General features: G+C 69.9%; 54 protein-coding genes and 2 pseudogenes (2 of these 56 running past the window's edge). 36 read left to right on the top strand and 20 right to left on the bottom strand.

The window, feature by feature from the left end; all coding sequences use genetic code 11:
• Window positions 1-95, top strand: the end of a protein-coding gene (locus ACWEEU_RS19075; protein ID WP_385742864.1) for a hypothetical protein. Its footprint begins 661 nt before the window's first position; 95 of the gene's 756 nt are visible here — the last part of the coding sequence; the start codon falls outside the window, past its left edge; its stop codon occupies window positions 93-95.
• Here the strand turns inward: ACWEEU_RS19075 and ACWEEU_RS19070 are convergent.
• Both ACWEEU_RS19070 and ACWEEU_RS19065 read right to left on the bottom strand, forming a co-directional pair.
• Window positions 19-1338 carry a D-arabinono-1,4-lactone oxidase gene (locus ACWEEU_RS19070; RefSeq protein ID WP_451733736.1) on the bottom strand — a complete coding sequence of 440 codons (1320 nt, stop codon included), beginning with the start codon at window positions 1336-1338 and terminating at the stop codon, window positions 19-21. The two genes, ACWEEU_RS19075 and ACWEEU_RS19070, sit on opposite strands and share 77 nt — an antisense overlap.
• On the bottom strand, window positions 1298-2539 hold the full coding sequence (locus ACWEEU_RS19065; protein ID WP_451733735.1) for an MFS transporter: 1242 nt from the start codon (window positions 2537-2539) through the stop codon (window positions 1298-1300). The genes ACWEEU_RS19070 and ACWEEU_RS19065 overlap by 41 nt, the downstream gene beginning before the upstream one ends.
• A 206-nt stretch (window positions 2540-2745) precedes the next feature.
• Here ACWEEU_RS19065 and ACWEEU_RS19060 point away from each other — a divergent pair, with 206 nt between their 5' ends.
• The gene (locus tag ACWEEU_RS19060) at window positions 2746-3888 is read left to right on the top strand and encodes a ferrochelatase (RefSeq protein WP_451733733.1); all 1143 of its coding nucleotides are present in this window, start codon (window positions 2746-2748) and stop codon (window positions 3886-3888) included.
• 8 nt (window positions 3889-3896) lie between these two features.
• Window positions 3897-4721, top strand: a complete 825-nt coding sequence (locus ACWEEU_RS19055; RefSeq protein WP_385742872.1) for an inositol monophosphatase family protein — start codon at window positions 3897-3899, stop codon at window positions 4719-4721.
• A 68-nt stretch (window positions 4722-4789) separates the two neighbouring features.
• Here ACWEEU_RS19055 and ACWEEU_RS19050 read toward each other — a convergent pair whose 3' ends face one another.
• Complete coding sequence (locus ACWEEU_RS19050; protein ID WP_018547316.1) at window positions 4790-4963, bottom strand: hypothetical protein; 174 nt, start codon at window positions 4961-4963, stop codon at window positions 4790-4792.
• A gap of 416 nt (window positions 4964-5379) precedes the next feature.
• Between ACWEEU_RS19050 and ACWEEU_RS19045 the strand changes: the two genes are divergently transcribed.
• From ACWEEU_RS19045 to ACWEEU_RS19030, 4 genes are all read left to right on the top strand, one after another.
• The gene (locus tag ACWEEU_RS19045) at window positions 5380-6033 is read left to right on the top strand and encodes a response regulator transcription factor (RefSeq protein ID WP_018547315.1); all 654 of its coding nucleotides are present in this window, start codon (window positions 5380-5382) and stop codon (window positions 6031-6033) included.
• Window positions 6034-6039: 6 nt separating this feature from the next.
• Window positions 6040-7341, top strand: a complete 1302-nt coding sequence (locus ACWEEU_RS19040) for a sensor histidine kinase (protein WP_385742874.1) — start codon at window positions 6040-6042, stop codon at window positions 7339-7341.
• Window positions 7342-7736: 395 nt separating this feature from the next.
• A complete protein-coding gene (locus tag ACWEEU_RS19035; RefSeq protein ID WP_005481602.1) occupies window positions 7737-8033 on the top strand; it encodes a DUF4193 domain-containing protein in 297 nt (98 codons plus the stop codon).
• A 13-nt stretch (window positions 8034-8046) separates the two neighbouring features.
• Window positions 8047-8997, top strand: a complete 951-nt coding sequence (locus tag ACWEEU_RS19030; protein ID WP_451733730.1) for a hypothetical protein — start codon at window positions 8047-8049, stop codon at window positions 8995-8997.
• A 2-nt stretch (window positions 8998-8999) separates the two neighbouring features.
• Here the strand turns inward: ACWEEU_RS19030 and ACWEEU_RS19025 are convergent, their stop codons facing one another.
• Window positions 9000-9470, bottom strand: a complete 471-nt coding sequence (locus ACWEEU_RS19025) for a DUF3093 domain-containing protein (RefSeq protein WP_385742877.1) — start codon at window positions 9468-9470, stop codon at window positions 9000-9002.
• A gap of 58 nt (window positions 9471-9528) precedes the next feature.
• Between ACWEEU_RS19025 and ACWEEU_RS19020 the strand changes: the two genes are divergently transcribed.
• From ACWEEU_RS19020 to ACWEEU_RS18990, 7 genes are all read left to right on the top strand, one after another.
• A complete protein-coding gene (locus ACWEEU_RS19020; protein ID WP_385742879.1) occupies window positions 9529-10113 on the top strand; it encodes a PaaI family thioesterase in 585 nt (194 codons plus the stop codon).
• Complete coding sequence (gene dut, locus ACWEEU_RS19015) at window positions 10110-10670, top strand: dUTP diphosphatase (protein WP_385742881.1); 561 nt, start codon at window positions 10110-10112, stop codon at window positions 10668-10670. The genes ACWEEU_RS19020 and dut overlap by 4 nt, the downstream gene beginning before the upstream one ends.
• A gap of 1 nt (window position 10671) precedes the next feature.
• Window positions 10672-11424, top strand: coding sequence for a DUF3710 domain-containing protein (locus ACWEEU_RS19010; RefSeq protein WP_385731814.1), 753 nt, complete (start codon window positions 10672-10674; stop codon window positions 11422-11424).
• 179 nt (window positions 11425-11603) lie between these two features.
• Window positions 11604-14165 (top strand): ATP-binding protein, encoded by a 2562-nt coding sequence (locus tag ACWEEU_RS19005; RefSeq protein ID WP_451733727.1) that lies wholly within the window; start codon window positions 11604-11606, stop codon window positions 14163-14165.
• Window positions 14162-14842 (top strand): response regulator, encoded by a 681-nt coding sequence (locus ACWEEU_RS19000; RefSeq protein ID WP_385742885.1) that lies wholly within the window; start codon window positions 14162-14164, stop codon window positions 14840-14842. The genes ACWEEU_RS19005 and ACWEEU_RS19000 overlap by 4 nt, the downstream gene beginning before the upstream one ends.
• A 105-nt stretch (window positions 14843-14947) precedes the next feature.
• Window positions 14948-15346: an OB-fold nucleic acid binding domain-containing protein gene (locus ACWEEU_RS18995; RefSeq protein WP_161181104.1), complete on the top strand. Its 399-nt coding sequence runs from the start codon at window positions 14948-14950 to the stop codon at window positions 15344-15346.
• A 3-nt stretch (window positions 15347-15349) separates the two neighbouring features.
• Window positions 15350-16135 carry a DUF3159 domain-containing protein gene (locus ACWEEU_RS18990; protein WP_385742889.1) on the top strand — a complete coding sequence of 262 codons (786 nt, stop codon included), beginning with the start codon at window positions 15350-15352 and terminating at the stop codon, window positions 16133-16135.
• 69 nt (window positions 16136-16204) lie between these two features.
• On the opposite strand, the gene ACWEEU_RS18985 is transcribed toward ACWEEU_RS18990, so the two are convergent.
• The 3 genes from ACWEEU_RS18985 to ACWEEU_RS18975 form a co-directional block, all read right to left on the bottom strand.
• Entirely contained in the window at window positions 16205-16876 is a 672-nt protein-coding gene (locus ACWEEU_RS18985; protein WP_199583917.1) for a potassium channel family protein, read from the bottom strand.
• Window positions 16876-17547 (bottom strand): potassium channel family protein, encoded by a 672-nt coding sequence (locus ACWEEU_RS18980; RefSeq protein ID WP_018547303.1) that lies wholly within the window; start codon window positions 17545-17547, stop codon window positions 16876-16878. The genes ACWEEU_RS18985 and ACWEEU_RS18980 overlap by 1 nt, the downstream gene beginning before the upstream one ends.
• A 106-nt stretch (window positions 17548-17653) precedes the next feature.
• Window positions 17654-17788 (bottom strand): hypothetical protein, encoded by a 135-nt coding sequence (locus ACWEEU_RS18975; protein ID WP_385743943.1) that lies wholly within the window; start codon window positions 17786-17788, stop codon window positions 17654-17656.
• A gap of 170 nt (window positions 17789-17958) precedes the next feature.
• On the opposite strand from ACWEEU_RS18975, the gene ACWEEU_RS18970 reads away from it, so the two are divergent.
• The 9 genes and pseudogenes from ACWEEU_RS18970 to ACWEEU_RS18930 all read left to right on the top strand — a co-directional run bounded on the left by ACWEEU_RS18970 (window position 17959) and on the right by ACWEEU_RS18930 (window position 28935).
• Window positions 17959-20007 carry an APC family permease gene (locus ACWEEU_RS18970; protein ID WP_385743941.1) on the top strand — a complete coding sequence of 683 codons (2049 nt, stop codon included), beginning with the start codon at window positions 17959-17961 and terminating at the stop codon, window positions 20005-20007.
• A gap of 432 nt (window positions 20008-20439) precedes the next feature.
• The gene (locus ACWEEU_RS18965) at window positions 20440-21768 is read left to right on the top strand and encodes a class I SAM-dependent RNA methyltransferase (protein WP_385743939.1); all 1329 of its coding nucleotides are present in this window, start codon (window positions 20440-20442) and stop codon (window positions 21766-21768) included.
• Window positions 21769-22041: 273 nt separating this feature from the next.
• Complete coding sequence (locus ACWEEU_RS18960; RefSeq protein WP_451733721.1) at window positions 22042-22452, top strand: ArsR/SmtB family transcription factor; 411 nt, start codon at window positions 22042-22044, stop codon at window positions 22450-22452.
• Window positions 22453-22523: 71 nt separating this feature from the next.
• Window positions 22524-23493, top strand: a pseudogene (locus ACWEEU_RS18955) (flavoprotein); the annotation flags it as partial.
• A gap of 1075 nt (window positions 23494-24568) precedes the next feature.
• Window positions 24569-25024 carry a hypothetical protein gene (locus tag ACWEEU_RS18950; RefSeq protein WP_451733719.1) on the top strand — a complete coding sequence of 152 codons (456 nt, stop codon included), beginning with the start codon at window positions 24569-24571 and terminating at the stop codon, window positions 25022-25024.
• Between the two features lie 133 nt (window positions 25025-25157).
• Window positions 25158-26363 (top strand): PLP-dependent cysteine synthase family protein, encoded by a 1206-nt coding sequence (locus ACWEEU_RS18945; protein WP_451733717.1) that lies wholly within the window; start codon window positions 25158-25160, stop codon window positions 26361-26363.
• Window positions 26364-26434: 71 nt separating this feature from the next.
• Window positions 26435-27691 carry an MFS transporter gene (locus tag ACWEEU_RS18940; RefSeq protein WP_451733891.1) on the top strand — a complete coding sequence of 419 codons (1257 nt, stop codon included), beginning with the start codon at window positions 26435-26437 and terminating at the stop codon, window positions 27689-27691.
• Between the two features lie 286 nt (window positions 27692-27977).
• Entirely contained in the window at window positions 27978-28157 is a 180-nt protein-coding gene (locus ACWEEU_RS18935; protein ID WP_451733715.1) for a hypothetical protein, read from the top strand.
• A gap of 40 nt (window positions 28158-28197) precedes the next feature.
• Window positions 28198-28935 (top strand): hypothetical protein, encoded by a 738-nt coding sequence (locus tag ACWEEU_RS18930; protein ID WP_451733713.1) that lies wholly within the window; start codon window positions 28198-28200, stop codon window positions 28933-28935.
• 157 nt (window positions 28936-29092) lie between these two features.
• Here the strand turns inward: ACWEEU_RS18930 and ACWEEU_RS18925 are convergent, their stop codons facing one another.
• The gene (locus ACWEEU_RS18925; RefSeq protein ID WP_451733711.1) at window positions 29093-29911 is read right to left on the bottom strand and encodes a methyltransferase domain-containing protein; all 819 of its coding nucleotides are present in this window, start codon (window positions 29909-29911) and stop codon (window positions 29093-29095) included.
• A 28-nt stretch (window positions 29912-29939) separates the two neighbouring features.
• Here ACWEEU_RS18925 and ACWEEU_RS18920 point away from each other — a divergent pair, with 28 nt between their 5' ends.
• Window positions 29940-30374, top strand: a complete 435-nt coding sequence (locus ACWEEU_RS18920) for a MerR family transcriptional regulator (protein ID WP_451733709.1) — start codon at window positions 29940-29942, stop codon at window positions 30372-30374.
• A gap of 382 nt (window positions 30375-30756) precedes the next feature.
• Window positions 30757-31278, top strand: coding sequence for a DUF4396 domain-containing protein (locus ACWEEU_RS18915; protein ID WP_451733707.1), 522 nt, complete (start codon window positions 30757-30759; stop codon window positions 31276-31278).
• A gap of 430 nt (window positions 31279-31708) precedes the next feature.
• Here the strand turns inward: ACWEEU_RS18915 and ACWEEU_RS18910 are convergent, their stop codons facing one another.
• Both ACWEEU_RS18910 and ACWEEU_RS18905 read right to left on the bottom strand, forming a co-directional pair.
• The gene (locus ACWEEU_RS18910; protein WP_451733705.1) at window positions 31709-32353 is read right to left on the bottom strand and encodes a DUF305 domain-containing protein; all 645 of its coding nucleotides are present in this window, start codon (window positions 32351-32353) and stop codon (window positions 31709-31711) included.
• A gap of 89 nt (window positions 32354-32442) precedes the next feature.
• Complete coding sequence (locus ACWEEU_RS18905) at window positions 32443-32856, bottom strand: DUF6153 family protein (RefSeq protein WP_451733703.1); 414 nt, start codon at window positions 32854-32856, stop codon at window positions 32443-32445.
• A 377-nt stretch (window positions 32857-33233) separates the two neighbouring features.
• Here ACWEEU_RS18905 and ACWEEU_RS18900 point away from each other — a divergent pair, with 377 nt between their 5' ends.
• Window positions 33234-34100: a F510_1955 family glycosylhydrolase gene (locus tag ACWEEU_RS18900; protein ID WP_451733701.1), complete on the top strand. Its 867-nt coding sequence runs from the start codon at window positions 33234-33236 to the stop codon at window positions 34098-34100.
• A gap of 10 nt (window positions 34101-34110) precedes the next feature.
• Here the strand turns inward: ACWEEU_RS18900 and ACWEEU_RS18895 are convergent, their stop codons facing one another.
• On the bottom strand, window positions 34111-34674 hold the full coding sequence (locus ACWEEU_RS18895; protein ID WP_451733699.1) for a hypothetical protein: 564 nt from the start codon (window positions 34672-34674) through the stop codon (window positions 34111-34113).
• A gap of 297 nt (window positions 34675-34971) precedes the next feature.
• Between ACWEEU_RS18895 and ACWEEU_RS18890 the strand changes: the two genes are divergently transcribed.
• Both ACWEEU_RS18890 and ACWEEU_RS18885 read left to right on the top strand, forming a co-directional pair.
• A complete protein-coding gene (locus ACWEEU_RS18890; protein ID WP_451733697.1) occupies window positions 34972-35631 on the top strand; it encodes a TetR/AcrR family transcriptional regulator in 660 nt (219 codons plus the stop codon).
• A 142-nt stretch (window positions 35632-35773) separates the two neighbouring features.
• Entirely contained in the window at window positions 35774-36895 is a 1122-nt protein-coding gene (locus ACWEEU_RS18885) for a HoxN/HupN/NixA family nickel/cobalt transporter (RefSeq protein WP_451733695.1), read from the top strand.
• 223 nt (window positions 36896-37118) lie between these two features.
• On the opposite strand, the gene ACWEEU_RS18880 is transcribed toward ACWEEU_RS18885, so the two are convergent.
• Window positions 37119-38744, bottom strand: a complete 1626-nt coding sequence (locus ACWEEU_RS18880; RefSeq protein ID WP_451733693.1) for a multicopper oxidase family protein — start codon at window positions 38742-38744, stop codon at window positions 37119-37121.
• A gap of 74 nt (window positions 38745-38818) precedes the next feature.
• A complete protein-coding gene (locus tag ACWEEU_RS18875; protein WP_451733691.1) occupies window positions 38819-39226 on the bottom strand; it encodes a DUF6153 family protein in 408 nt (135 codons plus the stop codon).
• A 225-nt stretch (window positions 39227-39451) separates the two neighbouring features.
• Between ACWEEU_RS18875 and ACWEEU_RS18870 the strand changes: the two genes are divergently transcribed.
• The 8 genes and pseudogenes from ACWEEU_RS18870 to ACWEEU_RS18835 all read left to right on the top strand — a co-directional run bounded on the left by ACWEEU_RS18870 (window position 39452) and on the right by ACWEEU_RS18835 (window position 50640).
• Window positions 39452-40312, top strand: coding sequence for a DUF5134 domain-containing protein (locus ACWEEU_RS18870; protein ID WP_451733689.1), 861 nt, complete (start codon window positions 39452-39454; stop codon window positions 40310-40312).
• Between the two features lie 303 nt (window positions 40313-40615).
• Entirely contained in the window at window positions 40616-40909 is a 294-nt protein-coding gene (locus tag ACWEEU_RS18865; RefSeq protein WP_451733687.1) for a heavy-metal-associated domain-containing protein, read from the top strand.
• A gap of 108 nt (window positions 40910-41017) precedes the next feature.
• Window positions 41018-43300, top strand: coding sequence for a heavy metal translocating P-type ATPase (locus tag ACWEEU_RS18860; RefSeq protein ID WP_451733685.1), 2283 nt, complete (start codon window positions 41018-41020; stop codon window positions 43298-43300).
• Between the two features lie 353 nt (window positions 43301-43653).
• Window positions 43654-43773: pseudogene (locus ACWEEU_RS18855) on the top strand (transposase); the annotation flags it as partial.
• An 890-nt stretch (window positions 43774-44663) separates the two neighbouring features.
• Window positions 44664-45191 carry a hypothetical protein gene (locus ACWEEU_RS18850; RefSeq protein WP_451733683.1) on the top strand — a complete coding sequence of 176 codons (528 nt, stop codon included), beginning with the start codon at window positions 44664-44666 and terminating at the stop codon, window positions 45189-45191.
• Window positions 45188-47131, top strand: coding sequence for a hypothetical protein (locus tag ACWEEU_RS18845; protein WP_451733681.1), 1944 nt, complete (start codon window positions 45188-45190; stop codon window positions 47129-47131). Before ACWEEU_RS18850 ends, ACWEEU_RS18845 begins: the two co-directional genes overlap by 4 nt.
• 61 nt (window positions 47132-47192) lie before the next feature.
• The gene (locus ACWEEU_RS18840) at window positions 47193-49163 is read left to right on the top strand and encodes a hypothetical protein (RefSeq protein ID WP_451733679.1); all 1971 of its coding nucleotides are present in this window, start codon (window positions 47193-47195) and stop codon (window positions 49161-49163) included.
• 586 nt (window positions 49164-49749) lie between these two features.
• Window positions 49750-50640 carry a DUF5655 domain-containing protein gene (locus ACWEEU_RS18835; RefSeq protein WP_451733889.1) on the top strand — a complete coding sequence of 297 codons (891 nt, stop codon included), beginning with the start codon at window positions 49750-49752 and terminating at the stop codon, window positions 50638-50640.
• 285 nt (window positions 50641-50925) lie between these two features.
• Here ACWEEU_RS18835 and ACWEEU_RS18830 read toward each other — a convergent pair whose 3' ends face one another.
• The 7 genes from ACWEEU_RS18830 to ACWEEU_RS18800 form a co-directional block, all read right to left on the bottom strand.
• The gene (locus ACWEEU_RS18830; RefSeq protein ID WP_451733677.1) at window positions 50926-51879 is read right to left on the bottom strand and encodes an SGNH/GDSL hydrolase family protein; all 954 of its coding nucleotides are present in this window, start codon (window positions 51877-51879) and stop codon (window positions 50926-50928) included.
• 355 nt (window positions 51880-52234) lie between these two features.
• The gene (locus ACWEEU_RS18825) at window positions 52235-52936 is read right to left on the bottom strand and encodes a hypothetical protein (RefSeq protein WP_451733675.1); all 702 of its coding nucleotides are present in this window, start codon (window positions 52934-52936) and stop codon (window positions 52235-52237) included.
• A 61-nt stretch (window positions 52937-52997) separates the two neighbouring features.
• Entirely contained in the window at window positions 52998-54077 is a 1080-nt protein-coding gene (locus ACWEEU_RS18820) for a DUF317 domain-containing protein (protein WP_451733673.1), read from the bottom strand.
• Between the two features lie 108 nt (window positions 54078-54185).
• Window positions 54186-54371 (bottom strand): hypothetical protein, encoded by a 186-nt coding sequence (locus ACWEEU_RS18815; protein WP_451733671.1) that lies wholly within the window; start codon window positions 54369-54371, stop codon window positions 54186-54188.
• Window positions 54372-54427: 56 nt separating this feature from the next.
• Window positions 54428-55525, bottom strand: coding sequence for a DnaB-like helicase N-terminal domain-containing protein (locus ACWEEU_RS18810; RefSeq protein WP_451733669.1), 1098 nt, complete (start codon window positions 55523-55525; stop codon window positions 54428-54430).
• The gene (locus ACWEEU_RS18805) at window positions 55525-56802 is read right to left on the bottom strand and encodes a DNA cytosine methyltransferase (protein WP_451733667.1); all 1278 of its coding nucleotides are present in this window, start codon (window positions 56800-56802) and stop codon (window positions 55525-55527) included. The genes ACWEEU_RS18810 and ACWEEU_RS18805 overlap by 1 nt, the downstream gene beginning before the upstream one ends.
• Window positions 56799-57305, bottom strand: the 3' portion of a protein-coding gene (locus tag ACWEEU_RS18800; RefSeq protein WP_451733665.1) for a hypothetical protein. The gene runs 339 nt beyond the window's last position; only the last 507 of its 846 coding nucleotides appear in the window; its start codon lies beyond the right edge, outside the window; the stop codon is at window positions 56799-56801. The genes ACWEEU_RS18805 and ACWEEU_RS18800 overlap by 4 nt, the downstream gene beginning before the upstream one ends.

Here is a 57305-nt window from a genome sequence, read left to right as displayed (position 1 = left end):
ACGCGCCGACCGCGAGTCCTACTCCCCGAGAATCCGCCGGGAGTAGTCGTTCTGGAACAGCCGTTCCGGATCCAGGCGGTCCCGCAGCGCCCTGAACTCACCGAACCGCGGATACACCCGATCGAAGTACTCCGCGTCGCGGGTGTGCACCTTCCCCCAATGGGGTCGTCCCTCGTGCGCGGTGAAGATCCGCTCGGCCGCGCTGAAGTAGGCGTGGTACGGCGTGCCCCGGTACATGTGCACCGCGATGTACGCGCTGTCCCGGCCCGAGGCGGTGGAGAGCGTGATGTCGTCGGCCGGGGCGGTGCGCACCTCGACCGGGAAGCCGACCCGCAGCCCGGACCGCTCGACCGCCGCCTTCAGTTCCCGCAGCGTCTCGGCGAGCGCAGCGCGGGGCACCGCGTACTCCATCTCCACGAACCGCACCCGGCGCGGTGAGGTGAAGACCTTGTACGGGATGTCGGTGTACGACCGCGCGGACAGCGCCCTGCTGGAGATCCTGGCGATGGCCGGGACGCTCGCGGGCGCGGCGCGGCCGACCCACTGGGCCACCTGGAAGACGCCGTTGGAGAGGAACTCGTCCTCGAACCAGCCGGCCGGCTGCCCCACCGGACGCGCCGGGCCTGCGCTGCGGTTGTTGCGCTTGGTGTTGGTGCTGCCGGTGTGCGGGAACCAGTAGAACTCGAAGTGCTCGTTCTCGGCCCACAGTTGGTCGAACTCCGCCAGCACGCGGTCCAGCGGCATCGGCTCCTCGCGCGCGTGCAGCAGGAACATCGGCTCGACGGCGAAGGTGACGGCCGTGACGACCCCGAGGGCACCGAGCCCGATCCGGGCCGCCGCGAAGACCTCGGGGTTCTCCTCCCGCGAGCAGGTCAGCAACGAGCCGTCGGCGGTGACCAGTTCGAGCGCGGTGATCTGCGCGGCGATCGAGCCCGACTCGCGGCCCGTGCCGTGGGTGCCGGTGCCGACCGCCCCGGCCACGGTCTGCTCCATGATGTCGCCCATGTTGGCCAGCGACAGTCCCTCGCGCGCCAGGGCCGCGTTGAGCCGCTTGAGCGGGGTGCCCGCCTCGACCGTGACGGTCATCGCCGTACGGTCGATTCTCCGGATCCCGGTGAGCAGTTCGGGCCGTATCTGCACCCCGTCGGTCGCGGCTATGGACGTGAACGAGTGGCCGGTGCCCACCGCCTTGACCCGCAGCCCGTCGTCGGCGGCCTTGCGTATCTCGGCCGCCAGTTCCTCCACCGAGGCCGGAGTCACCTGCCGGGCCGGACGGGCGGTCACATTGCCGCCCCAGTTACGCCACGTGCCGTGCTTCCCGCTCGCCGTGCTGCTCAACGGTGCCTCCCCGACCCGCGGCCGGCCTGCTCAGCCGGCGGTACCCGAGGAACCCGACCGCGACCGCGACGGCTCCGGCGACAGCCGGAACCCCGTACCCGGCGCGTGCCCCGGCGGCGTCGATCACCCAGCCGGCCGCGGACGAGCCGAGCGCGACACCGACGGCCAGGCCGGTACCCACCCAGGTCATGCCCTCGGTGAGGTTCGCGCGAGGTACGTGCTCTTCGATGAGGGACATCGTCGTGATCATCGTCGGTGCGACGGACAGCCCCGCAACGAACAGCGCCACGGCCAGGAGCGGCAGGTTCCCGACCAGTAGGAGGGGGATCATACTCACGGCCATGGTCGCCAGGCCCAGCACCCACCGGCGCTCTGGCCGCCCGGCGAACCGCAGCAGGCCGAAGACGAGCCCGGCCGAGCAGGAACCGGCCGCGTACACGGCGAGCACCACGCTGGCCGCGCCCTTGTGACCACGCTCCTCGGCGAAGGCCACGGTGGCCACGTCCACCGCGCCGAAGATCGTGCCCGTCGCCGTGAACGCCGCCACCAGCACCTGGAGCCCCTTGGAGCGCAGCACGCTGCCGCCGACGTGGTTCTCGTCGCGCGGGTGCGGCACCGGCTCGGTGGCCCGCTGGGCGGTCAGCCAGAAGACGCCGACGGCCAGGAAGCAGGCCGCCAGCAGCGGGCCCGCCTCCGGGAACCAGGTGGTGGACAGGCCCACGGAGACGATCGGGCCGACGATGAAGCACACCTCGTCGACGACCGACTCGAACGAGTACGCCGTGTGCAGTGTCGGGGTGCCGCCGTACAGCGCCGCCCAGCGGGCCCGGACCATCGCGCCGAGGCTCGGCACCGAGCCGATCGCGGCGGAGAACACGAACAGCGCCCAGTCCGGCCAGCTCAGGTGCGCGGCCAGCAGCAGCCCGGTGGCGGCGCCCAGCGCGACCAGGGTGGCCGGGCGCAGCACCCTGCGCTGGCCGTACCGGTCCACCAGCCGGGATATCTGCGGCCCGATCACGGCGGCGGACAGCGCGATGGTCGCCGTGAGCGCGCCCGCGAGGCCGTAGCGCCCGGTGAGCTGCGAGATCATCGTGATCACGCCGATGCCCATCATGGACAGCGGCATCCGGCCGACGAAACCGGCGGCGGAGAAGCCCTTGGTTCCGGGTTCGGCGAACAGGGCGCGGTAGGGGCTGGGCACGGCGGTCTCCGTTGTCCGGTGCGGCTGGTCCTGCGGGGCGGTCCCGCGGGGGTGCGGACGGTCGCGCCGCGCAGCGGTAAGGCGTGAAAGGAGCCCATACAGCTTACGAGTTAGGCAACCCTAACGCACCAGGTCAGCGCGGGACACGGGAGCGGCGGGGCCGGGCCGTTTCCCGGCTGTCGGTGCCGGGTGGCAGGATCGGAGACATGCCAGACGCGCTCGATGCCCCCCCGCCGGACGCCGGTCCCTACGACGCCCTCCTCCTGCTCTCCTTCGGTGGCCCCGAGGGCCCCGACGACGTGGTCCCGTTCCTGGAGAACGTCACGCGAGGGCGTGGCATCCCGAAGGAACGCCTCAAGGAGGTCGGACAGCACTACTTCCTGTTCGGCGGAGTCAGCCCGATCAACGAGCAGAACCGCGCCCTCCTCGACGCCCTGCGCAAGGACTTCGCCGAGCACGGCCTGGACCTGCCGGTCTACTGGGGCAACCGCAACTGGCAGCCGTACCTGACCGACACCCTGCGAGAGATGACCGCCGACGGCCGCCGCCGCGTCCTGGTGCTGGCCACCAGCGCCTACGCGTCGTACTCCGGCTGCCGCCAGTACCGCGAGAACCTCGCCGACGCCCTCGCCACGCTGGAGGCCGAGGGCCTGGAGCTGCCGAGGGTCGACAAGCTGCGGCACTACTTCAACCACCCCGGCTTCGTCGAGCCCATGACCGAGGGCGTGCTGCGCGCGCTCGCGGACCTGCCCGAGGAGGTCCGCGACGGCGCCCACATCGCCTTCACCACGCACTCCATCCCGCTCACGGCCGCCGACACCTCGGGCCCCGTCGAGGACCACGGGGACGGCGGCGCCTACGTCCGCCAGCACCTGGAGGTCGCCGGGCTGATCGCGGACGCGGTCCGCGAGCGCACTGGTGTCGACCACCCCTGGCAGCTCGTCTACCAGTCCCGCTCCGGCGCCCCGCACATCCCGTGGCTGGAGCCGGACATCTGCGACCACCTCGAGGAGCGGCACGCGGCCGGCGTCCCGGCCGTCGTCATGGCGCCCATCGGCTTCGTCTCCGACCACATGGAGGTCCTCTACGACCTCGACACCGAGGCCACCGCCAAGGCCGCGGAGCTGGGTCTGCCGGTGCGCCGCTCGGCCACGGTCGGCGCCGACCCGCGCTTCGCCGCCGCCGTGCGCGAGCTGATCGAGGAGCGCGCCGCGACCGAGCGCGGCGAGCCGGTCACCCCGTGCGCGCTGGGCTCCCTCGGCGCGAGCCACGACCTCTGCCCCGTCGGCTGCTGCCCGGCCCGCGCCCCGCGCCCGGCCGCCGCCGGTGCCGACAGCCCCTACCCGTGAGGAGCCACGTGACGACCCCCCACTCCGACTCGCCCGACGACCTGCTGGACCTGGCCCTGGAGGCCGCCCGCCGCGCCGGTGAGCTGCTGCGCGACGGCCGCCCGGCCGACCTCGCCGTGGCCAGGACCAAGTCCAGCCCCATCGACGTCGTCACCGAGATGGACATCGCGGCGGAGAAGCTGATCACCGACCTGATCTCCGAGCGCCGCCCCGACGACGGCTTCCTCGGCGAGGAGGGCGCCGCCGTGGAGGGCACCAGCGGCGTCCGCTGGGTGATCGACCCGCTCGACGGCACGGTGAACTACCTGTACGGGCTGCCGACCTGGGCGGTGTCCATCGCCGCCGAGCGGGACGGCGAGACCGTCGTCGGCGTCGTCGCGGCCCCGCTGCGCGGCGAGACGTACCACGCGGTGCGCGGCGGCGGCGCCTTCGCCACCGGCGCCTGGGAGGGCGAGCGGGCCCTCGCCTGCCGTCCGGCAGCCCCGCTGGACCAGGCGCTCGTCGCGACCGGCTTCAACTACGTCACCGAGGTCCGCGCCCACCAGGCCCAGGTGGCCGCCCGGGTGCTCCCGCTGGTCCGGGACATCCGGCGCGGCGGCTCGGCGGCGATCGAGCTGTGCGACGTGGCCGCGGGCCGGCTGGACGGCTACTGGGAGCGCGGGCTGAACCCCTGGGACTACGCGGCCGGTGCCCTCATCGCCCGTGAGGCGGGCGCCGTGACCGGTGGACGCCCCGGAGAGCCCGAGTCACCCGCCCTGACGTTCGCGGCCACCCCGGCCGTCTTCGAGGCGCTCCAGCCCCTCCTCGAGGACTTCGGCGCCTGGCACGACTGAGCGGTACCGCCATGCGAGTGGGCCCCGGCGGATCTCTCCGCCGGGGCCCACTCGACTGCCGGGACCGGTCAGGGCTGTGACACGGCGACTTCCACACCGTGCTCGGCCGCGAGACGGCGCAGGTCGTCCAGCTCTCCCTGCTCCACCTCGGCGAGGAAGTCGTCGCCCTCGTCACGAGCCCGCGACAGGTCGGACTCGGTCGTCTTTATGCGCTGCAGAAGTCCTGCGGTGAAAGCGTCCATGCTGCGCCCCCTCGTCCTGGGTCGTGGGTCGGTGGCACGGGGGTGTGCCGGTCGGGAAGGGGCGATCACGTGGCCCGCGGATGCCCGGCACAGCCCTGCCGGGGCGGCTGCGGTGCCGGACACCCGCGCCCGCTCCGCCGGGGCTGATCGCGGAGTGACCGCATGGTGCCTCGGCACATGCGGAGCGTGATCGCGGGGTGTAAAGCCGTCCTCCCCGCGCCGTTCGTCCGGGAAACCTCCGGCGCCGCAGAAAATCCCGCCTGCCCGCCCCCCGGCCGCCGTACCTGCGGCGACCGTCCTCGGCTTACCTCCGACTTATGGCCGAAAAGGGCAGGATGGAGGGCACAATCCCACGGACACCTCCGCCCGCCCGCGCCCCGGCGCGCCGTGGGCGGACACGAGGAAGGACAAGCGACGTGCGCGTACTCGTCGTCGAGGACGAGCAACTGCTCGCCGATGCGGTGGCCACCGGACTGCGCCGGGAGGCCATGGCCGTCGACGTCGTGTATGACGGTGCGGCCGCCCTGGAGCGCATCGGCGTCAACGACTACGACGTGGTCGTCCTCGACCGCGACCTCCCCCTCGTGCACGGCGACGACGTCTGCCGCCGGATCGTGGAGCTGGGCATCGCCACCCGCGTGCTCATGCTCACCGCCTCCGGCGACGTCAGCGACCGCGTCGAGGGCCTGGAGATCGGCGCCGACGACTACCTGCCCAAGCCCTTCGCCTTCAGCGAGCTGATCGCCCGCGTCCGCGCGCTCGGCCGCCGTACCAGCGTGCCCCTGCCGCCGGTCCTGGAGCGCGCCGGGATCAAGCTCGACCCCAACCGCCGCGAGGTCTTCCGCGACGGCCGCGAGGTCCAGCTCGCGCCCAAGGAGTTCGCCGTCCTTGAGGTGCTGATGCGCAGCGAGGGCGCGGTCGTCTCCGCCGAACAGCTCCTGGAGAAGGCCTGGGACGAGAACACCGACCCGTTCACCAACGTGGTCCGGGTGACCGTGATGACGCTGCGCCGCAAACTCGGCGAGCCTCCAGTGATCGTCACCGTGCCCGGCTCCGGCTACCGGATCTGATCCCCCATGGCCGCCACCCCCGCGCCGCCCCAGGCGCCTCCGAAGCCCACCTGGGACCCCCGCCGCCCCCAGCCGCCCTTCCCGTGGCTGCGCCCGACCATCCGCATAAGGCTGACGCTGCTGTACGGCGGCATGTTCCTGATCGCCGGCATCCTGCTGCTGTCGATCATCTACCTCCTGGCCGCGCAGGCGATCAGCTCCGGCAACCAGCCGCTGTTCAAGATCGTCAGCTTCCAGGCGCTGAAGGTCTCCAGCGACAACTGCCAGGCGATCAACACCAGCAGTCTCTCGCTCCAGGACTTCAACGACGCGATCAGCCAGTGCGTCGACCACCAGCGCCAGGTCGCCCTGGACGAGCTGCTCAGCCGTTCGCTGCTCGCCCTGCTCGGCCTCGCCGTGATCGCGTTCGCCTTCGGCTACGCCATGGCCGGCCGCGTCCTCTCCCCGCTCGGCCGGATCACCCGCACCGCGCGTCAGGTCGCCGGCTCGGACCTCTCCCGCCGGATCGAGCTGGACGGTCCCGACGACGAGCTGAAGGAGCTGGCGGACACCTTCGACGACATGCTGGAGCGCCTGCAACGGGCCTTCACCGCCCAGCAGCGCTTCGTCGGCAACGCCTCCCACGAACTGCGCACCCCGCTGGCGATCAACCGCACGCTCCTGGAGGTCCACCTCTCGGACCCGAACGCGCCCGTGGAGCTGCAGCAGCTCGGCAAGACCCTGCTCGCCACCAACGAACGCAGCGAGCAGCTCGTGGAGGGTCTGCTCCTGCTCGCCCGCAGCGACAACCAGATCGTCGAGCGCGGGCCCGTGGACCTCGCCGAGGTCGCCGGGCAGGCCATCGACCAGGTGCGCAGCGAGGCGGACGCCAAGGACGTCGAGCTCCGCGGCGAGCGCAAGCGCGCGGTGGTGCTCGGCAACGGCGTGCTCCTGGAGCGCATCGCGCTGAACCTCGTGCAGAACGCCGTGCGCTACAACGTTCCCGACGAGGGGGCGCAGCGCGAAGCGCTTCCCCGAAAGGGTGATGGCGGGCGACGGGAGCGCGGGTGGGTCGAGGTCACCACCGACACCGAGCACAACCAGGCCGTGCTGACCGTCTCCAACACCGGTCCGGTGGTCCCGGCGTACGAGATCGACAACCTCTTCGAGCCGTTCAGGCGGCTGCGCACCGAGCGCACGGGCAGCGACAAGGGCGTCGGACTCGGCCTGTCCATCGTCCGCTCCGTGGCACGGGCGCACGGCGGCCACATCGTGGCCCGGCCGCGCGAGGGCGGGGGGCTGGTGATGCGCGTCACCCTGCCGCTGTGAGCGGGCCTCCGGCACGCCCGGAGATTGTTCGCTTCGCGCGGAATTTTCCACCACCGTGCCGGGGTTGTCCCTGTGTGATCAATCACATGTGTGGATTTCCGGCCATGTACTGAACGTGATCAAGAAGTGGGCCACAAAGCCGGGAAAGTCCGGGTTTTCAGCCCTCCTGATCACGGGAAGTACACGATGAGGCGCCTTTGAGGTGCGGCATTCGAACCGTGTACGGTCCTCACCGCCATCCAAGCCGATCACTCTTGAGGGATCGGGTTGGGTGTCGATTGAGTAACAGACCTTGATGTGAGGCAAAATCTCCGCCTCAGGTCGGGCACAAGTCCGGCCTCTCACGCGTTACGTGCGCTGAAGACACCGCAGACACCCAGAGGGGGAGAGCGACCATGGCAACCGATTACGACACTCCACGCAAGACCGACGACGACGTCGACTCGGACAGTCTCGAAGAGCTGAAGGCCCGGCGGAACGACAAGTCCACCTCCGCGGTGGACGTCGACGAGTTCGAGGCCGCAGAGGGCCTCGAACTGCCCGGCGCCGACCTCTCCAACGAGGAGCTGGCCGTCCGTGTGCTGCCCAAGCAGCAGGACGAGTTCACCTGCATGAGCTGCTTCCTCGTCCACCACCGCAGCCAGTTGGCCCGCGAGAAGAACGGCCAGCCGATCTGCCGCGACTGCGACTGAGGACGGGTCGGCCGTGACTGGCTCGACCCCTCCGCGGAAGCGCCGTTTCCGGTTCCCGGGAGCGGACAAAGGGCCGTTCGGCGGCTCGCACGGCACGCGTGACCACGAGCGGGGCTCACCGGAAGCGGGAGCCTCGCTCGAACCACCGGCGGAGCGCCACGCTCCGCGGGCCGGGACGGGGGAGTCCGCCGGTCCCCACGCACCGGTCCGTCATCCGCGGGCCGCGGCGATCCGTGGCAGGGCACGTCATCTGGCGCGCGAAGGCGCACGCCGGGGCGGCGGCCACGCCCGCGCGGGCATCGCCTACGTCGCGGACCGCGTCATCGACATCGCCCCCCGCGTCCCCGTACGGGACCTCGCGACGCTGCGCGCGCAGTTCCCGGGCCTCGGGCCCGAGCAGCTCGCGGACAAGCTCGTGGCGGGCGCCGCGAACGCCACCTCCACCGTCGGCGCCGGAGTGGGAGCGGCGGCCATGCTGCCCGTACCGCCCGCCCTGCCGACCGAACTCGCCGCGGAGATCACCGCGGTCGCCGCGATCGAGCTGAAGCTCATCGCCGAACTCCACGAGGTCTACGGACGGCGCGCCCCCGGCGGCCTCGGCGCCCGCAGCACCGCGTACCTGGCCTCCTGGTCCGGAGAGCGCGGCATCGACGTGATGAAGCCGTCGACCATCGACGCGGCCCTGGGCGGCCGCATGAAACGCGAACTGCGCCAGCAGATCATGAAGCGCATGGTCCGCAACCTGCCCAACCTGACGCCCTTCATGGTGGGCGCCGCCGTGGGCGCGGTCATGAACCGCCGCGACACCAGAAAGCTCGCCGACCGCGTCCGGGCCGACCTGCGCACCGTGCGGGTCCCCTGGGACGAACTGGCCGCGCAGCCCCCGCTCGACCAGCCCGAACACCCCGTGCGGATCAAGGAGATGCCCGAGGACCCCGAGGACCCGGGGAACCCGAAGGGCTGACCTCAGGCCGCGGCCTCGGTGCCCTTCGCCGCCTCGATGGCCGCCGCCAGCCGCTCCGGCTCCCGCGTCGAGAGGTACAGGTACGGCGTCGGGTCCTGCGGGTCGGTCACCTCGACCCGCAGCGCGGTCGGGATGTACGCCCGCAGCAGCAGGAACGCGCGGGTGTCCGCCTTGTAGGTCCGCCAGGCGCGCGCCTCCTCCGCGTCCAGCACCTCGCTGGCACCGAGCGCCGACAGCGGGATCTTCGCCTCGCCCGCGATCAGCGAGTCGCCCACGATCCGGATGCGCTGGGAGCCGTACGCGCTCGCCATCACGGCCGCCACGGCGGTACCCCCGACCAGCCCGCCGAGCAGCGGCAGCGTGCCGAAGGGGAGCAGGATCAGGGCGAAGGAGACACCCACGAGGAAGCTGATCAGCCACCACGAACGGGGGGCGGTCAGACGTTCTTCGTAGGGGGTGGCGGCAAGCTGCATGGAGCCAAGCTTGGCACGCCGACGCCGGGCGCCGGGCGGCCGGGTAAGGTCTGCGCCTGTGAGTGGTAGTTCCCCAGCCCTTGAGCCGCCCGCCGACGCGGTGCGCCCCGTACGTCACCCCGACGCGCCCGCCCCCGGTGAACCGCTGGGCCCCCACTACGAACACTGTTTCGGATGCGGGCCCGGACAGCCGCACGGGCTGCACCTGGACGCCCGCGCGGGCGACGGTGTCTCGCTGACCGCCGAGTTCACCGTGCAGCCCGCCCACCAGGGCGCCCCCGGCCTCGCGCACGGCGGGGTGCTCGCCACCGCCCTGGACGAGACGCTGGGCTCGCTGAACTGGCTGCTGCGGACCATCGCCGTCACCGGCAGACTGGAGACGGACTTCGTACGGCCCGTCCCCGTGGGCACCACGCTCCATCTGGAGGCCGAGGTCACCGCCGTCGCCGGACGGAAGATCTACTCCACCGCCACCGGCCGCATCGGCGGCCCCGAGGGCCCTGTCGCGGTCCGCGCCGACGCCCTCTTCATCGAGGTCAAGGTCGACCACTTCACCGACCACGGCCGCGAGGAGGAGATCCGGGCCGCCATGAGCGACCCGGACCAGATCCGCCGTACCCGCGCCTTCGAGGTGAACCCGTGAACGCCGACCGGACCGCCCCGCTGGACGTCCGCATCCGCCGGATCGACCCCGACGTCCCCCTCCCGGCGTACGAGCACCCGGGAGACGCCGGGGCCGATCTGCGCACCACCGAGCCCCGCGAACTGAGCCCCGGTGAGCGGGCCGTCCTGCCCACGGGCATCGCGATCGCGCTCCCGGAGGGGTACGCGGCGTTCGTGCACCCCCGTTCGGGTCTGGCCGCCCGCTGCGGTGTGGCGCTCGTGAACGCTCCCGGGACGGTGGATGCCGGGTACCGTGGAGAGATCAAGGTGATCGTGGTGAATCTCGATCCGCGCGAGACCGTGCGGTTCGAACGCTTCGACCGGATTGCCCAACTGGTCGTCCAGCAGGTCGAGAGGGTCCGCTTCCAGGAGGTAGCGGAACTTCCCGCCTCGGTACGCGCCGAGGGGGGCTTCGGGTCCACCGGAGGTCATGCCTCGGTGGACGACGGAAGCGGCACAGAGGGTCGGTCCGCCGACGGCGGTCCGACGGGTGGGAATCGATACGCTTCGGTCGTATCCGACCGGGAAGGACAGTGACGTGTTCGGACGTCGCAACAAGAAGGGTGCCGCCGAGGGCGCGGCCGGCGAGGCCGAGCAGGTCGTCGACAGCGTCGGCACCGAGGCGGACGGAGAGCGTGAGCGCGTGCGGCTCGAACCCGAGCCGCGCCCCGACGGACCCTGGGACTCCACCGAGGTGCGCGACCCGGCCGAGGGCCGTGTCGACCTCGGCGGCCTGTTCGTGCCGGGTGTGGACGGCATGGAGCTGCGCGTCGAGGTCGCCGGTGACGCGATCGTCGCCGCGACCGTCGTCCTGCGGGACAGCGCCATCCAGCTCCAGGCCTTCGCCGCCCCCAAGCGCGAGGGCATCTGGGGCGAGGTCCGCGAGGAGATCGCGGGCGGCATCACCCAGCAGGGCGGCATCATCGACGAGGTCGAGGGCCCGCTCGGCTGGGAACTGCGCGCGCAGGTCCCGGTCCAGCTGCCCGACGGCACCGGCGGCTTCCAGGTCGTCCGCTTCGTCGGCGTGGACGGCCCGCGCTGGTTCCTGCGCGGAGTGATCTCCGGCCAGGGCGCGGTGCAGCCGCAGGCCGCGGGGCTCCTGGAGCAGATCTTCCGGGACACCGTCGTGGTCCGCGGCGAGGGACCGATGGCCCCGCGCGACCCGATCGTCCTCAAGCTGCCCAACGACGCCCAGATGGTCCCCGAGGGCGTCCAGCAGGAGGAGGGCTCCCGCTTCTCCGGCGGCATGGGCCAGCTCCAGCGCGGCCCGGAGATCACCGAGGTCCGCTGACACCGGTTCGACGAGCGAAGGGCCGTACTCCCACGGGGGTGCGGCCCCTTTCGCGTCCCATGCGCGTCAGGGTTGTGTCAAAGCGCCCCGGTCCGGTGGCCCCCCGCCCGCTTTGTCCGCATCGTTGGCCGTAGGGTCGACGCCGGACGGGGAGCGGTTCACCGGAAGACAATGGGGCCATGGGACGCGGCAAGCTTCGGATCTACCTCGGCGCCGCACCAGGCGTGGGCAAGACCTACGCCATGCTCTCCGAGGCACACCGGCGCGTCGAGCGCGGCACCGACTGCGTCGTGGCCCACGTCGAGCACCACGGCAGACCCCGCACCGAGGTCATGCTGCACGGCCTGGAACGCGTCCCGGGCCGCGAGCTGGAGCACCGGGGCGCCGTCTTCACCGAGATGGACGTGGACGCCGTGCGGCGCCGCGCCCCCGCCGTCGCGCTGGTGGACGAACTCGCCCACACCAACGTCCCCGGCTCGCGCAACGCCAAGCGCTGGCAGGACGTGGAAGAGCTGCTCGCGGCCGGGATCGACGTGGTCTCCACGGTCAACATCCAGCACCTGGAGTCGCTGGGCGACGTGGTCGAGTCGATCACCGGGGTGCGCCAGCGCGAGACCGTGCCCGACGAGGTCGTGCGCCGGGCCGACCAGATCGAGCTGGTCGACATGTCCCCGCAGGCGCTGCGCCGCCGCATGGCGCACGGCAACGTCTACCAGCCCGACAGGGTCGACGCGGCCCTCTCCAACTACTTCCGCCCCGGCAACCTCACCGCGCTGCGCGAGCTGGCCCTGCTGTGGGTGGCCGACCGGGTCGACGAGTACCTCAACGAGTACCGCAGCGAGCACGAGGTCTCCCGGATCTGGGGCTCACGCGAGCGCATCGTGGTCGGCCTGACCGGCGGACCCGAGGGCCGCACCCTGATCCGCCGGGCCGCCCGGCTCGCGGAGAAGGGCGCGGGCGGCGAGGTGCTCGCCGTCTACATCGCCCGCAGCGACGGCCTCACCGCCGCCTCCCCGAAGGAGCTCGCCCTCCAGCGCACCCTGGTCGAGGACCTCGGCGGCACCTTCCACCACGTGGTCGGCGACGACATACCCGCCGCCCTGCTCGACTTCGCGCGCGGCGTCAACGCCACCCAGATCGTGCTCGGCTCCTCGCGCCGCAAGACCTGGCAGTACGTCTTCGGACCTGGCGTCGGCGCCACGGTCGCCCGTGAGTCGGGCCCCGACCTGGACGTCCACATCGTCACCCACGAGGCGGTCGCCCGGGGCCGGGGACTGCCCGTGGCCCGGGGCGCCCGGCTCGGCCGGGGCCGGATCGTCTGGGGCTGGCTGGTGGGCGTCGGCGGCCCGGTGGGCCTCGCGGTGCTGCTCAACACCGTGGACCTCGGCCTCGCCAACGACATGCTGCTCTTCCTGGCCCTCACGGTCGCCGCCGCCCTGCTCGGCGGACTGCTGCCCGCGCTGGCCTCGGCGGCCATCGGGTCCTTCCTGCTGAACTACTTCTACACCCCGCCCCTGCACCGGCTGACCGTCGCCGACCCGAAGAACATCGTGGCCATCGCGATCTTCTTCGGCGTCGGGATGTCCGTCGCCTCCGTGGTGGACCTCGCCGCCCGGCGCACCCACCAGGCCGCCCGGCTGCGCGCCGAGTCGGAGATCCTGTCCTTCCTCGCGGGCAACGTCCTGCGCGGCGAGACCGGCCTCGAGGAACTCCTCGAACGGGTCCGGGAGACCTTCGCCATGGAGTCCGCCGCGCTCCTGGAGCGGGCCAGCGACGTCGACCCCTGGACCTGCCAGGGACGCGTCGGCGTCGGACCGCCGCTGGAGCGGCCCGAGGACGCCGACGTGGACATGCCGGTCGGGGACCACATGGCGCTCGCGCTCACCGGCCGGGTGCTGCCCGCCGAGGACCGCCGGGTGCTCGCCGCCTTCGCCGCCCAGGCCGCCGTCGTCCTGGACCGGCGCCGCCTCCGGGCCGAGGCGGACCAGGCCCGCACCCTCGCCGAGGGCAACCGCATCCGCACCGCCCTGCTCGCCGCCGTCAGCCACGACCTGCGCACCCCGCTGGCCGGCATCAAGGCCGCCGTCTCCTCGCTCCGCTCCGACGACGTCGCCTGGTCCGAGGAGGACCGCGCCGAGCTGCTCGAAGGCATCGAGGAGGGCGCCGACCGCCTCGACCACCTCGTCGGCAACCTCCTGGACATGTCCCGCCTCCAGACCGGCACCGTCACCCCGCTGATCCGCGAGATCGACGTGGACGAGGTGGTCCCGATGGCGCTGGTCGGGGTGCCCGAGGACAGCGTCGAGCCGGACGTGCCCGAGACGCTGCCCATGGTCGCCGTAGACCCCGGACTGCTGGAGCGCTCGGTCGCCAACCTGGTCGAGAACGCCGTCAAGTACAGTCCCCCCGGCCGTCGCGTCCTGGTCGCCGCCAGCGCCCTGGACGACCGGGTCGAGGTGCGCGTGGTCGACCGGGGGCCCGGCGTCCCCGACGAGGCCAAGGAGCGCATCTTCGAGCCCTTCCAGCGCCACGGCGACGCCCCGCGCGGCGCCGGGGTCGGCCTCGGCCTCGCCGTCGCCCGGGGCTTCGCCGAGGCCATGGGCGGCACGCTGGTCGCCGAGGACACCCCGGGCGGTGGTCTGACCATGGTGCTGAGCCTGCGCGCGGCGGGGCGGGGCACGCAGGAGTGCGCCACGGAAGCCGGCGCGCACACCACGGAACGAGAAAGGCAGGCCCTATGACCAGGGTGCTGGTGGTCGACGACGAACCGCAGATCGTGCGGGCCCTCGTGATCAACCTCAAGGCGCGCCAGTACGAGGTGGACTCCGCCGCCGACGGCAGGACCGCCCTCGAACTCGCCGCCTCCCGCCACCCCGACGTGGTCGTCCTCGACCTCGGTCTGCCCGACATGGACGGCGTCGAGGTCATCCGCGGCCTGCGCGGCTGGACCCGGGTGCCCGTCCTGGTCCTCTCCGCCCGCCACTCCTCCGACGAGAAGGTCGAGGCCCTCGACGCGGGTGCCGACGACTACGTCACCAAGCCCTTCGGCATGGACGAACTCCTCGCCCGGCTGCGGGCCGCCGTACGCCGGGCCGAGCCCGTCGGCGAGGGCGAGGTGACCACCGTGGAGACCGAGGGCTTCACCGTCGACCTGGCCGCCAAGAAGGTCAACCGCGCGGGCAAGGACGTACGCCTCACCCCCACCGAGTGGCACCTCCTGGAGGTCCTGGTCCGCAACACGGGACGCCTGGTCGGCCAGAAGCAGCTCCTGCGCGAGGTGTGGGGGCCGTCGTACGGCACCGAGACCAACTACCTGCGGGTCTACATGGCCCAGTTGCGCCGCAAGCTGGAGGCGGACCCGGCGCACCCGCGCCACTTCATCACCGAACCGGGCATGGGGTACCGCTTCGAGAAGTGACCGGCGGGGTCCGGGACATGGGGGAGACGGACGGGGCGCGAGGAGCGGGGGAGACGGGGGCGCCACGAGTACGGCCTTGGCGGCCCGCCCCGGTACGCTTCAGGCATGAGTGCCGTTCCTCGTTCCGAAAAGCCGGTCGGCCGGTTCCGCCGCATGTTGGACCGGCTCTCCTCGTCGCAGGAGGACCTGGAGTCGGAGGAGCTGCGGGAGGACGCCGACACGGCGGGCTGCACCCGCATCGGCGACTGCCACGACCGGCAGATCGTCACCGTAACTGGTACCTTGCGCACGGTCACCCTGCGCCCGCGCGCCGGAGTCCCCGCCTTGGAGGCGGAGCTGTTCGACGGCACCGCCGCGCTGGACGTGGTGTGGCTCGGCAGGCGTTCCATCACGGGTATAGAACCGGGACGCAGGCTGATCGCATCGGGCCGGATCTCGATGAGCCGGGGCCGCCGCGTGCTGTTCAACCCGAAATACGAACTGCGACCCCTCGGACGGGAGTAGCCGGTGACGTCCCTCGACAAGCCGACCCAGGACACCGGACAGACACCACCGGACGACGGTCACGACTCGCGTGCGGTGACCGAGGCCGCGCTGTTCGAGGCGTTCGGCGGGATCCGGGGGATGGTCGAGACGGTCCTGCCCGGACTGCTCTTCGTCACGATCTACACGATCAACAAGGACCTGCACCTGTCCGCGCTCGCCGCGCTGGGTGTGGCGGTCGTGATGCTGGTCGTCCGGCTGCTGCGCCGGGACACCGTCAAGCACGCCTTCAGCGGCGTCTTCGGTGTGGCCTTCGGTGTCGTCTTCGCGATGTTCACGGGCAACGCCAAGGACTTCTACCTCCCCGGGATGCTCTACACCCTGGGCCTGGCGATCGCCTACATCGTCACGACCCTCGCCGGGGTACCGCTGATCGGTCTGATGCTCGGCCCGGTCTTCAAGGAGAACCTCTCCTGGCGCACCCGCAACCCGGGACGCAAGAAGGCGTACGCCAAGGCCAGTTGGGCCTGGGGTCTGATCCTGCTCGCCAAGTGCGCGATCCTCTTCCCGCTCTACTGGTGGGCCGACACCACCCAGCTCGGCTGGGTCCTGGTCATCCTCAAGATCCCGCCCTTCCTGCTGGCGGTCTGGCTCACCTGGGTCTTCCTCGCGAAGGCGCCGCCGCCGATCGACGTGTTCGCCGAGATGGAGGCCGCGGAGCAGGCGGAGAAGGCCGAGAAGGCCGAGCGGGAGCGCGCGGCGGCCGAGGCTGGCGAGCCCACCGGCGGACGACACCGCAGAGGCGCGTAACCGCACCGCACACGAAGGAACCCCGCCCACCGGCAGCCGGTGGACGGGGTTCCTTCGTGCGTACGGGACTCAGCCCTCTTCCCGCCGTACCGACAGCAGGTCCTCGAGCTGCTCCTCGCGGGCCTGAGCGGCCACGAAGAGGAGTTCGTCGCCCGGCTCCAGGGAGTCCTCCTTGGAGGGCGTCAGCACCCGGGTGCCCCGGATGATCGTGACCAGGGAGGTGTCCTCCGGCCAGGCCACGTCCCCGACCTGGGTGCCGGCCAGCGCCGACTCCTCCGGCAGGGTCAGCTCGACCAGGTTGGCGTCGCCGTGGCTGAAGCGGAGCAGCCGGACCAGGTCGCCGACGCTCACCGCCTCCTCGACCAGGGCGGACATCAGACGCGGGGTGGAGACGGCCACGTCCACGCCCCAGGACTCGTTGAAGAGCCACTCGTTCTTGGGATTGTTCACCCGGGCGACGACGCGCGGGACGCCGTACTCCGTCTTGGCGAGCAGCGAGACCACCAGGTTGACCTTGTCGTCACCGGTCGCGGCGATGACGACGTTGCAGCGCTGGAGCGCCGCCTCGTCCAGGGAGGTGATCTCGCAGGCGTCGGCAAGCAGCCACTCCGCCTGGGGCACGCGCTCGACCGAGATGGCGGTCGGCGCCTTGTCGATCAGCAGGACCTCGTGGCCGTTCTCCAGCAGCTCGGCCGCGATCGAGCGGCCGACGGCACCGGCACCGGCAATGGCGACCCTCATCAGTGACCGCTCTCCTCTTCGGGGCCCCCGGCGAACGCCGCCTCGACCTTCTCCACGTCGTCCGTGCGCATCATCACGTGCACCAGGTCACCTTCTTGCAGGACCGTCTGCGAGGTGGGCAGCACGGCCTCGCCCAGGCGGGTCAGGAACGCCACGCGGACGCCCGTCTCCTCCTGGAGCTTGCTGATCTTGTGGCCGACCCACTTCTCGGAGGCGTGCACCTCGGCGAGCTGCACCCCACCGGTGGGATCGCGCCACAGCGGCTCGGCGCCGGACGGCAGCAGACGGCGCAGCATCTGGTCGGCGGTCCAGCGGACCGTAGCCACCGTCGGGATGCCCAGGCGCTGGTAGACCTCGGCCCGGCGGGGGTCGTAGATGCGGGCGGCCACGTTCTCCACACCGAACATCTCGCGGGCGACGCGCGCGGAGATGATGTTGGAGTTGTCACCGCTGGAGACGGCGGCGAAGGCGCCCGCCTCCTCGATGCCGGCCTCGCGCAGGGTGTCCTGGTCGAAGCCGACGCCGGTGACCCGGCGGCCGCCGAATCCCGGCCCCAGCCGTCGGAAGGCGGTGGGGTCCCGGTCGATCACCGCGACCGTGTGGCCCTGTTGCTCCAGGGTCTGCGCGAGCGCGGAACCCACGCGTCCGCAGCCCATGATGACGATGTGCACGACCGTCCTTCCGGTGTCCAAAAGTTACTGCTCGGCCTCAGGGTCTCAGACCGACGCCCAAAGCTACACACGCGCGGTCCCCGTAAGGCACCCGCTGGTCACGTGCTCACCTGTGCCGCTCGGTGACGCCCGTCACCCCGGGTTCCCCGCGTCGCGTGATGCTGCGCACGCTGCACCGGGTCAGGATTCCGAGGGCGAGCAGCGCGAGGACGGCGCCGATCAGTTCCGCGGCCGCGGGCATGGGACCTCCGAAGGGCGATGAACTGCGACGACGGGCAGGTCTGCCATCTAGGCACGGGGGGCGCGGGGACGACGGAAACCGCGGTTCCGCGCGCCCCTGATTTCACTCGTGAGGCAGAATGTGTCCTTCGGGTGGGCGGCTGCCTGTTCGAAGCCTTACGATCCTCTGTCGTGTCCAAACTGACCGACGTGCCCAAACGCATTCTGATCGGGCGCGCCTTGCGCAGTGACCGGCTGGGCGAAACGCTCCTGCCGAAGCGCATCGCCCTCCCCGTCTTCGCCTCCGACCCGCTGTCCTCCGTCGCCTACGCGCCGGGGGAGGTTCTGCTGGTCCTGTCCATCGCGGGCGTGTCGGCGTACCACTTCAGCCCCTGGATCGCCGTCGCGGTCGTCGTGCTGATGTTCACCGTGGTCGCCTCCTACCGGCAGAACGTCCACGCGTACCCCAGCGGCGGCGGCGACTACGAGGTGGCGAACACCAACCTCGGCCCCCGAGCCGGACTCACCGTCGCCAGCGCCCTGCTGGTGGACTACGTGCTGACCGTCGCCGTGTCCATCACCTCGGGCATCGAGAACCTGGGGTCCGCGATCCCCTTCGTGATCGAGCACAAGGTGCTCTGCGCGTGCGCGGTGATCCTCCTGCTCACGCTGATGAACCTGCGCGGCATGAAGGAGTCGGGCAAGCTCTTCGCGATCCCGACGTACGTGTTCGTCGGCGGCGTCTTCATCATGATCGCCTGGGGTGCGATCCGGGGCCTGGTCCTCGGCGAGACCATGCACGCCCCCACCTCCGGCTTCCACATCAGAGCCGAGCACCAGGGACTCGCGGGCTTCGCGCTGATCTTCCTGCTGCTGCGGGCCTTCTCCTCCGGCTGTGCCGCGCTCACCGGCGTCGAGGCCATCTCCAACGGCGTCCCGGCCTTCCGCAAGCCCAAGTCCAAGAACGCGGCGACCACGCTCGCCATGATGGGCCTGCTGGCCGTCACGATGTTCTGCGGCATCATCGCCCTCGCGATGTCCACCGGCGTCCGCATGGCCGAGAACCCGGCCACCGACCTGATCAAGGGCGGCGTCCCGATCGGCCCCGGCTACGTCCAGAACCCGGTCATCTCCCAGGTCGCCGAGGCGGTCTTCGGCAAGGGCAGCTTCCTGTTCGTCGTCCTCGCGGCGGCCACGGCCCTGGTCCTCTTCCTCGCGGCGAACACGGCCTACAACGGCTTCCCGCTGCTCGGCTCGATCCTGGCCCAGGACCGCTATCTGCCCCGCCAGCTCCACACCCGCGGCGACCGCCTCGCGTTCTCCAACGGCATCGTGCTGCTGGCCGGTACGGCGATGCTCCTCGTGGTCATCTACGGCGCCGACTCCACGCGGCTGATCCAGCTCTACATCGTCGGCGTGTTCGTGTCCTTCACGCTCAGCCAGACCGGCATGGTCCGGCACTGGAACCGCCACCTCGCCGCCGAGAAGGACCCGGCCAAGCGCAGCCACATGATCCGCTCCCGTGCGATCAACGCGTTCGGCGCCTTCTTCACCGGCCTGGTGCTGGTCGTCGTGCTGGTCACCAAGTTCACCCACGGCGCGTGGGTGGCCCTGCTCGGCATGTGCATCTTCTACGCCACGATGACCGCGATCCGTAAGCACTACGACCGCGTCGCCGACGAGATCGCCGCGCCCGAGGGCCCCAGCGACGACAGCGTGCGCCCCTCCCGCGTGCACTCCCTCGTCCTGATCTCCAAGATCCACCGCCCCACCCTGCGCGCCCTCGCCTACGCCAAGCTGATGCGCTCCGACACCCTGGAGGCGCTCACGGTCAACGTCGACCCGGCCGAGACCAAGGCGCTCCGCGCGGAGTGGGAACGACGGGGCATCGACGTCCCCCTCAAGGTCCTCGACTCGCCCTACCGCGAGATCACCCGCCCGATCATCGAGTACGTCAAGAACCTGCGCCGCCAGTCCCCGCGCGACGCGGTCTCCGTGATCATCCCCGAGTACGTGGTCGGCCACTGGTACGAGCATCTGCTCCACAACCAGAGCGCACTGCGGCTGAAGGGGCGGTTGCTGTTCACGCCGGGCGTGATGGTCACGTCCGTGCCGTACCAGTTGGAGTCCTCCCAGGTGGCCCGCGACCGGGCGCGTCGTCGCCAGGAGTGGAGCGCGCCGGGCGCGGTGCGCCGGGGGCCGGCCGAGCGGGCGAAGGAGGGGGCGGGGGCCCGGGAGTGAGGTTCTCGGTCTCGGCGTAGAAGGCTGTTCGGGGCGTCCGGGGTGTCCGGGGCGCCGCGGGTTCTGGGCGCCGCGGGTTCTGGGCGGGGCGGGTTCTGGGCGGGGCGGGAGCCTTCTGGTCGGCCGGTGCGACCGGGCGCCGGCTTTCGGGCGCCTGGTGCGTCTGGGGGTGCCCGTTGCGACCGGAGCTACCGGCCGCTCTCCTGCTGCAGCGGCTGTGTCCGGGCCCGGGGCCGGGCCTCCAGGTCGGCCGGGCTGCCCCGGGCCCGGGTCGCCGAGGTGGGCGCGGGTCTGTCCGCCGCTGAGCCGGATGCCTGGGGCGGGGGTCGCTCCCCGGTCCTGGGGTGGCCGGGGAGGCCGTAGACTGGTGGGCTGTTGTCCCCACAGGGTGTCGTAGCGGCCCCTAGCCCCTTGATCTGGAGTCCTCCCACCATGCAGGCAGAATCGACGAAGTCTCTGGTGGGCCGGGAGTACGAGGTCGAGGTCGGCCCCGTCGCCCACGGCGGCCACTGCATCGCCCGCACGTCCGAGGGCCAGGTGCTGTTCGTCCGGCACACGCTGCCGGGGGAGCGGATCGTGGCCCGGGTGACGGAGGGCGAGGAGGGCGCGCGGTTCCTGCGTGCCGACGCCGTGGAGATCCTGGACGCGTCCAAGGACCGTATCGAGGCGCCGTGCCCGTTCGCCGGCCCCGGCAAGTGCGGTGGCTGCGACTGGCAGCACGCCAAGCCGGGAGCCCAGCGCCGCCTGAAGGGCGAGGTGATCGCCGAGCAGTTGCAGCGGCTCGCGGGCCTCACCCCGGAGGACGTCGGCTGGGACGGCACGGTGATGCCGGCCGAGGGCGACAAGCTGCCCGCGGGCGAGGTGCCCCAGTGGCGCACGCGCGTGCAGTACGCCGTGGACGCCGAGGGCCACGCGGGCCTGCGCCGCCACCGCTCGCACGAGGTCGAGCGGATCGACCGCTGCATGATCGCGGCGGAGGGCGTCAGCGAGCTGGGCATCGAGTCCCGCGACTGGTCCGGCATGGAGTCGATCGAGGCGATCACCGCGACGGGCTCGCAGGACCGCCAGGTCATCCTGACCCCGCGCCCGGGCGCCCGCCTGCCGATCGTCGAGCTGGACAAGCCGGTGTCGGTGATGCGGGTCGAGGAGAAGGACGGCGGCGTCCACCGCGTCCACGGCCGCCCCTTCGTCCGCGAGCGCGCCGACGGCCGTACGTACCGCGTCGGCAGCGGCGGCTTCTGGCAGGTCCACCCGAAGGCGGCCGACACCCTGGTCAAGGCGGTCATGCAGGGCCTGCTGCCCCGCAAGGGCGAGATGGCGCTCGACCTCTACTGCGGCGCCGGCCTCTTCGCCGGAGCCCTCGCCGACCGCCTCGGCGAGAAGGGCGCGGTGCTCGGCATCGAGTCCGGCAAGCGCGCGGTGGAGGACGCCCGCCACAACCTGGCCGACTTCCCCCGCGTCCGCATCGAACAGGGCAAGGTCGAGTCCGTCCTCCCGCGCACGGGGATCACCGAGGTCGACCTGATCGTCCTGGACCCGCCCCGCGCGGGCGCCGGCAAGAAGACGGTCGAACATCTCGCGTCCCTGGGTGCGCGGCGTATCGCCTACGTCGCGTGTGACCCCGCTGCGCTGGCTCGGGACCTGAAGTATTTCGGGGAGAACGGGTACCGGGTGCGGACGCTTCGGGCGTTCGATCTGTTTCCTATGACCCACCACGTGGAGTGCGTCGCGATCCTTGAGCCCGCCGAAAAGGGTCGCTGACCTGCGGTTTTAGCGGGTGCGCATGATGTGCGCTATGTGCGTTACGGGCGATATCTTGACGCTGAAATGACGCTCTACGAGGCGTCTTGACGCTCATTTGACGCTCGTTCTGATGGATCGTCAGGTGCTTTATGCCACTGGTCAGACGGTCTGCTGACTGCACGGGGTGTGGGAGGTGGCCGGGAATCTCAGCGGGTTCTTCCCTGCTGTGCGTGCAGCGGCGACGTGTCGCTGGTCTGCGCACATAGCGTCCATGGACAGCTCGTGGGAGTCATGGGTCGCGGAGCGAAGGCACATGAGACGAGCAGCGCGGTTCCGCTCACCCGGCTGACCCCGGAGACCGCCCCCAAGGTCGCCGAGACCCTCCAGGTCCTGGCGACCCCGTCCCGGCTGCTGATCCTGGCGCGCCTGCGCGCAGGCCCCTGCCCGGCCACCGAACTGGCCAACGCCGTGAGCATGGAGCAGTCCGTCTGCTCCCACCAGCTCCGCGTCCTTCGTACCCCCAGCCTGATCACCGGCACGCGCCAGGGCCGCTCCATCGTCTATGCCTTGCACGACAGCCATGTCGCCGAGCTCCTCGACCAGGCCCTCCATCACGTCGAGCACCTGCGCTTGGGCATCACTGACATGCCCGTCGAGGCAGCCCACTCGCAGGGTGGGGCCGTCTCGGTCAGCGCTTCCTGAAGCAGTGCGGAGGTAGAAGGTAAGGGGCGGCCGACCGGAAGAGCGGGTTGGTGTGGGGTCGGCATGAACTCGGCGGAGACTGGGCCGAGAAGTACTTGCAGCCGTTCGCCAACGTCCTCGTCGACAAGATCCGCTGCGACGCCACCGTCACCGGCGTGGTCCGCGCCGGACGCGACCGTATCGTCGACTCCGGCCGCGACGAGCAGCCCTTACCGTCCAAATCCAGTTCGCCGACGGCCACGAGGAGCGCGTCACTGCCCGCGCCGTCATCGATGCCTCCGGCATCTGGTCCACCCCCCAGCCCGATGGGCGCCGACGGCCTGTCCGCCCTCGGCTAGAGGGCGGCCAACGACCTCATCTCCTACCGTGTCCCCGACCTCGGCGACCCGGACGTCCGCGCCCGCTACGTGGGCAAGCGCACCGCGGTCGTCGGCTCGGTCGCCTCCGCCTGCACTGCGCTCGCCCGCCTCGCCTTGGCGACGAGGCCGATGAGGTGCCCGCCCGTGGCGCGTTGGGCCTGCGTGTCAAGGCTGCCGTCGGGGCAGGCCATGCCGGCGCGGCCACGGGCTTCCGCACGGAGACCGTCGAGCGGGATACCGACGACCGCCTGATCCTGGTCGCCGTGGATGGCCGACGTCTGGACCCCGTCGACGAGGTAGTCGGCCTCACCGGCTTCCGCCTGGACCTGTCCTTCCTCTCCGAGGTCCGCCTCGGCCTCGACGAACGCCTGCAGGCCCGAGCACCCTCACCCCGCTCATCGACCTCAACGTCCACTCCTGCGGCACCGTCCACCTGCACGGCTTGGACGAGCCCTCTCGCCCCGAACAGGGCATCGACTCGGCATACAGTCCTACGGCCGCGCACCCACGTTCTGGCCATGACCGGCTACGAGCAGGTCCGCTCCCTCGCTGGCGACCGCGAGGCTGCCGAAAGCGTCGAGCTGACCTTCCGGAGACCGGCGTGTGTGGTGGCGGATGCTGCGCAGTCTCCGCCACCTGGCAGATCGGCTTCGGCTCCCCCGCTGCCACCAGCGGCTGTTGAAACCCGCCACCGCACACGGCAGTTCGCCATGTTCCGCGTACAGCTCGACTTGAGCGTTCCCGATCTCGACGTGTTCATCGGCTCGGTTCGGATGCTCCTGCGCTCGTCTGGCGGACGGGACGGGTTGTCCCCACTCGCGGCCCCAGGCGCCGCCACCACGTCACTGGCAGACGGGTGAGACTTGCGGCGTGACATGACGTGGCCTTGTGGGCGACCCGGACGAGGGTGGCACGCCGGATGACCTGGGCTCTCGTTCCTTTCAGTAAAGGATCGTTAGCGCTACGGCCGCCGATTTGCATGGAGTCTGTGTGTGACGCGTCAGCGCGGTGTTCCAGGGGAAGTTGCGCCGCGCCCTCGTGTAGCGGTTAGCATCACGGCATGGTCTCGGCCTGGTCTCCCCCCAGCATGCTGCGGGCCCGTTCTTCAGCGGGGTCGCAGCGTCTGTTGTGGTTGGCCGCGGTGCTGCTCAGCATCGTGTTCACGCACGGGGTGAGCGCGGAGAGCGCCGAGGGTCATTCGCCGGCCGGTGTCACCGCTCACATACATGTGTCCGCGGGGATCGGCGAAGGTCCGACCAGCGCGGCCGGACTCGGTAACGATGTCGCGCATGCATCGCTCGAGACCGTGGCGCCCGGCGACCGTCACGATGGTGATGGGTCGTCGCATCCGGTCCATGCATGCGTGTCCGGCCAACCTCCGCAGGGCCTGGATCTGGCCGCCCCCTGTCTGACCCCACTGGATTGGGTCACGCCCACGCGCGCATATGCGGTGGGCAAGTCGGCGGGCCCGTCCCGACCCGACTCGGCCGTTGCTCCATCGACAGGTTCCAGAGACTCAGTAGTTCGGCAGGTCTAGATTCCGGCGTCCCCGACTGGCCGCCGCCTTCCGGGAACCAACAGCCCCCCCCGGCTCTGCTGGGCGGGTTGGCCCAGTGCGGTCAGTTCCGGCACCCCAATGCCCGTACGCCACCCTTTCGTGCGTTGAGCGGGATCCCCGGTGCCTGCCCGGAACCCTGCTGATCTCTGTCTGCCGCCTTTCCCTGCGACTGTGAGGGCGGCGACCGCCTGGAGGAACCATGCTGTTCCATCCCCTTCCTCATGTTCACGGGAACCACCGTGTCGGCCATGCTCCTTGGCTGCTCCGCCTGATGGTCTTCGTCTTGGGCGGCCTGCTGATGTGGGCATGCGCCTGCTCTGCCACGCATGACAGCGGCAGTCATGCGCACGGCGATACACCGGTGTCGTCCACCTACCTTCCCGTTGCGGCAGAAGCCGTCGAGGGGGAGGCGCCCCATGAGCCGCATCCACACCACGGAGCGGTTTGCGTACCGAATGTGGTCAGCGACGTGCTGCCGCAGGCCAGGAAGTTGTTCACGGGCGTGGCGGCGTTGGCGACCCTCGCGGGAGTGACGGCTGGAGTCACTGCCGCCATCGCCCTTCAGCAGCAGGCGGCGCGGCGTGAGGGCGGCAGATCAGGGATACGGCGTTCGGGTCGATCCACCCTTTCCATTGTCTGCCGGTGGCGGATCTAGACCGGGCCTTTCGCGGCCCACTGATAGAGGCCGCAGCGCGCTGTCATCCGAGCGAGACGCATGCCTCGTCCTCACGGGCCCGCGCGCGAGATGAACGCCCCGTCATGCCACCACCTTTGATTGAGAGCGGCAGATGCACCCGCAACCCACCGCAGACATCACACCCCCCACCCGCTCCGCCCTGTCGGGACTCGTCGGCAACAGCCCGGTTCTGCGTATCTCCGAGCCCTTCGCCCCCGCTGATCGCGGGTTCTGGGCGAAGCTGGAAGGGTTCAACCCCGGCGGGATCAAGGACCGCCCCGGCCTGCACATGGTCGAGCGGGCCCGTGCCCGCGGCGACCTACGGCCCGGTGGCCGGATCATCGAGTCCACCAGCGGCACCCTCGGACTCGGCCTCGCTCTGGCCGGCATGGTCTACGGTCACCCCGTCACCCTGGTCACCGACCCCGGTCTGGAGCGGTCCATGACCCGGCTGCTGACCGCCTACGGAGCCCAGGTCAACGTCGTCTCCGAGCCCCATCCCACCGGCGGCTGGCAGCAGGCTCGGCGCGACCGGGTCGCTCAGCTGATGACCCAGCACCCCGGCTCGTGGTGCCCGGACCAGTACAACAACCCCGACAACACGACGGCTTACACCCCGCTCGCGCTGGAGCTGGCATCCGACCTCGGCTCCATCGACGTACTGGTATGCAGCGTGGGCACGGGCGGGCACTCCGCCGGCGTCTCCCGCGTCCTGCAACACCTCTATCCGGAGATGAAGCTCGTCGGCGTCGACACCACCGGCTCGACCATCTTCGGGCAGCCCGCCCGCACCCGCCTCATGCGCGGCCTGGGTTCGAGCATCTACCCCCGCAACGTCGCCTACGCCAACTTCAGCGAGGTCCACTGGGTCGCCCCGGCCGAGGCGGTGTGGACCTGCCGGCAGCTCGCCACATCCCACTACGCCACCGGCGGCTGGAGCGTCGGGGCGGTCGCCCTGGTCGCGGGATGGCTGGCCCGCACCCTGCCCGCAGAAACGAAGATCGCGGCGATCTTCCCCGACGGCCCCCAGCGCTACCTGGGAACCGTCTACGACGACGACTACTGCGCCGCCCACGGCCTGCTCGGCTCCCCACCTGCGCCGGAACCGGAGGTGATCGGCCGCCTGGACGAGAAGGAGGTCACCCGCTGGACCCGGTGCTCTGACGTCGTCGACCCTCTCACCCTGTCCGACAGGGCGGAACAGACAAAAGCAATCGATCCGCCCGGGAAATCCGACGCGGAGCGCGATGAGTCGGTGGACCCCGACGCTGTGGAGCAGCTCGCTCAGTCCGACGCGCCGGGGGAGGGGGGCCGGTGACGGGCAAGCACACCCACGCTGGGGAAACCATCGCGCAAGTGCGCTCCTATCCGCGCAGCGTTCAGCTGTTGATGGTGAACCAGTTCACCATCAACCTCGGCTTCTACATGCTGATGCCGTACCTGGCCGCGCACCTTTCCGGAACGCTCGGGCTGGCGGGATGGATCGTCGGACTGGTGCTCGGCGTACGCAACTTCAGCCAGCAGGGCATGTTCCTGGTCGGCGGCACACTGGCCGACCGGCTCGGCTACAAGCCGATGATCATCGCCGGTCTGGTGCTCCGGATCGTCGGCTTCGCCACCCTTGGCCTCGTGGACTCCGTACCGGCGCTGCTGGCCGCATCCGCCGCCGCGGGTCTGGCCGGGGCCCTGTTCAATCCGGCGGTTCGGGCCTATCTGGCGGCCGACGCCGGGGACCGGCGGGTGGAGGCGTTCGCGCTGTTCAACGTCTTCTACCAGGCGGGCATACTGCTCGGCCCGCTGGTGGGCATGGTGTTGACCGGCGTCGACTTCCGAGTCACCTGCCTGGTCGCAGCCGGCATTTTCGCGCTGCTGAGCATCGTGCAGATCCGCGCCCTGCCCGCCCGCCGTGCAGGCGATGCGACGGAGACCAAGGGACCCGACCAGCGGGAGAGCGTGCTGGCACAGTGGCGCGGCATCTTGGCCAACCGGCCGTTCCTGCTGTTCTCGGTCGCCATGATCGGCTTCTATGTCATGCAGTTCCAGGTCTACCTCGCCCTGCCACTGGAGGTGCGACGACTCGGTGGCGACGGGGCTTTCGGGACGGCGGCCGTGGCGGTGCTCTTCGCCGTCTCGGGCCTGAGCACGATTCTCTTCCAGACCAAGGTCACCGCCTGGTGCAAGGCCCGCATGGAGCCGGGACGGGCCCTCACCTGGGGGCTGTTCATCATGGGCGTGGCGTTCGTGCCCCTGCTCGTGCCCACGGTGGTTCCAGTACCGGACGGCGGCATGAGGTTGTGGCTGCTCGCGGCCGTGCCACCCGCGCTCTCCGCGCTGCTTCTCGCGATGGGCACGATGATCGCCTATCCGTTCGAGATGGACACCATCGTCCGGCTCTCGGGTGACCGACTCGTCGCCACGCACTACGGGCTCTACAACACCATCTGCGGTGTCGGCATCACCCTCGGAAACCTGCTCACCGGCGCATCCCTCGACGCCGCCCGCGCGGCAGGCGTCTCCGCCCTGCCGTGGATCACACTGTGCGCGCTCGGCCTGGCCTGCGCCGCCGCCCTGCACGGCCTGCACCGCACCGGCCGCCTGAAGCCGCCACCCGTGCGCGAGCCACAGCCCGAGCCTGTGACGGCCTGACCGGCGGTTCCGTGCCGGAGGGGCGGGCGAGTTCGCTTTCGTCCGCCCCTCCAGCCGACCGCGCCCACTTCCAGGAGCGATCGATGCCCACCCCTGCTCTGCCGCATTCAACCGGGCTGCAGTTCCGCCCTTTCCGCGCCGTTCGCTACGACCCGGTCCAGGCCGGCGACCTGTCCCACATGATCTGCCGCCGTCGGCCGCCACTGACCACCTTCTGGTGGACCGTGCCTGATCGGTGCCCGACCTGCCGGGCGCCATACGCCATGTACACAACGCCGATCAGGCTGTGACCGCTGTGACCGCCGTGGCCGCACCGGGCAACGGCACGGCCGTCCTGCTGCCCACGGTCCCCGAAAACACAGTGTGGGACCTGGCTGGAGCCGGAGTACTGCTGCCCCGCAAGACCACCTCGTTCGGCCCGAAGCCAGTCGCCGGGCTCGCCCTGTGCGTCATTGACGCACCGTAGGCGCACCACCCTCAACGCCCCGTCCCCGTAAGGAGTCCCGTTGTCCCCGTCCCAACTCGCCGACGCCGCTGTCCCCGCCGAGCACGCCGGCCACAGCGCCCGCAGACCCGGCCGCGCCGCCGCGCGACGGGCGCGCACCCAGCAGGCCCGGAAGACGTCGCTGTCGGCGCGCTATGTCGGTTACGTCGGCTACTTCGTCGGCGCCGGACTCATCAGCGGCGCGGTGGTACACCATCCGCTGGACCCGGCCCGATACACGCGGATCGCCGTGTACGGCGTCTTGGTCTTCCTCGCCGCCACCGTGCTCAACGAGTTCTTCCTCGCGCGCGACAAGCCCGGCCTGCCGAGGATGCTGCTGGTCATCGGCGCCTCGCTGATGCTCTCGTTCGGCATCGGCATGCTCAGCGGCGGCCTCCAGCACTTCGACGACTTCCCGGCCCGCGGCGCCGTGCTCGTGCCCCTGGGGATAACGGTCTCCTTCATCGCGTATGTGGTGAAGGACGCCGACACATCCTGGCGGCGCATCTTCAGCCCCGTGGGCCTGGCAGTCCTGCTGACCGCCCTGATCAGCTTCGCCGGACTGCGCTACGTGGCCGCCGGCATGAGCGAGCAGCCAGAGGGCGGCGGACACAGTCATGGCAGCGCGGAGGAAGCGGAAGAGGAACAGCCGCACGAGCCTGCCTCCACGGCTGATACATCCCGGCCGGAGACCGATCCGGGGCCCGCAGACGGCGGCGCGGCTGACCAGTCCAGCCACGACGACGGCCACGCTCACTGACCGTCCGGAACACGCTGGACACTCTGCGACGGCCGGATTGCGCCGCAGGGTGTCCACTGATCCACCGCAAGGCCGGCTCGAGCTTACGTATCTCGGCGAGGTTGGTGCCGGTCCTTGCCCCAGGCCCTGACTTCACTGGCGAGGATGCTCGGCATCGTCAGAGCTGACTCACGTAAATTCCTCGCCCGCCGTTCCCGGCCCGGGTCGCCGAAGCCACGAAGATAGGTATCGCGAGGAACAGCCGCCCTGCCGCGCCACGCTCCCGCTGCTCCGCCACCCAGGCATCGGCCCTGTCCCGCTCGATCACGCCCCCTGAACAGACCGCCTCCGCGAGACCCGCCAGCATCGGCACCATCGTGGAGTCCGTGAAGATCCCGGTGTGCACCTGCACCGAGACGTCCCGGAATCCGGCGTCCAGCAGGAGACTCCGGTAGCGCCGGGCGGTACGCGGCCCCGGCACCATGTCCGCGCGGGCCTGCACGATCGCCCTGGTGAGCGCGGCGTCCCGCGCATCGATGACGAGCGTGTCCCAGTCCTGACCAATCAGAACGACCCGTCCGCCAGGGACGAGGACGCGCTTCGCCTCGTCGATCGCCCGCGCCGGGTCTGCCAGATCGTGGTACATCTTCTCGGCCCGGTACCCGTCCAACTCCCCGTCGCCGATCGGCAGGTTGTAGGCGTCGGCGATTCGGAAGTCCGCAGCGGGCCAGCGTCGTCGCGCTACAGCGACCATCGTCTCGTCGCAGTCGAATCCGATGGCTCTAGCACCCTGTTCGGCCAGCTCGCCGACAGCCCGTCCTGCACCGCAGCCGACGTCCGCCACGGTCTTCCCTGAAACCGTGCCGATCAACTCGTATGACCATTGCCTCAGTTCAACGGCCTCGGGTGCTTCGTCGATCACGTCGAGAAGTGCGATCAGCGCCTCCGTTGCGTTCCGGCTGCTCGCGGCCTGTGTCGTTGCCTCGTTCTTGACCATGCGCAACAGGCTGCGACTTAATGCCGACATGAAGTCAAGCGACGAGCAGGAGACGGTCCCCATCGGATCCCTCGCCGAACGATTCGGCCTGGCGACGCATGTCCTGCGGCACTGGGAATCCATGGGCCTGCTGCAACCGCAGCGGGACCGCAGCGGCCGGCGCCGCTACACCCACGACCACTTCGTGCGCGTCGCGGTGATCCTGCGCGCCAAGGAAGCCGGACTGGGTCTCGACGCCATCCGCGACATGATGACGGCCTCCGGCCCCGTAGCACGGCGGACCACTCTGCTGCGCGAGCGCGACGCGCTCCTGCGTCACATAGCCGAGGCTCAGGCGGCCCTTGACCTGCTGCTGTGCGCGCTGGACTGCGAGTACGAGGACTTCACGACATGCCCGCACTTCCAGCAACTGATTGCGGACCGTATAGGTCGAGACACGCCGCGACACGTCCCGGTTTCGTGATCGCCCCCGCGCCGGACCGGGACCCGTCGCTCGCCGCCGTCCGCACGCGGAGGAGTTATGGCCTCCGCGAACCCGAGGGCCACGGACAGCGATTGTTCTTGGCGCCCGCCAGTGGGGAGGCAGGGAGGGCCGGAGTCCGACAGTCGACCCTTCAGCGTGCCGCGGTGCTGTCACGGTGCTTCCCCAGACCGCCGAGATCACCAGGATGAACAGCCTCCTCGACAAGGACCGGCCTACCTGGCAGAGGGCGGTGCGCGCGGTTCGGTGTGCGCCGCCCTCTACCGTTATTGCGCCGAGCATTCCGGAATACCCCCTGGGGGTATACGGTTATGGGTGTGGGCAAGGGAAACGAGCCACGCTCGACGGGATGGGGATGGCGGTCATGGATCACAGTGCACACCACACCGGTACCGGTGACGAGCCTGCCGCGCACCAGGCGCAAGCCGGTCATGCCGGGCACCGCATGGGCGGGGTGACGTGGGGAGCCGCAGCGAAGGCGACGCTGCACTGCCTGACGGGGTGTGCCATCGGCGAGATCCTCGGCATGGTGATCGGGACCGCTCTGATGTGGGGCAACGTCCCCACCATGGTCCTGGCGATCGCCCTGGCGTTCGCATTCGGCTACTCGTTCACGCTGTTCGCGGTCCGCAAGGCCGGCCTGGACTTCAAGACCGCGATCAAGGTGGCGCTGGCCGCCGACACTGTCTCCATCGTGGTGATGGAGGCGGTCGACAACGGGATCATCGCTCTGGTTCCAGGCGCGATGGACGCCCACCTGGACGAGGCGCTGTTCTGGACCTCGCTGTTGGGCGGCTTCGTGGTCGCCTTCCTGCTCACGACCCCGGTCAACAAGTGGATGATCGGCCGCGGCAAGGGTCACGCCGTCGTCCACGCCTACCACTGACCGAGCGACCCAAGACTTGCGCCCGGCCGCACCGTCACGGTGCGGCCGGGCGTACGGTGCCTCCACGACGGCGCCGGCAGCGGGCGCCACTGAACGTGCTTACGCCTTCATGGAAGGGCGACCTGCCCGCCGCCTGCGGCGCGTCACCCAGACCCCGCCGCGATGAACCGCGACATCGGTTGCCACTGGGGACTGAGTGCGCAGGCAGCGGGCCAGCCGTGGCCTGGCCGCCCCCGCAAACCAGGGAGAGCGCCAGGCCCGGCAGCGGCCGCCGTTCCGCATGATCTGCGGCACCGAGACAAGGCGCTGGAGAGCCAGCCGGTGGGCGACGATGCGCGCCACAGGCGGAGGCGCGCCGGACGGCGCACGGAAAAAGGCGGGGCCGGCAGCGTATGCCGCCGGCTCCACCTCTTCCTGGCGCTGTGTCAGCTCAGTTCTTGCCGAGCATCTTGTTCATCTGCTCGATCTCGGCCGTCTGGGCCGTGACCACGTCGTCCGCGAGCTTGACGGCGGGACCGTACTTGCCGTCGGCCTTCTCGGTCTTGGCCATTTCTATGGCGCCCTCGTGGTGCTGGACCATCATGTCGAGGAACATCTTGTCGAACTCGGCGCCGGAAGCCTTCTCCAGCTTGTTCATGTCCTCGCTGCTCATCATGCCGGGCATGGAGGACGACATGTCGTGGTCCATGCCGGGCATGGAGGACGACATGTCCGCGGGGACCTCCTCGCCCCACGAGGTGAGCCAGCCGGACATGGTCTTGATCTCCGGGTCCTGCGCTCCCTTGATCTTCGTGGAGAGGTCCTTGACCTCCTGAGTAGAGGCGCGACCGGCGGCCAGCTTTGCCATGGCGACGGCCTGGCGGTGGTGCTGGATCATTTCCTTGGCGAAGGTGGCGTCCGCGTCGTTGTGGGCGCCGGCCTTGGCCGAGGCAGTTGCGGACGGGCTGGAGTGGGAGTTCATCGACCCCATGTCGTGACCGCCGCTGTCGCTGCCGCAGGCGGCGAGTACGAGAGCGGCCACACCAGCGGTGACGGCGAGGGCGGCACGACGGATGAGCTTGCGGTGTGCATTCATGCTTTGAGCTCCGGTGTTCGGATCTGAAGAAGGGCAGACCGAGGCACGGCACCGCGTCCGCAAGGGAATACGGCGACATGCGGGCCGCTCTAGATCCGCAGGAGCTGGAGTTCGGAGAGAGAGGGCGGGGCGCGACCGCCGTCAGGGCTGCCGCCGAACTGAGAGACGCCTGTCTGCGGCTGCTCGGCGCAGGCCACCACGTCGGGCAGCAGCACCGGCACCACCGCGGGAGCTCCGGCGACGGACGCGGAGGCACAGGTCGAGTCCGCGTGGCCGAGGTGACCCGGGCAGCCGCCGTCACCGTGATCGCATTCGCCCGGCATCGAGACCATGACGCCCGCGTGCGCGGGCACCGCCATCCGGTGGTGCCCGGAGTCAGCGGCTGCCATGGGGGCCGGCCCGAGGCCGTGCATGCCGAGCAGGCCCAGCAACAGGGCGCACACGGGCAGCACGTATGACCGCAACGCGAATTGCGGTCGGGCGAGCTGTCCGGGACGGGTCACGGCCTCATCGTATTCGTAGACCGCCGCTTCCCGGTGCGCTGGGTGTCACACGATCCTCTACGCCAAGGGCTGAAGGGCCGGCTGCTGCGGGGGCAAACAGGGCTGGCCTGGCTGTACGCCCTGGTCCGCAGCCGCAAGAAGTACGCCGCCGCACTCACGGAGGACGGCTGGCGGAGAGTGAGACCGCTCTGCCCCGCTGGTTCACTTCGTTGAAAAGATGTCCGAGGACTAGGTGGCCGTCCTGCGCAACGTGTCCTGCGGAATGTGGGGCGACAGGCGAAGTCGTGAACGCGGCCCCGTACTCGTCGATACACGCAGCCGCGAGCGCCGAGTCCAGGTCCTGAGCCCCGGCATCCGCACCTACCTGAGGAATCTCCGTGATCGCACGCCCGTCCACCCGTGTCCTGCTCTCCGCCGCGGGGACCTCGCTCGCCTCTCTGATCCTTGCCGCCTGCGGTGGCGGGGCGTCTGACACGGGCGAGGAAGCGGCGGCGTCGACCTCGTCGGCGCTGTCGCATGTACACGGCCTGGGCATCGACCCCGCCGACGGACGCGTGTACGCCGCGACCCACAACGGCTTGTACACGGTTGGCAAGGGGCAGCAGCCGAAGCTGGTCGGCGACCGCAAGGACGACTTCATGGGCTTCACGGTGACCGGCGAGAACACCTTCATCGCCAGCGGACACGACGCCGAGGGCAGTAACCGCCCTGGAAACCTCGGTCTGATCGAGACCGACAACTCGGGCCGCGCCTGGACGTCCCGATCGCTGTCCGGAGATGCCGACTTCCACTCCCTGGACTCGGCGAAGGGCACCGTCTACGGCTATGAGGGCGGCCGGATCCGAGTCAGCACTGACCTCAAGACCTGGGACGACCGGGCCGCGCTGCAGGCTCTCGACCTCGCGGCCAGTCCCTCCGGTGACAAGCTGCTGGCCACCACGGCCGAAGGCGTGGTGGCCAGCACCGACGGCGGTCGCACCTTCGGTAAGGGCGCCAGGCCGGTCCAGGCGTTTGTGTCCTGGCCTGCGGGGAAGTCCCTGTTCGGCATCGACACGTCCGGCAAGCTGAGCGTGAGCGCGGACGGCGGCAAGACGTGGAAGCAGCTCACGGCCGTGCCCGGCGGACAGCCCCAGGCGCTGACCGCCGTCGACGCCGACCACATCCTCGCCGCGACGATGACGGGCGTATATGAGTCGCGCGACGGCGGCACGACCTTCACCGAACTCGCGTCGCTCGCTCCATGAAGCCCCGGCGTCAGCGAGCCGCCAGCCCTGGCGCCTGATCTGCGTGCGCAGCTGTTTGCTGCGCACGCAGGCCCTGTTGCCTGCGCCACCCGTGGCGGGTCAGTCCTCGCGGCTTGTACACCGACAGTGCCACTGCGACCAGAAGGACGACCAGGGCCGCGGCGGCATCGGCGAGCAGTTGAACTCTCATACCGAAGAGGTCGCCGCTGGACAGGCTAGCCTCCGCCGCGGCGTCGGCGATGTGGCCGACGACCTGCATGTGCACAAGCAGGAGAACGGTGGCGACGACGTTGATCAGCAGTTTGAACAGGACCCAGTAGTGGCGGAACAAGCCCCACGCGGTCCCCAGGGACTGGACGAGTCCCGTCAGTAGCGAGGCGAAGCTGAGCGGGACCAGGACGTACCAGCCTGTCGGCACCAGCGCGAGATAAGCACCGCGCACGGTCTGTGCATCGTTGCTGGTCAGCCCCGCGGCGGCGAGGACGAGGAAGACGGCGACCGCGCCGAGCCAGCCGACCGAGGCGGTGACGTGCGCGGTGAGGGTGAGTTTGCGGAGGCGGGCGTTCATGACCATGGCGATCAGTGGCCGCCCATTCCGCCGCCGACCGTGTGCATGAGCACGAACGCCACCAGCAACGCGGATCCGGCGGCGACGGCGAGAACCTTCGCCCAGCGCGGCATGCCCGGATGTGCGGCAGGGTCAGGCCCGTGGCCGGCGGCATCGGGGCGGGAGGACGAGTCGGTCATGGGGGAGCCCTTCGTTGTGCTCGGTCGTCGAGGGGGCGGGCGGTGGCGGTCGGCAGTTTACGAGACAGAGTGTCTACGGTGTCAATCAGTGTGTATCGACAACGTCGTCGTGTACGCTGATGCGGTGCCGAAGCTGTGGAACGAGACGATCGAGACGCACCGTCGTGCGGTGCGCGACGCGATTGTGAACACCACGGCGGAGCTGGCCGCCGAGCACGGGGTGCGGGCGGTGACGATGTCGCAGATCGCCGAACAGGCCGGCATCGGCCGGGCCACGCTCTACAAGTACTTCCCGGACGTCGAGACGATCCTGCTCGCCTGGCACGACCGCCGGATCACCGAGCACCTGGGACAGCTGGCCGAGGTCCGGGACCAGGTCGACGGAGCCGCGGCACAGCTCGAAGCGGTCCTCAGGGCGTTCGCTCACATCTCACGCCATTCCCGCGGCCACCACGGCACCGACCTCGCGACCTTCCTCCACCGGGACGAGCGGGTCGCCCACGCCGAGCAGCAGCTCCACGGCATGATCCGTGACCTGCTTGTCGCAGGCGTGCGGACCGGCGACTTCCGGGACGATGTCGCGCCCGACGAGCTCGCGACGTACTGCCTCCACGCCCTCACCGCCGCTACGGCCCTGCCCTCCGAAGCCGCGGCCGACCGCCTGGTCACGGTCACCCTGTCCGGGTTGCGCACCGGGCACCCCGTAGCGGACGACCGGAAGCCGACGAGCCGACACGAAGAGCCCGAACGCCACGGCCACCGCCCGGGCCACTTCGGGCACTGAGCTTTCCCGTCCGCTCCCGCGATTCCGCATCGCCAGGCAGCGGACTCGTCCCAGTTGTTATTGCGACCCTTTTGCATCTGGGTACCGCATGCCGCGAGGATGGTCCGCGACGTCAAGCACCACCGGGATCGAGGACACCATCATGACCGCTGCAACCCAGTCCCAGCCGGGCCTCCTCCGGCGCGTACGCGGAGCACTCACCCCGCGTGAGTGGGCTCGGGCCGGCGGACTGGCCGCCGCGATCCTCGCTCTGCACGTCATCGGCTGGGGCACGCTGCTGCTCATCGTCGTTCCCCAGCACTTCGAGCTCGGCGGGGGACAAGGGGCGTTCGGCATCGGGATCGGGGTCACCGCCTACGTGCTCGGCATGCGGCACGCCTTCGACGCGGACCACATCGCCGCGATCGACAACACCACCCGCAAACTGATCTCTGATGGACAGCGCCCGCTCTCGGTCGGCTTCTTCTTCTCCCTCGGGCACTCGAGCGTCGTGTTCCTGCTCGCCCTGCTCTTCGCGCTCGGTGTGCGCTCCCTCGCCGGACCGGTACAGGACGACGGTTCGAGCCTGCACGCGACGCTCGGCTTCATCGGCACCTCCGTCTCCGGTGTCTTCCTGTACGTCATCGCCGCCTTCAACCTCGTCGCCCTGGTCGGCATCGTGCGGGTCTTCCGACGGGTGCGCACCGGCGGCCACACCGAGGCGGACCTGGAGGCACAGCTCAACGCCGGCGGCGGCGTGATGACCCGGATCCTCGGCCGGGCCACCCGGGCCGTCGGTAAGTCCTGGCACATGTACCCGCTGGGCTTTCTCTTCGGTCTGGGCTTCGACACCGCCACCGAGGTGTCCCTGCTCTTTCTCGCCGCGGGCGCCGCGGGGGCGGGCATTCCCTGGTACGCGATCCTGTGCCTGCCGGTGCTGTTCGCGGCCGGGATGAGCCTGCTCGACACGATCGACGGCTCGTTCATGAACTTCGCGTACTCCTGGGCCTTCTCCAACCCCGTCCGCAAGGTCTTCTACAACATCACCATCACGGGCCTGTCGGTCGCCGCCGCGATGATCATCGGCACTGTCGAACTCCTGTCGATCGCCGCTGACAAGCTCTCCCTGCATGGCGCCTTCTGGCAGTGGGTCGGCGGCATCGACCTCAACAGCGTCGGCTACGCCGTCGTCCTCCTCTTCGTCGTCACCTGGGCGGCCGCCCTGTTGATCTGGCGGTACGGCCGCATCGAGGAGAAGTGGGCCCTTGCGCCCGCGGAAGACTGACAGACATCGGCCGGAACCGCGCACGGACGATGGGGTCAGGCCCTTGAGATTCCGAGGTCGGCGCGCGCCATGGGGGACGCGTGAGGCGTGACATCACCCTCATCGAGGGGTGCCGGGAACCTCGCGGATCGGGCCGGCCGGCAAGTCGCCGGGGGTGCCGATCGTCAGGATGGGCCCATCGTGATGCAGTCGATGAGCCCGTCCGGACAGGCTGGCTGAAGGGTCAGGCGCGGTAGGCCACGTTTGCCATCATCCCGGCCTCACCGTGGTACGCGTTGTGGCAGTGCAGCATCCACTGACCCGGGTTGTCCGCGTCGAAGAAGACGGACAGCTTCTTCTTCGGCAGCACGATCGAGGTGTCCTTGCGCGGTCCGGAGGTGCCGAGCTGGTACGTGTGGCCGTGCAGGTGCATCGGGTGCCACATGTCGGTGTCGTTGATGAAGTCCAGCCGGACGCGCTGGCCCTCCTCGATGAGGATCGGGTTCGCGTCGGGCTCCTTCATGTCGAACGGCGTGCCGTTGATGGCCCAGTCGTACTTGGCCATGCTGCCGGTCAGCCTGACCTCGTGCGTGACGTCGGCCGTGGCGGACTTGAGGCGCACGTCGTCGGCGGCCCGCAGCCGGGATGCCGTCATGATCATGCCGTCGAGTTCCTTCGGGTGGACGGCCGCCTTCGGTGCGCTGCCCGAGCCCGTACGCACCAGGGCCAGACCGCCTGCGTTCTTACCCTCGGCCAGGGCGACGAGCGGGAAGACGCCGTCGCCGAGGGTGACGAGGACGTCGTAACGCTCGCCCATGCCGACCAGCACGGCGTCCACCTCCTGGTGCTGGACCGGGAAGCCGTCGGTGTGGGTGATGGTCAGCTTGTGGCCGCCCAGGGCGACCCGGTACGCGGTGTCCCCACCCGCGTTGATGATCCGCAACCGCACCTTCCTGCCGGGCTTGCCGGTGTAGACGTCCGGATCGGTCGCCACCCGACCGTTGATCAAGTGGTGCGGGTACTTCACATCGCCGGCGTCACCTCCCAGCAGTGCGCTCTCGGCTCCCATGAGCATGAACTTCGACATGCCGCCGGAGGGGGCGGAGGCCGCAGGAGAGGGGGACGCCGATTCGCCACTCATGTCCATCCCTCCCATATCCCCCATGTCGTGGCCATCCATGGCGCCAGAGCCGGGGCTGCTGCTCGCTCCCGTCTCCATGCCGCCCATGCCGTGCTTGAGTTCGGCGAAGACCTCGTCGGGGGTGCCGGTGACGCCATCGACCCAGTCGTCGAGCAGGACGACCCACTCGTCGTCGTAATCGAGTGTCTCCTTCGGGTCCTCGACGATCAGTGGGGCGTACAGGCCGCGGTCGAGCTGGACGCCGACATGCGGGTGGAAGAAGTACGTACCCGGGGCGTCGGCGATGAAGCGGTACGTGAACGTGGAGCCGGCCCGGACGGCGGTCTGGGTGGCGGGCGCAACGCCGTCCATGTCGTTGCGCAGGGCGATGCCGTGCCAGTGGATCGACGTCGCGGTCCTGTTCGGGAGTTGGTTGGACAGCTCGGCCACCAGTGTGTCACCGACCGACAGCCGGACCTCTTTGCCCGGGGTGCGTCCGTCGAAGGCCCAGGTCTTGGGCATGACGCCGGCGCCCAGGTCGATCACGGCGGGCGCCGCGGTCAGGGTGAGCTTCTGCTGCCGTCCGGTGCTGGTCCGCTTCCTCTCGGCGGCGGCGACCGCTGGGCCGGACGGGGTGACCAGGGCGTTGCCGCTGCCGGAACCGGAGCCGTTGCCGCAGGCGGCGAGCGCGCCGGCGCCCGCGACCCCCAGTCCGGCGAGCAGGACGGAGCGACGGTTGATGCTGTTCATGCGGGGTGTCCTCTGAATCGAAACTGCCGATGTGGTCGCGGAGGAACGGCACATCGCGCGCCGTCCGAAGCGGCCTAAATGCGCAGTTGGGAGAGGACGGACAGGTCGGGCGGGGCGCGGCCGACCGTTGCTGCGCCGGGTGCACGCCCCGCTGCGGCGTGCCGCAGGTCCACCAGCGGGGCGAACGCGATCCGGCGGGGTGCGGCGAGCTGCACGGAATCGACGCTTGCCGTGGTGCAGTGCTGCATTGCGCACATGGAGCAGGCGTCGTCGTCGACGTTGTGCGCGGAAATGCCAGAGACCGGTGGTGACGTCTTGCCGGGCATCACGTGACCGGCGTGAGCCGCGTGCGGCATGGAGGAGACGTCCATCGAGGGCGTCTCGTGGTGGACGAGTACGGCCAGCGCGACGCACAGGGTGACAAACACTCCGTACGTCCAGCGGACGGCTATGCCGCCGTCGCGAGCTGACCGAAGCGTCATGGCTTCCATCCGTTCGTGATTACCGGATCAGCATCTTACCCCTAGGGGGTACCTGGATGCTTGGTGCTGCTCCATTCGGCGGGCAGGTTGCCGGCCTTCCTGGGTGTGCAGGGGCAGCGCCCTGCTGCCCCGCGTGGTGCGAAACCCCACCGGTCTGAACGCCCTTTTCCCCCGAGACGTACTCAGGGCGCTGGTAATCGATTCGGGATGGTGAACATGGGATTCATGGCGCTCAGCTGGGTCGTGGCGGTGGTGGCCGCCTTGGTGGCCGCCGTCAGTGCGGTTCGCGCGGTGACCACGGGCGGTGAGATCCGGTTCGCGGCGGGCGGTGACCTGCTGATGGGGCTGTGCATGGCCGCCATGGCCTTGCCGACGACAGTCGGCTGGTACGCGGGCTACGGGATGTGGTGGGCGGTGGTGTTCGGCCTGCTCGGGCTCGGCGGAGGGGTGATGGCGGTCAAGGCCACGCGTGAGTACGGATGGAAGGAGGGTCGTCACTGGGTGCACCTCATCGTCGGCAGTGGCGCCATGGTGATCATGACGCTTGCCATGACGAGCACGTCGTCCGGACCGGTGCTTGACCCAGGGGGCTCATCCATGGCGCACATGTCGGGCATGGAGCACATGGCGAGCATGCCGGGGAACGGCCAGGCGGCTGGCATGGAGTCGATGCGCGGGATGGGCGCCATGTCCGGGATGGACATGCCGGGCATGGCGAAGGCTGCGGCCGGGACCAGTGACTCCGCAGGGTCCGCTACTGGGTGGCGATTCTTGATCGCGGCGCTCGCCGTGTATTTCCTGCTGTCGATCGGTGCCTCAGTGTGGGCCAGGGTGAGAGGTGACAATCGGGCGCGGCGGCGTACCGGCTCGCGGTCCGGTTGGAGCCGCTGGCTGCTGGTCATGCCGGACACGGTGCTCGTCTTCCTGGCGTCACTGACGCTCGCTGCGTGGGACGGGGCCAGGACGGCGCAGCGGCCGGGCGGCGGTCGGCGCCGCAAACTCGGAGCCGCACCGGATGCCGCGCTGGCAGCTCACATCGGTATGGGCGGAGCCATGTCCGCGATGCTGTTGATGATGGCCGTGTGACCGACGGGCGCGATTTCTGGCGCGGCGACGGCGGTCCGGCCTGATGGCGTCCCCTCCCCGCCCCGCCGCGAGTATCTGTCCCGTCAGCGCCGGGGCGGCCGCCGTCCTGCTCGCGACCGCTCTTCCGGCGGGACCATAGAACTGTCGCGCTTGGTGAGCCGCGCACCGCTCGGCCATAACCGCGTTATTGGTCCGGTGGTGGAATACCCCTAGGGGGTATAGCGTTGTCGTCTGTCAGAGGGGCCGGGGAACGGCGCCCCTCTCGACGAGTGCCCCATGCACCCACACCTTGAGGAAGAAGCCATGACCACCAAGACGAACGCCGGCTCCTGCTGCGGCAACGGTTCCTGCAGCTCCGACGCTACGGTCGACATCCAGGGCGACGGTGTCACCACGGTTTACAAGGTGTCCGGGATGACCTGCGGCCACTGTGAGGGCGCGGTCTCCCAGGAGATCTCCGCGCTCGACGGTGTCACCGCGGTCAAGGCCGTCGCCGCGACCGGTGAAGTGACGGTCACCTCCGCCGGCCCGCTCGACGAGGAGGCCGTCCGTGCCGCCGTCGACGAGGCTGGATATGAGCTCGTCGGTCGAGACTGACAGCTCCGTCGGGCCACGCCCGGCAACCCGAGTTCCCTCCCCGTGCCGGGACGTATCGCTCCGCTGATACGGACGCCGTACGTCCCGGCCTACCCAGGAGATACGTCCATGACCAGCACGGCTCCCGAGAAGGCAGTTCGCGGGGCGGCACCAGCGCCCGCCCGCGAGGTCGAGCTCTCCATTGGCGGCATGACCTGCGCCTCGTGCGCCGCCCGGATCGAGAAGAAACTCAACCGCCTGGACGGTGTCACCGCGACCGTCAACTTCGCAACGGAGAAGGCGAAGGTCTCGTACGCGGACGACGTCGAGGTGGCCGACCTCATCGCCACCGTCGAGAAGACCGGCTATACGGCCGAGGAGCCACCCCCGCCCGCTACAGCCACCACGGCCGAGGGCGAGACGCAGGCGGCTCAGGCACCGGACGGAGAGCTGCTGTCGCTGCGGCAGCGTCTGTACGTGTCGCTCGTACTCACCGTGCCCGTGGTGCTGATGGCGATGGTGCCCTCTCTGCAGTTCGACAACTGGCAGTGGCTGTCATTGGCGCTGGCCGCTCCGGTCGTGGTCTGGGGCGCCTTCCCCTTCCACAAGGCCGCGTGGACAAATGCCCGGCACGGCGCCGCGACGATGGACACCCTGGTGTCCATCGGTACGCTCGCCGCGTTCGGCTGGTCCATATGGGCCCTGTTCTGGGGGCATGCCGGTATGCCAGGCATGCGACACGCCTTCGAACTCACCGTCTCCCGCACCGACGGCTCCTCCTCCATCTACTTGGAGGCTGCGGCTGGCGTGACGACGTTCATCCTCGCCGGGCGCTACCTGGAGGCGAAGTCCAAGCGCAAGGCGGGTGCGGCGCTTCGGGCGCTGCTGGAGCTGGGCGCGAAGGACGTCGCCGTGCTGCGGGACGGGAAGGAAGTACGTATCCCTGTTGCGCAGTTGGCAGTCGGTGAGCGTTTTGTCGTACGGCCCGGCGAGAAGATCGCCACCGACGGTACCGTCGTCGAGGGTGCCTCCGCGGTGGACGCCTCCATGCTGACCGGCGAGTCGGTGCCGGTTGATGTGGCAGTCGGGGACGCTGTCACCGGCGCCACGGTCAACGCGGGTGGGCGGCTCGTCGTTGAGGTCACCCGGGTCGGCGCGGACACGCAGCTGGCGCGGATGGCGAAGCTGGTGGAGGATGCGCAGAACGGCAAGGCCGAGGTGCAGCGGCTTGCTGACCGGATCTCTGGGATCTTCGTGCCGGTCGTGCTGCTGATCGCGGCTGGAACGTTCGGGACGTGGCTCGTCGTCACCGGCGACTCGGTCGCCGCGTTCACCGCGGCCGTCGCTGTGCTGATCATCGCCTGCCCGTGCGCCCTCGGCCTCGCGACCCCGACCGCCCTGATGGTCGGTACCGGGCGAGGCGCCCAGCTGGGCATCCTCATCAAGGGCCCCGAGGTATTGGAGTCCACGCGCCGCGTCGACACCGTGGTCCTCGACAAGACCGGCACGGTCACCACCGGCCGGATGCAGCTCCAGGAGGTCATTGCCGCACCGGGCGTCGACAAGGACGAATTGGTCCGACTGGCAGGTGCGTTGGAGCACGCCTCGGAGCACCCGATCGCCCAGGCCATCGCAGCCGGTGCGGCCGAGCGGGTCGGAAGTCTGCCAGTACCGGAGAACTTCGAGAACGTCGCCGGCCTCGGCGTCCAGGGCGTCGTCGACGGTCACGCCGTGCTCGTCGGGCGAGAGAAGCTTCTGGCGGATTGGGCCATCCAACTGCCCCAGGAGCTGGCCGAGGCCAAGGCCGCGGCGGAGGCCGAAGGACGTACGGCGGTCGCCGTCGCCTGGGACGGCGAGGCACGCGGCGTCCTCGCCGTCGCCGACGCGGTCAAGGAGACCAGTGCCGAGGCGGTGGCCGAGCTGCGCAGACTGGGTCTGAAGCCCGTCCTGCTGACCGGCGACAACCAGCTTGTCGCCGAGTCAGTGGCCAAGTCCGTCGGTATCGACGAGGTGATCGCCGAGGTCCTGCCCGAGGACAAGGTGGACGTGGTCAAGAGGCTGCAGGGCGAGGGCCGTACCGTCGCGATGGTCGGTGACGGTGTCAACGACGCGGCCGCGCTCGCCACCGCCGACCTCGGTCTGGCGATGGGCACCGGAACGGACGCGGCGATCGAGGCGGGCGACCTGACCCTCGTACGCGGTGACCTGCGCGTGGCCGCCGACGCGATCCGCCTCTCCCGAAGAACCCTCGCCACCATCAAGGGCAACCTCTTCTGGGCCTTCGGCTACAACGTCGCTGCCCTGCCGCTGGCCGCCTTCGGCATGCTCAACCCGATGATCGCGGGCGCCGCGATGGCCTTCTCGTCGGTCTTCGTGGTGACCAACAGCTTGCGGCTTCGGTCCTTCGAGTAAGCACGCGAGCAACACCGTTGACCAGGGCGCCCGGGCCTGCGGCCCGGGCGCCCCGGTGTTGGAGGCGTGTCACGGCCTGGCAGCGCAGCCAAGGGTCAGGTGCGCAGGAAGAGGGCGAACAGCGGATCGAAGTCGGCTGACGCGTGCCGGCCACCGGCTCATGGGCGTTCATGGGGTGAGGCGTCGTGGCGGGCAGCCCGGCAGCATCCACCGCACCGCTCCTGCTCTCCCTGGCGCTCTTCTCGACCGGGGCTCCAGGTTTCCCACCGCCCCAACTCCCTGAACCGCACTTCGCCGGCTGATACCCGCGCGATGGACGCTCCGGCATCTCGCCCGCCCGATTAGCCATGTAGTTCCTGCTCGGTCTGTCGGACCGGCAGGCGGCCGAGGCGGTGCGCTGCCGTATCGATTTCAAGTACGCCCTGGCCATGGAGCTGGGCGATCCCGGCTTCCACCACAACGTGCTGGCCGACTGCTGAGAGCGCCTCGCCCAGGACGACGCGCTGACGGTCTTCGCCGAGACCGCCGACCGCCTTCCAGACCTTCTGGACCAGCAGGGGATCCCCCTGCTGCGGCTTCAGTGGCTCTTCGAAGGGCTTGCACCGAGGAAGTGGCGGACATCCGTATAAGTTGGCAATGCTGATTTGGTCACGGCTCGACGTGGTTAGCCCATTCGTTCGTCACCCAGGGCTGTATCTGGCAACCTCACGGGCCGGAGCGGAACCAAGCTGGATACAGCCGTGGAAACCCGCTCTTCAGGTCTGCGCAAGTCTGTGCGGTGTGTCCCGGCCCGTCGTAGACGGCCTGGTCGGATCGGGCGCCGACCCGTTGCCCAGGTCGGCCCTGCAGTCGGCCACCCGCGTCCGCCCGCCGTGTTTGCTCTCGTTCCACCCAGCTCAGGGCACCGCAGGGCAAGCTAACCGGTGCCGCAAGTGCAGCCATTGCAGAGGCGAACTCACACTGGTCGCCCTCATCTTCAAGCCCAGCGAGAACTCCGCCGAGGGAAGTCACCCCGCCGGTGTCGTTGCGGTTGGCGCCGAGGGCGCCGCGGCGGGCGGTGCTGACGTCTGGGGCGCAGTCCATCGGCGGTGCGTGGGCGACTCGTGAGGATTGTTCGGTGTGCAAGTGGTTTCGCACTGTCGCCGCTCTGTGTTACATGTTGGATCTTGCTTGGCCAGTGGGGGCTGGCGGGAGGGAAGAGCGGGTGGGGAATTCCGGGGTGCGTCGGGCATCGCGCGTCCAGGACGCGGTGCGGCTCCTGTTCTTGCTTGATCGCTGTGGGGCGCCATGCGGCGACGGAGGGTCAGGGGAGGAGTCGCCAAGTGCGGTCGCGGTGGTCCGTGGGCAGAAGCGGCTGCAGGCTTTGGACTTCTGGCTGCGCAATCCCGACTATCTGGCCGATGAGCTGCTCAACCAGGTCGATGCAGGGAAAGTCCGTGACACCGCATGGGCGCTGGAGCGGGCTAGTGCCTTGATGGAAGGCGACGAGCCGGAGATCTCACGCTACCCGATGGTGCGTTGGCGGTTCGGTGCGTGGGAGGCACTAGATGACGCTTTGGGGCTCTTGTACTCGTATAACCTGATCGACATCGTGCCGGTGGGTGAGCCGCCCACAAAGGTGGACCGGTGGGACTACTACCTGCTGCCTGCAGGCCGGGAGATGGCCGCCGAGCTGCGAACCACCGCTGAAGACCTCGCTTGGTACGACGAGCGGGCCGTGGTCGTACTGGCGGTGGCCGGCCAAAGCAGCGGAAGCCAACTGAAGGCTCTCCAATACGCGCAGGCCGAGTACGAGCGCGCCGTCTGGAAGGCGAGCATCAGCGGCATCACCGACCGAGTGCGTGAGCGACTCGCGCAGGTCACGAAACAGAGGGCAGGAGCGGGCGGATGAGTGACTTCGTCGAGACGGTAGCCCGCCGGGCCGGCGTCGACAGTGGCCAGGCCGGGGAGATCCTTGCACGCCATGGCGTACGGGAGAGTGGTGTTCTGCCCCGTCCGCGTCAGCTACTGATCAAGCGTCTGGCATTCACCGGGGAGAAGAACGGCAAGTCCACCGGCACGGTGGACTTTTCCTGGGACCTGGGACCCGGCCTGTGGGGTGTAACGGCGGACAACCTGCGGGGCAAGAGCAGCATCCTGGAGATCGTCTGGTGGTGCCTGCGTGGTGCCGGTGCTCTGCAGGCCGACGTGAGGAATTGGATTCACCACGTTCGCCTGGATGCCAAGGTCGACGGTGAGCCGTTCACGGTGCAGGTCGACAACACTGGCGACCAGCTCACCGGCTCCCTGACCGTCGGCGTGCAGCAGCACGCCACCCCCTTTGCTGATGAAGCGGAATTCGCCTCAGTGATGGGTGCCTTCATGATGGACCGGCTGGGCCTGGAGTTCCTGCGCGGCTGGCGTAGGGACGCTCGCGCAGAAACTCAGTCCGGCAGCCGGGACGGTCAAGTCGTGATGACTTCCTGGCCTGCCTTCAGCCACGCCCTGCTGTGCCGTAACCGGGAGCGCGACGCATTGCTGGGGGAGACAGCCGGTGGCGGCACGATGGTGAGCCTGCTGCAGATGTTCGTCGGCCTGCCGTGGACGTCGACCCGCCGCGACGCCAAAGCAGCCCTGGACCTGGTGCAGCAGTCCATGCGCGGCCAGCGCCGACGTGCCCAGGAGGACCTCACTGCCCGGGGCTCGTCCCTGCAAGACCTGGAAGACCAACTTGCCCAAGCTCGCTGGGGCGCCGCTCAAGCCGCGACGGCTCCCAGCCTGGAGGAGGCAGTCGAAGTCGTAGAGCAGGCCGGCGCACGTCTGGCAGAACTGACCGCCCAGCACGCAAGTGCTGTGCAGCAGATGCACCAGACGCGCCAAGCCGAGGACGAGATCCACGAAACGCTCGTCCTGGACCAAGCCCGCCTCCGAGATCAGCGTGAGACCGCTGCCGCCCAGCGATTTTTCGGCGCGCTGAAGCCCACCTGCTGCCCGCGCTGCTCCACCACGCTGGACCAACTGCCACACGCCGACCTGGACGAGACGCACTGCCGCATATGTGGCTCCGCCCCCGCGGAAGCACCTACCGACGCGTCCGCATCCGACGAACTGGCCGCCTCCATCGAAACCCTCAAGGAGGCCCACGCCCAGGCGAAAAGCGCCGCCCGGCAGGCCACCAATGCCGCGACCGCCACCGAGGCTGCCCTTGCGCAAGCCCGCGCGGACCTGACCGCAGCACAAGCAGCGATGCCCCGCGAGTCCGCGCTGCGCGCGCACCTGGAAGTGGCCCGCCTCGAAGGCCAGCTCGCCGAGCGCCAAGCGGCCGAACAACGCGCCCGCCAGCCAGACACGATGTCGGTAGAGGAACAAGTACTGGAGATGGCCGCGAAAGAGGCCGACAAGCGGGCCAAGGACGCCTCGACCGAGCTGCTGGGCGCCGTGAGCGAGGAAATCTGCCGCCTGGCGATCCGGCTCGGCATGAAGGAACTCCAGGCCATCAAACTGCTGGGCAACGGCAAACTTGAGGTCACCAAAGGCGGCAGCAAGACCACCTTCACCGCCGTCACACCAGGTGAACAAGTACGCCTGCGCATCGCCACACTGCTCGCGCTACTGCGCGTCGGCAAGGAGACGGGCGTGGGCCGGCACCCCGGCCTGCTCCTGCTCGACTCCGCCGGCGCACAGGAGACCATCGACGTCGACGTGGCCGAAGTCCTCGGCCAGCTCAAGGACATCTGCGAGGAGACCGACGGCCTGCAGGTCATCACCGCCACGGCCAAACGTGACTTGGCCACCGCGGTCATTCCCGCTGACCGCCTGCGCATCGCAGGCCCGGGAGAACCCGTGTGGTAACCAGCCCGCTAAGGTGCTCGACCGTCCCTTGTCGCCCGTCCATCGAGAAAGGCCACCCGCCGTGACCCCCCTCGAGATGCTCCTCGCCCAGGACGGCGATCCACCCACCCTCGACGACCTGGGCGGTGAGGAATCCCTCTGGCAGCAGGCCGACACTCTGGCCGCCTCCCCGCTGTGGTTCCGCGTCGCCGAAACGCTCCTGGCTGAGTGGGACACCCTCCACCATCCAGACCAGGCGGCCACCTTCGTCACCCGCGCCCTGACCACCACCACCAGCCCCGCAGCCGCTGACGACCTCCTCGACCAACTCGTCGAACACCCCGGCTACCTCCAGCGCGCAAGCTTCCAGCTCAACATCGCCGCCCTGGAACGCAGCCGCCACCACAGCACGCCTCTGGAAGCCGAACTGGCCGGCGTCTTCATAGAAGCTGCCCTTCGCCTCGCCCTGCCTGGACCCACCAAGCCCTACGCACTCCTTGACCGCCTCGTCGATCCCGACGCCACGACGGCCCCCACCGCGTACGCCCGGCGTGTCGTCCGCGCACTGAGCACCGCTTACGAACACTGGCGAGACAGTGATCTGCTCATTGCCCTGGAACGCTTCTCCCACACCGCCGTCCACGGCGACGCCGTCTACGAACTCGCCATGTGCCATCTCGCCGACGCCGCCAACGCCCCCGACCGCCTCACCCTGCTGCAAGCCTTCGCCACCGCCCGCGACCTTCTGCAGCAAGCCATCGACGCCGACGAGGACCGTCCCGACGCCACCGCCTTCCTCGCCGCTCTTGATGCCGTTCTTGCTTTCGATGCCGGCGACACCACCACTCTTTCCGCGGCGACTGGCCAGCTGCGCCGCTCGCTCACCGAGCACGCCATGTGGCTTACCGGCACCCGCACCCACTGGCGCGCTGGCCGCTACGACACCGAAGCTGCCTGGTACACCCTCAGCTGCAGCCTCGATCACGCCGACGCCCACTTGGACCAGCCCCTGACCGCCTGGCCCAACCAGACCATCCAGCACATCCTCACCGCTTACACCGCGCACCGTAGTGTCCGCCTTCAGCCTGCCGATGCCGCTCTGGGCTTCCAAGTCTTGGTTGCCCCACGTATCGAAACTGCCTTCGCCAGCCGACAAGGTCTCCTGCTGCACCTGCGAGCTGTGGTCGCCGACGCTCCTGACGACTGGGACGCGGAGGCAGCCCACCAACTTCTCCAAGCTATCGACCACCGCCTCCAAGGCGGTGCCCCCCAGGTCCAGCCAGGAGACCAGGGAAAAGCCGCAGCGGCGGCCTCTTACCCAGAGTTGGCCGCCGCAGTTGGTAGCCAAGTCCTCGCCAACCTGCCCACCTACATGCTCACCAGCCTTCAGACCAGCAACACCGACTGGGAGGCCACCCTTGCCAGCCGGCTGCCGATCGCCCAGCAGCACATCTACAACGATGTCATCGCCGTACTGAAGGGCTGTGGCGACTTCCAGCACCCCACTGTCCGGCAGCACTTCACTCGCCTGATCGTCCAGGCCATTCGCTTCTTGCATAGCAGGACCAACCGCGCCCGCGCCCACCACACACCGCGCTTCGCTTATCTCTTTGCCCCCGGGCCTGGCGAAAAGCTCCCGTTGGAGGAAACAGTCCAGGAAGACCTTCACGACTACCTGGATGGCAACCTGGAGGACGCCGACGTTGAGGTCGCCGACCGCAGTGGCGGCCGCGCTGACATCGAAGTTCGCTTCCCCGGATTCTCTACCGTCATCGAATGTAAGCGCGCGAAGGGTAAAACAACGCGAAAGGGGCTAAGGCGCTACCTCGGCCAGACCGTGGCGTACCAGGCCGGAGGTATTACCCTGGGCATGCTGGTTGTCCTTGACCTGACCCCCAAAACAAGTTGGATCCCCAACATCCGCGACGACATGTGGGCCGATCACATCCCCTCGCCGGATCCAGAACAACGAGACAGGTGGGCCGTCGTAGTCCGCGTACCCGGAAACCGGATATCCCCGTACGCCATGACTCCACCAGTCACGATCCAGTAAATCGGGCCCTGTATGTGACTTGATGGTGTGCTGAGATTAGCCCTGCGGTATGAGTCGTGTGCCTGAGGGCCTGGGGCCCGTTTGTTCGTCGAGCGCACGCGGCGGTCTCGGGCCGGGGTCAGTCAGATTGTTGCTGCATAGAAGAAGGCGGCAGCTCAGCTGTGGGGGCCGCCACCCCTGACGGGCTGGGTATGAAAAAGGGCTCTGAACAGGCGTTTTAGTGGATGGGTGCCTGTTCTCAACTACCGTCCAGAGCTGCCTGTCTCTGGGTATTTCTGGCCGTTCCTGGGTGCCGTTGGTCATGCGTTGGTCACGTGCCCAACCGTGGGTGTGTCTGCGGGCTGCGGTGCCAGAAGGGGCCCGACTCCTCGGAGTCGGGCCCCTGGTCTTCCTGTGCTGGTGTGCTCGGTGGGCGGGCTTTCGCTCGTGCTGGGTCACCGGCGAAATCCCGCACATCGCAGCGACGAAACCGGCTTGCGGAGCCGTGATGCACGCTCGCAATCTCTTCACGTTTTCGGTGGCCAGCGCGGAAATAGACCGGAGTTCGCTTGGCGTTATGGATCTCCAGGCCGAGCGAGGGAATGAGGTGTCGGGGCTGAAGCTGTTCCGGACGGTGAATGGTGGCGTGATCGAGATCGTGGCACGCCTGGCTGACGTCGAGGCCCACGTGCAGGGCCTGGTCGAGGCGAACATGGAGACGCTGCTGGGCGTCCGCTTCCTGGCGAGCGAGTACAGCACAGGTCCGGTGCACGCCGGCCGGATCGACTCGCTGGGGCTGGACGAGAACGGCTCGCCGGTCATCGTCGAGTACAAGCGGGGCACCGACGCCGGCGTCATCAACCAGGGGCTGTTCTACCTGAGCTGGCTCGTGGATCACCGGGCCGAGTTCGAGCACCTGGTCCGCGACCGGCTCGGCGAGACGGCCGCGTCCCAGGTCCGCTGGAGCAGCCCGCGGCTAGTCTGCATCGCCGGCGACTTCACCCGCTACGACGTGCACGCCGTCCGCGAGCACCGGCGCTCCATCGACCTGGTCCGCTACCGACTGTTCGGCAGCGACCTGCTGGGGCTGGAGGCCGTGGCTTCCGTCAGCGGGAGTACGCACGTAGTTCACCGGGGGCGTCGGCCGGCCATCGTGGGGGCGTCGGCCGGTGGCCAGGGCGCCCCGATGGTGGAGCTGGCGACCGCCGTCGACGCGGCGCTGCTGGGCCTCGGGGATGGCGTGAACCGCGTGCAGCGCAAGCAGTACACGGCCTTCCAGCGGCTGCGGAACTTCGCCTGCGTGTGCCCGCCACAGAAGACCAAGCTCCTGGTGTACCTGAGGGTCGACCCGAACCAGGTCGACCTTGTTCCTGGGTTCACCCGGGACGTGTCCGGGCTCGGGCATCACGGGACGGGCGACCTGGAGGTGCAGCTCCGCACGCCGAGGGACGTCGAGCGGGCCGGGGAGTTGTTCCGCGCGAGCTACGCGGCAGCTTGATGGTCCGTGGCGTCGGGTGCCTTTCGATGGGCGTACAGGTTGTGGCGGTGGACTATCAATGATGTGTGGGATCGCCGGTTTGGGTATCCGGCGATCCCGCGTTACCGTGCCCCGCGTTCACGCGGGACCCCACCTGTGGCTGACACCCCGGGCTGACCCTCGCACCGCGGTTCGCCGACGGCCGCCAGGTTTGATGTTGGCCTAGAACGCAGGACCGGCCTCCGGTTGGTGCTGGAGGCCGGTCCGCGGCGGGAGCATCCCGCTGAGTGTGGTGAGGGTGTTGGTTCAGCCGAGGGTGTTCAGCATCGCTCCTTCGATGTGGTCGGCGGCGTGGCGGTGGCCGCGGGCGTTGGGGTGTACAAAGGACAGCTGGTCCGGGAGGGTGACGAAGCCTTCGACCCACTTGCTGGCGTCACAGACGCTGTGGCCCTGGGAGGAGGCGTAGAGGTCGACGAAGCTGGCGGTTTCCTGCGTGCCGGTCGAGTCGTCGATGGCCTTGTTGAGGGGTTCCAGGATGTCCTTGCGCAGCCATTCCAGATCGCCCTGGGTGATCGTGCCGAACTTCGTCAGGTCGCCGAAGCCGCACTTGGCGGTGTCCTTGGGGACGATCGTCGGGTAGCCGACGGCCACGATCTTCGCTTTCGGGGCGCGCTCGTGGAGCACGGTGAGCATCCGGTCGTACTCGTGGCGCACCTTCTTCAGCCGGGCAGGGACGCCGGCACCCAGGGCGTCCTTGCACGGCGTGCCCTTGCCTTCGCTCTCGGCTCCCAGCTCCGGGCACTTCATGAGGATGTCGGCGAAGCCGAGGGTGTTTCCGCCCACGCCTACGGTGATGACGTCGGTGCCGGGGCCCACCGCCTCGGACTGCGGAGGCACCGCGGGGAAGGGGTAGTCCGGGTCTTCGGAGATGGGCGGCAGGTGACGGCCGATCGGGTGCTGGGGTGTGTCGGTGACGTTCTCGATGGTGGCGGCGCCGCAGCTGACGTTGGTCAGGTCGAAGAGGCCGCCGAGGTCGCGGTCGATGACCTGGGGGTAGGACCGGTCGGTGCGCTCGCAGCCATCACGCGGGACTTCGAAGGTGTCGCCCGCGGCCCGGATGACCCCGGCCGTGTAGGAGTCGCCCAGGGCGACCCACTGGTGCTCTTCGACCGCGGCGGCGGGCTGGGCGACGGAGAGCTGGACGGCGGTGAGGGCTGCGGCCGAGCCGAGCAGGGCGAGACGAGTACGGAAGCGTGCCACGACATCTCCAGGGTGAGGGGAACGAATCCGCCCCGACCATATACACAGAGTCACTAACTGTGTCGATTTCGTAACGAAGAGCATCCGTTTGGGGCACTACCCCAGGTGGGCCGACCACCGCCGAACCCTGGAAGTCATCGCGTGGAAGTACCGCACCTGATCGCCCTGGCGGGACCTGCCCCTCCTCGCAGACGATGGCCGGTGTCCGCTGCCAGCGATCGACCACCCAACGGGCATCCGCAGGCCCAGAGTCCGTGCAGGGTGGCCCGCGTCGGCGTCGGAAGGGGCGCGGGCCACCTGGCCGGCTCCGGGCAGGCAGCAACCGCCGATGGCCGGTGCGATTGATCCTGCCGGATCACGAGGCGTGCGGCGACCGGTGCGGGCCGAGCGGGTCGGGTGATCCGGTGTGGGTGTCGGCCCAGGCTGAGCACAGGTCGTGGAAGCGGATACGCAGGTCGTCCAGCCGGTCCTGGCTGGCCAGGGGGAGGAGGTAGACGTTGTCCCGGTACGGGGCGAAGCCGACGCTCCTCCAGGCTGCGGTGATCTTTGCGTTGATCTGGTCGAACTCGGCCTGCTCCGGCAGCCAGCCTTCCGGGTGCGCACTGATGCCGGGCGAGCAGGCGACGGCGCGGACACCGGGCGCGAGGCGGTCGATCGCCTCGGCGGCGAGGACGGGCCCCAGGCCGAAGCCGCGCCAGGCAGGCGCGAGGGTCACCCGTTCCATGACCAGCAGGTCGGTGCCCACGTATTCGAGACGCTGCTCGGCCTCGGTTGTGAAGTAGCCGGTCCCCTGATCCAGTAGGGCGTCACCGATCTCGAACAGCTCCTCGGACTCCTCCTCCATGGCCGCCCAGGCATTCATGCCCTGAGTGAGGCGGACGCGGTAGAGCACCATCGTGCCTACCTCGTGGCTGGCCTCATCGGCGCCCTGGCATTGGACGAGGACGTCCCACTGCTCCAGGGTCTGCTCGTGCGGGCTGTCGAGCAGTCCGTGCCGGTGGCTGTACTGCAGATGTAGCCGCGCGGGGTTCGCCGGCAGGTCCTGAGGCGGTCTCACCCGCAGCAGCCTAACCAGGCCCTGTATGCCACCACTCGGAGCCGTTGCCGCTCTCGGCGGATCAGCGGGCGCGGAGGCTGTGCGCCGGCGGGGGCGGCTCGGCAGCCAGGGGCGTGGGTGTCGTGGTGCTGCGGACGGTGGGCGCCCGCGGTGGGATGGGGATGCGCTGCCCGGTGCCGTGGGCGAGTTCTTCGGCGAGGTCGGTCAGGAGCGCGATGGGGGTTCTCGATGAGGCTTGGATGGCCCAGGTGGGCTGGCTGAGGTTGGGGCCGGCCCACAGCGTCCAGGTCGGCGTGGCGCCATCGGGATGTTGCGCGGCGACGGAGTCGAACTGGAGCCCTGCGCCGTGCGGGGTCTGCCAGTGCATCCACCGTCCGGCGGCGTTGTGCTGCCAGCCGGCTTCGGTGAGGGGGCGGGTGGCCTCGGCCACCGCCCTGCTGCTGTCGGCGTCTCCGACCGGGGTGTCCTCGGCTTTGCCTGAACCGAGCGCGGCAAGCAGGGCCTGGAGCACCGGGGCCGGGGTGGCTGTAGTCGCGGTGAGATGCCAGAGCCGGTCGGAGACGGGCGTCTCGTAGGCGGCCACGGTCCAGGCCGTTTCGCGGGGGTGGGCTTCATGGACCTGCTCGATGCGCAGGGTGTGGTCTTCGCGGAACACGTGGGTGTGGGCGTCGTCCCAGGTGCGCCACTTCTCCCAGTCGTTGTTCTCGGTCAGGAACGCTTCGAGGAGGGCGTCGCCGTCGCCGGGGTCGGCTGCGTAGGAGGGCACGGTCTGGGGGCCTTCGACGAGTTGTTCGGGTTCCGGTTCCGGAGCGGGTGCGCCGAGCGACGTGCGGGCCTGTTCGGTCTGTCGTTCGGTGTCGGTTGCGGGCGTCGGACCGGGGCGCGCACGGGGGCCGTGCTGGTACTGGAAGGCGCTGAGCGCCTGGGCGGCCGAGGGGTACTCGGTCTCGACTTGGCGCAGGTGATTCTCGCCGTGGAGATGGACGCTGGTGCCGGTGTCGAGGTAGGTGCCGACCGCGACCTTGGTCCAACCGTCGTCGGCGTGGGTATGGACGGCCAGACGGCCGTGACGGATGTCCTCGTAGATCTTGTTGGCCGCGTCGGAGACCTCTCGGATTTCCGTGCGGGTGCACCAAGACATGGGGTACGCCGGCCAGGTCCACTCTTCGTCGATCGCCTCGCGCAGTGCGGGCGTGACCTGCGTGACGATGCCCTCGCCGGTGAGGGCCTCGGCTGCCCGCTCGGCCCATTAGGGCTCCTCCCGGTCGATGCGGGCCATCACCAGGGTGCGGTCGTCGACGGGCTCAAAGCCGTGCGCGGTCAGCAGGGTGCGCGCCAGCGTGTGTTGGGAGCCGGTAACGGTGGCGGTCACAGCGCTGGTGTGGAGGGGGTGGGTATCGAAGCGGACGTGCGCGTCGAGAGGGGATGCGGACACGGTGGATCTCCTCTATCGGTTGGCGGGCCTTACGGTCTGGCCACCGTCGTGGGGTGTTATCGGGTGATGCGGGCGGTCTTCGCCGTCGGTGGACCTGCGCGGGCGCTCGACGTAGGTTGCGGTCGTGCGGGCGGGGGTGGTCCGGTGGCGTGCTGCCAGCGGACACGGACGGCACCGATGTCGGCGAGGGATCGGCGGGCACCGACGACGAGCTGGAACGGCGTGTTCGCCGGATCGTCGGCATACGCCGCGATGTGCTGTCCGGCGTTCGCGGCTGTGGCCAGGAGGGAACGCTGCAGGGCGCGTTCGGCCCAGTGCTCTACCGACCCGGCGGGTTCGGCCAGCAGGCGGAGCACGTGGCCCGGTTCGCTGCCGCTGTCCAGCAGACCGCGCTGCTGGGCTTCCCAGAGGACGGTCACCGGGTCGACGGGCTCCTGGCGGCGCGCGAGCGCGGTCAGGCACTGCCACAGTCCGGCGTGCAAGAGCTGGGTGAAGTCCTCGGGGAGCAGCCATCGGACGGAGTCGATGCCGGCGGGGCCTGCTGTGGCGGTCGCGAGCAGTAGCTGCTCCTCCTCCACCGCCTCGGCGTAGTCGGGAGCGAGGGTGGGCGGCGGGGCGGGGGTACGAGGAAGAACGCCGGCGCGCGGCGGGAAGCGTGCCCCGATGTCGTCCACGACCGCGGCCAGCACGCCCGCCTCGGCGAGGACCGCTTGGACCGGGTGTGGGAGGGAGGTGTCATGGACGGTCTGGACGAGGTGCTCGGCGGCGGCCCTGAGACGGCGGCGGGCGTGCTCGGCTTCGACCATGCGGGCGTAGGCCGGTGCGTGGCGGGGCCAGGGGCAGACCTGGATGAGGTGGTGCAGGTGGCCGGCGGTCAGTCCGCGCGCCTGCTCGCGGCCGGTGGCGAGCACTTGGTCGAGCCAGATGGTGTTCTTCGCATGCTCGGCCGGGTCGGGTGGGGGCAGCGTGCTGATCGCGGCGAAGAGGGCAGCGTGCTCGGCGGTGGAGAACGAGGCGGCGCCGATGCCGGTGATGTCGCTGAGGCGGTGCGGATCGAGGAGGAGGGCGCCGAGGAGGGCCTGTTCGACGTGGAACACCGGGTGTGGCGGCGGGATCTCGAGATCGTCCTGGTCGGGTTCGAAGCTGTGAAGCATTAGGCGGCGAGGGCGAAGCTGTCGGGGCTGAGGTGGACGCCGAGGTGGGGGGCGAGGAGGTGGGCTGCGAACAGCGGGGGGACCGCATTGCCGATCTGCGAGAACTGCTGGCCCTTGTTCCCCGCCCAGGGATAGTCGGCGGGGAACGTCTGCAGGACTCCCGCCTCGCGGGCGGTGATCCGGATCGGATCCGGCCGGGCCTGGTCCTCCACAGCCCCCGGCTGCGGGCCGACGGGTTCGGCGACCCAGGTGCACTCGTTGGCCCGGTGCCCGAAGAACAGCGTCCCCGCCGGCTCGCACAGTGACCGGATGGTGGCGTTGGTTTGGCTGTTGCTACGCAGGGACCACCGCCACGAACCGGCATGCCCCGTGAACGTAGGGGCGGGGCCGTCGGCGCGACTTGCGCCGCGCGTGCCATGACGGGCCGTCCAGCCCGCGCCTCGTGCGTGCGGTTCGAGGACCACGTGCGCGGCAGGGTGCTGGGGCAGCCAGTCGCCGCGGTCGCGGGCGTTAACAAGGGTCTGGCGAGAACCGGACGGGAACGGCTCAGGGCCGCCGCCAGGCCCGCCGCCCGCACAGACGGTGGGAACGGGGCGGAGGGTGGCACCCCATCCGAGAGCCTCGGCCATGCTGACCCAGCGGGTGCGGCCCGGACCGAACAGCGAGTCCGGCTCGGCGACTTTGGCGTGTGTCGGCGAAGGCGGCTGCGCCATACGGACCCGGGAGGCGAGCAGGATCGCCCGCCTCCGTGTCTGTGGCACCCCGTAGTCGGCCGCGTTGAGGATCCCCGTCCACACCGAGAATCCCCAGCTCCGGAGCACTGCGGCGTACTGCCGCCACAGAGGCAGGACATCGGGGACCTCCTCCATGGCGACCCACTCCGGCTCACCGACCTGGTGGAGGGCGTGGAGGTAGCGCATCGGTTCCGCCGCGAGCAGGGAGCGCTCGTCACGGCATGCACCGAGGAGGCGCTCGCGGGTGTCGCGGCCGACGGCGAGATCCTCGACCGCCGCGTGGACCAGCGGCTGGTCCACCAAGCCCAGGCGCTTGCCGGCCATGCTCCACGCCTGGCACGGCGGGGACGCGATCAGCCCCCGCGTGCGGCCGACGAAAGGCCCCACCGGATACCTGGCCACATCGGCCCGAATCGTCAATTGCCCCGCCGCGGCACGCGTCTTACAGGCCCACTCGTCCCATTCCAGACCGACGTCCCGCACGCCGAGAACACCCAGCGCACTGCTCCAGCCACCCGGCCCCGCGAAGAGGTCGAGAATCACGCGGCCAGCTCGAAGCCGTCCGGTGCCGGCGCGTCCGCATCGCCGCGGCACGCCCAGGGCGAGCAGCCGTCCATGACCCCGATCTCCAGCTCGTCGGCCTCGTTAGCGGCTCGCTCGGCGGCGGTGACGTGATCGATGGGGGCCTGGTCCAGCGGCACGCGGGAGCGGTGCAGGAATGCCTGCCCGAGCAGATGGTGACCGGCCGCGGTCGCGCGGGCGTTGCCCTGGCGGATCGCCGCGTCGAAGGAGACGACGTCCTCCCATTCCTCGGGGCTGTCTCGGATGTGCCGCCACTGCGCGTTGCCGTGGAAGGGGCAGCCGAGGCACGACGACTTCGGGGTGTCCGCGAGGCCAAGGGAGGTGAGGTACCGGACGCAGTCGGTGCGCGACCAGTTGAGGTCGATCAGGGGGTGGCGGTTGCGCATGTAGCGGACGCCGGAGTCCTTGGCGCGGTGGAACTCGTCGGTGGAGATGCCGACCCACTGCTCGACGAAGACGTCCTT

Source organism: Streptomyces sp. NPDC005004 (assembly GCF_053600675.1).
This window is presented reverse-complemented; position numbering and strand designations above follow the sequence as displayed.

Bases quoted from the DNA above. Each gene is read 5' to 3' on its own strand.
- ACWEEU_RS19060 (WP_451733733.1), top strand. From the start codon at position 2,746: ATGCCAGACGCGCTCGATGCCCCCCCGCCGGACGCCGGTCCCTACGAC.
- ACWEEU_RS19050 (WP_018547316.1), bottom strand. From the start codon at position 4,963: ATGGACGCTTTCACCGCAGGACTTCTGCAGCGCATAAAGACGACCGAG.
- ACWEEU_RS19040 (WP_385742874.1), top strand. From the start codon at position 6,040: ATGGCCGCCACCCCCGCGCCGCCCCAGGCGCCTCCGAAGCCCACCTGG.
- ACWEEU_RS19035 (WP_005481602.1), top strand. From the start codon at position 7,737: ATGGCAACCGATTACGACACTCCACGCAAGACCGACGACGACGTCGAC.
- ACWEEU_RS19025 (WP_385742877.1), bottom strand. From the start codon at position 9,470: ATGCAGCTTGCCGCCACCCCCTACGAAGAACGTCTGACCGCCCCCCGT.
- ACWEEU_RS19005 (WP_451733727.1), top strand. From the start codon at position 11,604: ATGGGACGCGGCAAGCTTCGGATCTACCTCGGCGCCGCACCAGGCGTG.
- ACWEEU_RS19000 (WP_385742885.1), top strand. From the start codon at position 14,162: ATGACCAGGGTGCTGGTGGTCGACGACGAACCGCAGATCGTGCGGGCC.
- ACWEEU_RS18995 (WP_161181104.1), top strand. From the start codon at position 14,948: ATGAGTGCCGTTCCTCGTTCCGAAAAGCCGGTCGGCCGGTTCCGCCGC.
- ACWEEU_RS18985 (WP_199583917.1), bottom strand. From the start codon at position 16,876: ATGAGGGTCGCCATTGCCGGTGCCGGTGCCGTCGGCCGCTCGATCGCG.
- ACWEEU_RS18975 (WP_385743943.1), bottom strand. From the start codon at position 17,788: ATGCCCGCGGCCGCGGAACTGATCGGCGCCGTCCTCGCGCTGCTCGCC.
- ACWEEU_RS18965 (WP_385743939.1), top strand. From the start codon at position 20,440: ATGCAGGCAGAATCGACGAAGTCTCTGGTGGGCCGGGAGTACGAGGTC.
- ACWEEU_RS18960 (WP_451733721.1), top strand. From the start codon at position 22,042: ATGGGTCGCGGAGCGAAGGCACATGAGACGAGCAGCGCGGTTCCGCTC.
- ACWEEU_RS18950 (WP_451733719.1), top strand. From the start codon at position 24,569: ATGCTGTTCCATCCCCTTCCTCATGTTCACGGGAACCACCGTGTCGGC.
- ACWEEU_RS18945 (WP_451733717.1), top strand. From the start codon at position 25,158: ATGCACCCGCAACCCACCGCAGACATCACACCCCCCACCCGCTCCGCC.
- ACWEEU_RS18940 (WP_451733891.1), top strand. From the start codon at position 26,435: ATGGTGAACCAGTTCACCATCAACCTCGGCTTCTACATGCTGATGCCG.
- ACWEEU_RS18925 (WP_451733711.1), bottom strand. From the start codon at position 29,911: ATGGTCAAGAACGAGGCAACGACACAGGCCGCGAGCAGCCGGAACGCA.
- ACWEEU_RS18920 (WP_451733709.1), top strand. From the start codon at position 29,940: ATGAAGTCAAGCGACGAGCAGGAGACGGTCCCCATCGGATCCCTCGCC.
- ACWEEU_RS18915 (WP_451733707.1), top strand. From the start codon at position 30,757: ATGGATCACAGTGCACACCACACCGGTACCGGTGACGAGCCTGCCGCG.
- ACWEEU_RS18910 (WP_451733705.1), bottom strand. From the start codon at position 32,353: ATGAATGCACACCGCAAGCTCATCCGTCGTGCCGCCCTCGCCGTCACC.
- ACWEEU_RS18895 (WP_451733699.1), bottom strand. From the start codon at position 34,674: ATGGTCATGAACGCCCGCCTCCGCAAACTCACCCTCACCGCGCACGTC.
- ACWEEU_RS18885 (WP_451733695.1), top strand. From the start codon at position 35,774: ATGACCGCTGCAACCCAGTCCCAGCCGGGCCTCCTCCGGCGCGTACGC.
- ACWEEU_RS18880 (WP_451733693.1), bottom strand. From the start codon at position 38,744: ATGAACAGCATCAACCGTCGCTCCGTCCTGCTCGCCGGACTGGGGGTC.
- ACWEEU_RS18875 (WP_451733691.1), bottom strand. From the start codon at position 39,226: ATGACGCTTCGGTCAGCTCGCGACGGCGGCATAGCCGTCCGCTGGACG.
- ACWEEU_RS18870 (WP_451733689.1), top strand. From the start codon at position 39,452: ATGGCGCTCAGCTGGGTCGTGGCGGTGGTGGCCGCCTTGGTGGCCGCC.
- ACWEEU_RS18865 (WP_451733687.1), top strand. From the start codon at position 40,616: ATGACCACCAAGACGAACGCCGGCTCCTGCTGCGGCAACGGTTCCTGC.
- ACWEEU_RS18860 (WP_451733685.1), top strand. From the start codon at position 41,018: ATGACCAGCACGGCTCCCGAGAAGGCAGTTCGCGGGGCGGCACCAGCG.
- ACWEEU_RS18845 (WP_451733681.1), top strand. From the start codon at position 45,188: ATGAGTGACTTCGTCGAGACGGTAGCCCGCCGGGCCGGCGTCGACAGT.
- ACWEEU_RS18820 (WP_451733673.1), bottom strand. From the start codon at position 54,077: ATGTCTTGGTGCACCCGCACGGAAATCCGAGAGGTCTCCGACGCGGCC.
- ACWEEU_RS18810 (WP_451733669.1), bottom strand. From the start codon at position 55,525: ATGCTTCACAGCTTCGAACCCGACCAGGACGATCTCGAGATCCCGCCG.